Below are 53,979 nucleotides of genomic sequence, written 5' to 3' on the forward strand. Positions count from 1 at the left end.
ATTTGAGATTTGAGATTTGAGAAGATTATTATTTTTATAAGATTTTAAGCAAAAAAAAAGAAGATAAAGCTTAGGCTTGATCTTCTTGCTGACCGTAGAACCAAGTTGCTGCGATAAACATAGAAAAACCAACCACTGACATCACTGCTGTAACCATCATTTCATACTCTAACTTTGATATGAATATTATCTTAAAGTTTTATGACAGTTATATGACAAATATGAAACATTATAAATAATTATTATAGCAATAAATATCAATTACTTAGTAAATAAAAGTACATTCTACGCTATCAAATATTACAAATATTTCATGAAATATGACAAGAAAAACATCAAAAAACCATCAAATATGACAGCTAGAACCACAATTATGACAACACATTAAACTTTCGCCCAAAGCTTGATCAAAACACCCACAAAACTCACTTTTTATCTTATAATTTAGCCCGCTAGCTAACAGCCCGCTCAAGAGATTTTTGTATGACTACTATTATCAAGCAAGATGACTTGATCACATCGGTTAAAGATGCGCTTCAGTTCATTTCATACTACCACCCACAAGACTTCATCCAAGCGATGAGCCGTGCGTATGACCGTGAAGAAAACAAAGCTGCAAAAGATGCGATCGCACAAATCTTAATTAACTCTCGTATGTGTGCAGAAGGACATCGTCCAATTTGCCAAGATACCGGTATCGTAAACGTATTCGTTGAAGTGGGCATGGACGTTAAATTCGATTTAACGATGGGCTTAGACGACGCGATTAATGAAGGTGTACGCCAAGGTTACTTAGAAAACTCAAATATCCTACGCGCATCTGTACTTGCAGACCCTGCTTTTGGTCGTAAGAATACTAAAGACAATACACCTGCTGTGATCTACCACAAACTTGTTCCAGGTAACAAAGTAGATATCACTGTTGCAGCAAAAGGTGGCGGTTCAGAGAACAAATCTAAACTGGCAATGCTTAACCCATCTGACTCAATCGTGGATTGGGTACTTAAAACTGTTCCTACGATGGGTGCAGGCTGGTGTCCACCGGGTATGCTGGGTATTGGTATTGGTGGTACTGCTGAAAAAGCCATGATGCTAGCAAAAGAAGCACTCATGGAAGAATTGGACATGGACGAACTTCTTCGTCGTGGTCCACAAAGCAAACTTGAAGAACTTCGTATCGAAATCTTCGAAAAAGTAAATGCACTTGGTATTGGCGCACAAGGTCTTGGCGGTTTAACCACTGTTCTTGACATCAAGATTAAAGATTACCCTTGTCACGCTGCGGGCAAACCAGTCGGTATGATTCCAAACTGTGCTGCAACTCGCCACGCACACTTCACATTAGATGGTTCAGGCGTTGCAAATATTATTGCACCTAGCTTATCTGACTATCCTGAAGTGACTTGGGATTCTTCAACATCGAAAAGTGTTGACCTAGATAACTTAACGCAAGAAGAAATGAACCAATGGCAGCCGGGCGACACCTTGCTTCTTAACGGTACAATCTATACAGGTCGTGACGCTGCTCACAAACGTATGGTTGATATGTTAAACAACGGTGAAGAGCTTCCTGTAGATCTTAAAGGTAAATTTATTTACTACGTAGGTCCTGTAGATCCTGTTGGTGATGAAGTGGTTGGCCCTGCTGGCCCGACTACAGCGACTCGTATGGATAAATTCACACGTCAAGTACTCGAAGCAACTGGTCTTTATGGCATGATTGGTAAAGCAGACCGTGGTCCTGCTGCCGTTGAAGCAATTAAAGACAACAAAGCAACTTACTTGATGGCTGTGGGTGGTGCTGCTTACTTAGTATCTAAAGCAATCCGTGAAGCTGAAGTTGTTGCCTTTGCTGACCTTGGTATGGAAGCAATCTACAAGTTTGTTGTAAAAGATATGCCTGTATCTGTAGCTGTTGACGTAAATGGTACGTCTATTCATGCAACTGCACCAAAAATTTGGCAAGCGAAAATTGGTAAAATCCCAGTAACAGATGCCATCAAACAAGTTGTGAAAGAAGTTTATACCGAAGAAGAAATTAAAGCCTATAACACCTTTTTATCAACACCAGAAGGCAAATCAATTAACAGAAAAAGTACGGATACAATGCTAAAAATTCAAACAGCAATTGAAAGGATCGCCCAAGAAACGATGCAAAATTCAGACTATGAAAAAGAAATTTTGAAAATAATTGAACCATTAACAAAACACTGAATTTATGTTTAAACAAAAAAAACGCGCCTTAAGGCGCGTTTTTTTAAAACAAAAATAAATTAAGCAGATTTATTTACCAACTTAAGATCAACTTTTGCTTCTTCTTTTTTAACTTCTTGCTTTGGCTGACGCTCAGCTTTAAGCTCTGGTTGAGCATTATCATTAATAACCGCTTCATTCACCACAACCGTGCCAACATCTGTACGGCTTGGTAAGTCATACATTGTTTCAAGCAATGAGTTTTCAAGAATAGAACGCAAACCACGTGCACCCGTATTACGTTCTAATGCTTTTTTCGCAACAGCACGTAATGCAGTTTTTTCAAAAACTAAATCTACATTTTCCATGTCAAATAAGTATTGATATTGACGTGTTAATGCATTTTTAGGTTCAGTCAGAATTTGCATTAATGCATCTTCATCTAGCTCATCAAGTGTTGCAACAACAGGAACACGACCAATGAATTCTGGAATTAAACCAAACTTCACTAAGTCATTTGATTCAACTTGACGGAACAAATCAGAAAGCTTTTTAGTTTCATCTTTTTTACGCACTTCTGCAGTAAAACCAATGCCACCTTTTTCTTGACGTTGTTGCACAATTTTTTCAAGACCCGAGAATGCACCACCACAAATAAATAAGATGTTTGAAGTATCAACTTGAATCAATTCTTGTTGAGGATGCTTGCGACCACCTTGTGGTGGAATTGCAGCAACTGTTCCTTCAATCATTTTAAGTAAAGCTTGTTGTACACCTTCACCTGAAACATCACGTGTAATTGATGGGTTTTCAGATTTACGCGTAATCTTGTCGATTTCATCGATATAGATAATGCCCTTTTGCGCTTTTTCTACATCGTAATCTGCTTTTTGAAGAAGTTTTTGTACAATATTTTCAACATCTTCACCCACATAACCTGCTTCGGTTAATGTAGTTGCATCTGCAATTGCAAAAGGAACATCAAGTAAACGAGCAAGTGTTTGAGCAAGCAATGTTTTACCTGAACCTGTAGGACCTACAAGCATGATGTTACTTTTTGAAATTTCGATACCATCTTCTGCTTTATGACCACTATTTTGCACTTTTAAGCGTTTGTAATGGTTATAAACTGCAACAGATAACGTTTTTTTCGCAACATCTTGACCAATTACATATTGGTCTAATGCCGCACGAATTTCATGTGGCTTTGGTAATGGTTTAGTCGCCCAATCGCTAGATTCTACTTGCTGACTGGTTTGCACTAAATCTAGGCATACGTCCACACACTCATTACAGATATATGCGTCCTCGCCTGCAATCAGTTTCCCGACTTCAGACTGCGTTTTACCGCAAAATGAACAACTCTTATGTTCTTGAGGATGTTCGGACATATTTACTCCAATAACTAATCTTTTTTTTAAATTGATGGGCGTTTAGATAAAACTTCATCGACTAAGCCGTATTCTTTTGCTTGTTGTGCAGTCATGAAATTGTCACGATCTGTATCTTTAGCAAGGCGTTCATAGTCTTGACCACTATGTTCAGCCATTAAACGGTTTAAACGCTCTTTAATGAATAGAATTTCACGTGCATGAATTTCAATATCAGAGGCTTGACCACGGAAGCCACCAAGCGGTTGGTGAATCATCACACGTGCATTTTCAAGGCAATAACGCTTACCTTCAGCACCAGCATTGAGTAAGAATGCACCCATTGACGCAGCTTGACCTAAACAATAAGTCACAACGTCTGGCTTAATAAATTGCATAGTATCGTAAATTGCCATACCAGCAGTTACAGAGCCACCAGGTGAATTGATATATAAGTGGATATCTTTATCTGGATTTTCAGCTTCTAAGAACAACATTTGCGCCACAATTAAGTTCGCCATGTTGTCTTCAACTTCACCTGTTAAAAAAATCACACGTTCACGTAAAAGGCGTGAGAAAATATCAAATGAACGTTCACCACGGGAAGACTGTTCTACCACCATTGGAACTAAAGCATTTTCAATTGTTGGAACATACATACGTTTATTTATTCCTAAATTCTTGTGAGTTAACCCATAGCCACAATATGAGGGATATTTGCCAAAATTGCAAAATATTCGAGATTAAATAGCAGAAATTTTTACATCAAACTCATCAAAGAAAAAGTGATTTCTATATTTTATTTTCATAAAAAAAGGCGCTTTAAGCGCCTTTTTTTATTTCAGCTAGAAATTAGCCTTGTTGACGAGCTTGTTGCTCTTTCAATAAGTCTTCATAGCTTACTTTTGTATCAGTTACTTTAGCAGAAGCTAAAATGTGATCTACAACTTGATCTTCTAATACAACAGCTTCAATTTGTTGACGTTGTTGAGCATCATTTTTGAAGAATTCGATTACTTCGTTTGGATCTTCGTAAGAAGAAGCCATGTCAGCAATGTAAGCTTCAACACGAGCAGCATCTACTTCAATTTTAGATTCAGCTAAAACACGGCTTACTAATACGCCAAGCTTAACTGCTTTTTCAGCTTGCTCTTTGAACAAATCATCTGGAAGCATGCTGCTATCAAATGCTTTAGCGCCTTGAGCACCAAACTGTTGAGTAAATTGTTGAATCATTTGTTGACGTTGACGGTCAATTTCTTGAGTTAACATAGACTCAGGAATTTCAACTTCGTTTGCAGCTACAAGTGCATCAAAAGCTGCGCCTTTAACTTGGTTACGAAGACCATTTTTCACTTCACGTTCCATGTTTTTGCGAACGTCAGCTTTAAGTTTTTCAACGCCTTCTTCTTCAGTCAAACCAAATACTTTTAAGAATTCAGCATCAATTTCTGGAAGTTTTTGTTTTTCAACAAGCTTCACAGTAATTTTGAATTGAGCAGCTTTACCTGCAAGGTTTTCAGCTTGGTAGTCTTCAGGGAAAGTTACATCAATAACTTTCTCTTCGCCTTTCTTCATACCAACGATACCGTCTTCGAAGCCAGGGATCATACGACCTGAACCTAATACAAGTTTAAAGTCTTCAGAAGAACCGCCTTCAAACTTCTCGCCATCTACAGAACCTTCAAAGTCGAAAGTTACTTGCATGTCTTTTTTAGCCATGCCTTTCGTTTCAGCCCAAGAAGCGCGTTGCTTTTGAAGATTTTCGATCATTTGATCTACATCTTTGTCGTTTACTTCAGTTGATTTACGTTCAACTGTTAAACCATCAAACTTAACATCAACTTCAGGATAAACTTCTACAGTTGCTTCATAAACTAAAGCATCATCTTTCATTTCAGTTTTATCGATGTTTGGCATACCAACAGCGTTGATTTTCTCTTGTTGGATTGCTTCGAAAACTGTGTCACGAATAATGTCGTTAACAACTTCTTGATAAATACCAGCACCGTATTCGCGACGAACTACGTTCACAGGTACTTTACCCGCACGGAAGCCGTTAATCTTTACAGTTTTGGCAGTGCGTTTCAAACGAGCTTCAAATTGCTCATTAATACGGCTCGTCGGTACAGATACGTTTAAACGACGGGCAACGCCCGAAACCGCTTCAGAAGTTACTTGCATGGCTTCCTCGATATAATTGGAAATAACAGTTTTTTAAAAGTGCCACATTATATGACAACATTTAAAGATATACAAAAAAAGGATTATATCACTTTTAGCTATAGTCTTTGTACAAAGCACTTGCTCATATTTATTAGGTAACAATCAAGAGGAAATTGTGTAGTTTTAATTGCAAATAATAATACTTATCGTTACCATTGAGATACTTGTTTACTTTGTGTATTTTTTATTCTTTTTTTATTAGGGCATTGTTATGAATTACATTAAAAGTCGTAAGAAACGAACAAGAATCGCTGTTGCCTCTTTAATCAGCTTTTCAACTCCACTTACATTTGCAGACCAAGATCAAAACTCACATCAACTTGAAACAATCTCCTCTACGGCAGAGCACACAAGCTATTATATTAAAGAATCTAATAATTCAAAAATAACAACAAAACTTCTAGATACACCACGCACAATCAACATTATTTCTAAAGAAGAAATTGATGAACGTGGTGCTACGTCTTTGCAAGATGTTCTAAGAACCACCCCTGGCATTACCTTAGGGGCTGGTGAAGGAGGAACACCAATGGGTGATCGTCCTTTTATTCGTGGTTATGAAGCAAGTACAGATATTCTTATTGACGGCATGCGTGATTATGCACGTGGATCTCATGAAACATTTAACCTTGAAGCTGTAGAAGTGAGTAAAGGTCCTGGGTCTGTATATTCAGGACGTGGCTCTACAGGTGGTACGATTAATTTAATTACTAAAAAACCTAAAGATAAAACAGAATCCGAAATTACTTCTGAATATCAAACATCTGGTAAAGGACATACAAAATATCGCTTCACTACAGATAACAATATTGCCATTAACGACAATATTGCTGTGCGCTTAAATGCAATGCTAGATCAAGGCGAAACTGCTCGACGTGATAATGTTGAAGTTGACCGTTGGGGTATTGCGCCATCTATCACTTTTGGTCTGAACACACCAACACGTTTAACTTTAGGTTATAACTACTTAGAGTTTAATGATACCCCAGATATGGGAGTACCATTTAGCAATACAATGAATTTATGGGGAAATACCCCTTTTGAAGGTGGTAAGTTTGATACTAACTATGGTCGCCCGGGTGTTGATTTCAGAAAATATGAATCTGAAAGCTTTAACTTAAATCTTGAACATGATTTCAACGACAATCTTTCTCTAAAAGCTGTAGTAAAAGACTTAACGAGTATGCAAGATTACTTCTTTACTCGTGTAAGTTTTGAATGTACTAACCGTGGTGGTTCTGCCATAAATACAGACAACTCAGCATGTAGTGCAAATGGTACAGATCTTTATTATAACCGTGGAGATCGCGCTCGATATCGTGAAAGTCATTCAAGTGTTGGTCAACTTGACCTAACAGGTAAATTTAATACCGGAAATATTACACACAACTTTGTTGTTGGTGCAGATTACAGTAAAGAGCGCATTAGCAACAAAGATACAACTGTTACAGGTTTACCATCTAATGAAAAAGTTGACTTGTACAATCCAACGTACGGTGATTATAGTAATTTTAAAATCACTTACGGTCCTAAAACTCGTGCAGGTGAAATTGAAGTCTTTGGTCTTTACTTATTCGACAACATAAATCTGACAGAAAAGTTTGATGTTAATCTAGGTTTACGTTTTGATGATTATAAATCTACTGATTTAATCGATACTGTATCTGACAATATGTTCAACTACCAACTTGGTACTGTATATAAAATCGCACCTAATGGTCGTATTTATGCTAACTACGCAACTTCAATGAATCCTAGTGGTGATAACTTAGGACAAGCTGGCGGTGCTGATGGTGTAGCAAGCGGTAATAGACTAAGTGACAATATCGATCCAGAAGAAACTCGTAGTATTGAACTGGGGACTAAATGGGAAGTACTTAATGAGCGCTTAGCTTTAAATGCCGCTATATTTGAAACTAAAAAAACGAATGCACGTACAACTGATATTGATGGAACTGTAAGTGTTAATGGTAAAAATCGTGTTCGTGGTTTTGAACTAAGTGCAATTGGGCAAATTACACCGAAGTGGGATATTTCCGCTGGATACACCTATCTAGATAGCAAAATTCTAGATAATGGCTATGTAAATGGTGCTATCAGTCCAGAGAATGGCAATAAAATGAAATATATTGCTAAAAATAGTGCTAATTTGTGGACGACTTACCAAGTCCTAGATAAATTGCGTCTTGGTGGTGGCATTTCATATGTAGATGATCGTTTCGCGAACGATGCAAATGAATACATATTGCCATCACATGTCCGTTTTGATGCATTCGCAAGTTACCAATTAATGCCAGAAGTAGGTCTTCAATTAAATATTAACAACATTACAAACGAACGTATTTACGATGCTTCACATGTTGGTATTTTCTCAACTGTAGCTCCTGGTCGCTCATTTGCCCTTAAAGGAACATATCGTTTCTAAATAAACGATATTCAATGTAATAAAAAAGGGGGATTTCTATAAATCCCCCTTTTTTTTATGACTCATAAAAAATAAATATCTTTCATGAGTATGACTTACAGAAAGCTTCAATGAATATCACTAAATTTATTTCACGCAGTGAAGCACTTTCAAAAAGTCACCACGTATTAAGCCTAAACTGAATGCATTATTATCCTTAATTAAACTACATTCATATTCCCAATAATTAAAGAAAAAACATACGATTTTATCTATTCCATTATAAAACATGAACTTAAATTATTTTTGTTACATTATTTCATTCAAACTTCCTTATTTTCTACACAAAAGAATCGTTATTACCAATTTCAACCTACAGACTAAATAAATAGGAATCATTACTATTCGCACTCAATATTCTCCTCTATCCGTTGGGTTTGAAATGGCTTTCATTAAAACGCGTAAAAAAATCGTATCTTCTGCGATTGCATCATCTCTAAGCATTATGGCTGGACACGCAATTGCCCAAGATCAAGCAACACAGCTCGATACAATTCACTCAGAAGCAACAGCTCAACAAAAACAAAGCTTAAAAGTAGATAAATCGGCAAATACTAAATTTGTTGCTCCCCTTTTAGATACGCCTAAATCGGTTTCTGTAATTTCAAAACAACTCATTCAAGATACTCAAGTTACAACATTAAGTGATGCACTTCGTACTGTACCTGGTATTACTTTAGGTGCGGGTGAAGGTGGTAACCCAAATGGTGACCGTCCATTTATTCGTGGTTATAACTCTGAAAGCTCGATGTATGTCGATGGTGTACGTAGCGCAACTTCACAAAACCGTGAAATGTTTGCGGTAGAACAAGTGGAAGTAACTAAAGGTTCTGCTTCTGCAATGGGCGGTGCTGGTACTACAGGTGGTAGTATCAACATGGTTTCTAAAGTTGCTAAAAAAGGTGACTCTTTAGAAGGTTCTGTTGCAGCAGGTACTGATGCCTACAAACGTATCACCCTAGATGCCAATAAAGATTTTGGTAACGGTATTGCCGCTCGTGTTGCTGTAATGGGTCACGAAAATGAAAAAGCGGGTCAACACAACGGCGCTGAATATTCACGTGTTGGTATTGCGCCAAGTATTACTTTTGGTCTAGATACAGACACTCGCGCAACTTTAAGCTACTACTACCTAAAATCTGATGATACTCCAGATTCTGGCGTTCCATACCAATATGACACAGTAAATAAAGGCTCAGCAGGTAAACCAGTTGATGTAAAACAAGGTATTTACTATGGTTGGAAAGATCGTGACTTCCAAAAACAAGAAAATCAAAATGGTACAATCAAATTAGAACATGATTTGACTGACAACCTTACGATTAGCAACACGGCTGTATACGGCAAGTCTAAAAACAATTACGTCATTACTCAGCCTGATGACTCTCAAGGTAACGTTGCCAATGGTAAAGTTTGGCGTCGCGCAAATACTCGCATTACCGATACCACCACATTTACCGACCAACTTGCATTAACAGGTAAATTTAATACTGGTGCATTCAAACACTCTTTTAACACAGGTGTTGAATATAGCCGTCAAGATTCGGACCGTGGCAACTACAAACTAACTGACTCAAATACATCAGCGATTGATAAAGGCTCTTGTGCTTTAGCCAATCCAAATGGTTGGTGTACTGATCTAAACAATCCAAACCCAAATGATCCATGGTTAGGTAACATTGCTGCAAATCCAAAATCAACAAATGTAACAACTGAAAATACATCTGTTTATTTCTTAGATAACATTGAAATTAATCCACAATGGTTATTAGATTTAGGCGTTCGTTGGGATCAATTCGATAGCAAATGGACGGCTATTCAAGATCAAACAGATCGTAAAGGCAACGTGACAGATAAAGCTGGTACACAATACAAGAGTAAATCAGACTTTTTCAATTACCAAGCAGGTTTAACCTATAAACCAACTGAAAATGGCTCTATCTATGCAAGTTATGCAACATCAACAAATCCTGTAGGTGTAGATGGAGGTGATGGTTCTGAAGGTATTAATTCAGGCACAAGTTCATATATCAATGACTTGAAACCAGAAGAAGTTCGTACCATGGAGCTTGGTACAAAGTGGGATTTATTTAATAAAAATTTAAATCTAACAGCAGCTATTTTCCGTACTGAAAAAACCAATACACGCTCAACAGATGCAAATGGTTTAACAAGCAACATTGGTAAAACACGTGTTGATGGTATTGAATTAGGTGCAAATGGTAACATCACGGATAAATGGGCTGTATCTGCAGGTTATACATATTTAGATAGCGAACTTCTTGACGGTGGTTTTACAAATATCGAAAAAGATAGTGCTAAACCAGCAATCTATGTACCTAATCCAAGTAACGGTAATCAAGTTCAAAACGTTGCAAAACACTCAGCAACACTTTGGACAACTTATGCTGTAACTCCTGCGTTTACTGTAGGTGCTGGCGCTGTAGCAATGGACAAAGTCTATGGTGATGCAGCAAACACTAAATGGGTTTCAGGCTACGTTCGTTACGATGCAATGGCTCGTTATAACGTAAACAAGAATGTTGATCTACAATTGAACATCAACAACCTTTCTGACAAACGTTATTTCACTAAAGCTTATGCATCTCACTATGCAGTTGAAGGCGAAGGTCGTAGCGCAGTATTGGCTGTAAACTTCAAATACTAAGTTTTAAATATTAAATCCCATATTAATACCATGGGATTTAAACTAAAATAGCCTTTAACCATAGGGGCTATTTTTATATATAACTGCTATAAATAATTTAATTATATTTTCAGAAGGTATTGCCGTGATTCATCATATTCCCAATGTCTTAACCAAAGAACAAGTTCAATATTTTCGTTCAGAAATGGACAAAGTAAATTGGGTAGATGGTAAAGTTTCTACGGGATCACTTTCTGCAAATGTAAAACAAAATCAACAATTACCCGAAGATCATCCTTTAACAAATCATTTAGGCGATATTATTTTAGATGCGCTATCTAAGCATCCATTATTTATTTCTGCCGCTCTGCCTTTAAATATTTTACCGCCCTATTTTAATCGATATGAAAACAATGAAACATTTGGCTTTCATGTCGATAATTCAATTCGTTGGATCAAAGGTACTAAAGATCGTATTCGTACAGATTTATCCTGCACCATCTTTTTAAGCGAACCTGACGAATATGAAGGTGGTGAATTGGTTGTAGAAGATACTTATGGTTATCATGAAGTTAAACTTCCTGCGGGTGATTTAATTTTATATCCATCTACCAGTGTTCACGAGGTTACACCTGTAACTTCAGGCTGTCGTGTGGGTTCATTTTTCTGGATTCAAAGCATGATCCGAGAAGATGCAGATCGACATATGCTTTTCAACTTAGACCAAACTATTCAAAATTTACGGATGCAATTGGGCGATAGCCATGAAGAAGTGGTAAAACTCACCAGTCTTTACCATAATTTAATGCGTAAATGGGCTGAAATTTAATAAGAATTGCCCTCTAACTTCAAAGGATTTTTCATGAATATGAAAACTATTTTAGAACCGCTGAACCAAATTCCAGCACATCTACAAACTATTCATGACTATGAAATTGAAGCAGAAAAACATCTATCAGATATGGTTTGGAGCTACTTACAAGGTGGCTCAATGGATGAAATCAGCGTTCAAGACAATGTAGATCAATTCAACGACATTCAGCTTTTACCTCGAATGCTCAAAGATTTAACGCATGGTCATACTGAATGTGAAATTTTAGGTCAAAAATATCCTCACCCTATTTTTCTTGCGCCTATTGGTCATCAACAACAATTTCATCCTGAAGCAGAAGCTGCATCGGCATTAGCGGCAGAAGTTCTTGGTAGCAATATTGTTTTAAGTACATTTACCAATACCGACATGCGAAGCCTTAAAAAAGAAAATCCATACAAATGGTTTCAATTGTATTGGCAAGGTGAACGTGAAAAATCTTTGGCTTTAGTGAAAATGGCAGAAGAACATCATTACAAAGCTATTGTGATTACGGTTGATTCCCCTCATACAGGCATTCGTGACCGTGAACGTAAAGCATTTTTTCATTTACCTGAAGGAATGCAACATCCGCACACGCCTACACACGTCCCTCTTCCTGAATTAAAAGATGGTGATCATCCTGTTTTTAATGGATTAATGAAAATTGCACCAACGTGGGATGATATTGCGTGGATTGTTCAACAAACAAATTTACCTGTAATTTTAAAAGGAATTACTCACCCACAAGATGCGCTTTTAGCGATTAAACATGGTGTTCAAGGGCTGATTATTTCAAATCATGGCGGACGTGTTTTAGATACATGTATATCTCCAATTTTAGCTTTACAGATGATTAAAAAAGTCGTTCCTACCGATTTTCCATTACTTTATGATGGCGGTATTCGACGTGGATCTGATGTATTTAAAGCCATTGCATTAGGTGCTTCAGCTGTATTTATTGGTCGACCATATATTTATGGTTTAGCGACGGCGGGTGCTTTAGGCGTTGCACATGTACTTAAAATATTAAAAGAAGAGTTTGAAATCACTATGGCTCTTATGGGAACAGCTACAGTAAATGAAATTAATAAAGAATATATTTTTCAATATTAATTGAATTTACGGAATATTTTCTCACTATTTGTTATGAAGCTGCAAATTTAGGAATTTTTTTTCGGAATAAGTATTTTAAAATTTAGTTATAGATTTACAAGACTTACGGTAAAGCTAAGTTTCAATTTTTTAAGAATATTTTACAACTTTTGGCTAAAGACCCCGAAGTATCTCTTGTAAATTGTTAGAATAGACACAATCTATAAAAGTAGTACGTTGCCGTTATCCACGATTAGAAGCAACCAATACTACACAAGGAGTTTTCACATGATGTTGGCAGATCCAAGTAAAAAATACCGTCGCATGTATCAGCGTGTTGACTTACCAGACCGTCAATGGCCAAACAATGAAATCAATAAAGCGCCAATCTGGATGAGCACGGACCTACGTGACGGTAACCAAGCGATCTTCGAGCCAATGAACATTGAACAAAAATTCAAAATGTTCCAAATGCTTGTGAAAATTGGTTTCAAACACATTGAAATTGGCTTCCCTTCTGCATCTCAAATTGACTTCGATTTCACCCGTAAATTGATTGAAGAAGGTCATATTCCAGATGATGTTTATATTGAAGTTTTAGTTCAAGCACGTGATCATTTAATTCAACGTACTTTTGAATCTTTACAAGGTGCGAAACGTGCCATTGTGCATATCTACAACTCGAATTCTCCAACATTCCGTAATAAAGTATTGAATGTTGATGTTGCTGGTGCAAAAAAATTAGCAATGAATGCGGCGCAAAAAGTAAAAGAATATGCGTCAAAGCAACCTGAAACTGAATTTATTTTCCAATATAGCCCTGAATGTTTTACTGCAACAGAATTAGAAGTTGCCAAAGATGTTTGCGATGCTGTGACTGAAATTTGGGAAGCATCTCCAACAAACAAAGTGATTTTGAACTTACCTGCAACTGTTGAGGTTTCAGGCCCACATGTTTATGCAGACCAAGTTGAATGGATGCATCGCAACTTAGAACGTCGTGATGGTGTGATTATTTCGGTTCACTGTCATAACGACCGTGGCTGTGGTATTGCAGCTTCTGAACTTGCCATTATGGCAGGTGCAGACCGAGTCGAAGGCTGTGTCTTTGGTAATGGTGAACGCACAGGTAATGTAGACGTTGCAGCAATTGCTTTGAATATGTATACCCAAGGTGTTGCACCTGAATTAGACTTCTCAAATATCAACGAAATTATTGCAACCGTTGAAGAATGCACTGGCTTACCTGTTCACCCTCGCCACCCATATGCAGGTGACTTGGTATTCACAGCATTCTCTGGTTCACACCAAGATGCGATTAAAAAAGGTTTTGATCACCAAAAGAATGAAGAAATTTGGGATATGCCTTACTTACCAATCGACCCTAAAGATTTAGGACGCGATTATGATGCTGTGATTCGTGTGAATTCACAGTCGGGTAAAGGTGGTATTTCTTACTTGTTAGAATCGAATTACAACGTCGTTTTACCACGTCGTATTCAAATTGAATTCTCGCAAATTGTTCAGCAAAAAACTGATGAAGATGGCACTGAAATTTCTGCTCAAGCAATTTGGTCATTGTTCAAAGATACTTATGTTGCAGCCAAAGATGCTCATTATTCAGTGAAAAATTATAAATTGTCTGATGAAAATGGCAGCCAAGTGATTGAGCTAGATGTTGAAATCAATGGTCAAACTCAGCGTTTACGCGGTGAAGGTAATGGTCCAATTTCAGCTATTTTAGATGCACTTCAATTGCCAATTGATGTTTTAAGCTATGAAGAACGTAGTATTAGTTCTGGCGCACATGCAAAAGCTTTAGCATTAATTGAACTTCAAGTGAAAGGTGTTGGAAAATCTGCATTTGGTGCAGGTGTTCATGACAACATTGTAACTTCATCGATCGAAGCAATTATGGCATGTACGAATCGTTTAATTGATCAAGGTGTTCTTAGCACAGATCAAGTGATTGCTGCTGTAGTTTAAGCTATAAAACTATTTTGAAAAGGATACCCCAAGTGGTATCCTTTTCTTTATTGATCCTAAAGATTTAAGGCGAATTATTCCTGTGTCTTTTCCAGCTGACTCAGTGGGTTTAGTTACCCCGCAAAAGTTCCTTTTCGAAGAGCCATTAGAGCTCGAATGTGATCGAATTCTTCCACGTTTTGAACTTATGGTTGAAACTTACGGTGAACTTAATGCCGATAAGTCGAATGCTATTCTTATTTGTCATGCATTATCGGGGCATCATCACGCTGCGGGTTATCATCATGAAGATGATAAAAAACCAGGTTGGTGGGATGCTTGTATTGGCCCAGGTAAAGCAATTGATACTTCAAAATTCTTTGTCGTTGCACTCAATAATATTGGTGGATGTAGTGGCTCTACAGGCCCGACATCACCAAATCCCGAAAATGAAAACCGTCCATACGGCCCAGACTTTCCCCTTGTAACGGTTCGTGACTGGGTAAAAACGCAAGCCTTACTGTCGGATCGTTTAGGCATTGATGTTTGGTATTCGGTTATTGGTGGTTCTTTGGGTGGCATGCAAGCTTTGCAATGGTCTGTCGATTATCCAGATCGCCTGCAAAAATGCGTGATTATTGCCAGTGCACCAAAACTATCTGCACAAAATATTGCATTTAACGAAGTTGCACGTCAGTCAATTTTGTCAGATCCAGATTTCCACAACGGACGCTATTTAGAAAATGATAGCTATCCTAAACGTGGTTTAATTTTGGCTCGTATGGTCGGACACATCACCTACTTGTCAGAAGAAGCAATGAAACAAAAATTTGGTCGTGACTTAAAGTCTGGCAAATTTATGTATGGTTTTGATGTTGAATTCCAAGTGGAAAGCTACTTACGCTATCAAGGTGAACAATTCAGCCGTAACTTCGATGCCAATACTTATTTAATTATGACCAAAGCCTTGGATTATTTTGATCCTGCTCGTGAATATGAACTTTCACTTAAAAATGCAATGGCAAATACCAAATGTAAGTTTTTAGTCGTTTCTTTTACGACAGATTGGCGTTTTACCCCTGCTCGTTCGCAAGAAATTGTAGATGCATTAATTAGCAACTTTAAACCTGTCAGCTACTTAGATATTGATGCAGAACAAGGTCATGACTCTTTCTTATTCCCTATTCCACTGTATGTGCAATCATTACGTGCATTTTTAGGTGGTGAAGAACACCTCCAAGCGACAAAGGAGGCTGTGTAATGCGTATCGATCATCAACTTGCTGAAAAGTGGATTAAGCCAGATTCCAGCGTTCTCGATTTGGGTTGTGGCGATGGTGAACTGCTTGCTCATATGAGCAAAAAGCACAATATTCGTGCATACGGATTAGAAATTGATCAAGAAAAGATTGCAATTGCAGTCAGTAGAGGGTTAAATATTGTTCAGCAGGACTTAAATTTAGGTTTAAGTCGATTTGCCGACCAGTCTTTTGACTATGTTGTCATGGCACAAGCTTTGCAAGCTGTAGATGCACCAGACGTATTATTACGAGATATGGTGCGCGTGGGGAAACAAGCCATTATTACATTCCCAAACTTTGCACATTGGAAGACCCGTTCTTTCCTTGCGCTTAAAGGGAAGATGCCTGTTTCAGAAGCTTTACCTTATATGTGGTATAACACCCCAAATATTCATTTATGTACTTTCCGAGACTTTGAAGCACTTTGTGCAGAAAATAATATTCGGATTATTAATCGACTTGCCGTAAATGGTAACCAAGAAGACAGTTTACTGAGTAAACATCTTCCTAATTTGTTTGGTGAAGTCGCAATTTATCGAGTGAGCGCTCTATGAAAAAACTATTATTAAGCACGACGCTACTGGTTGGACTTTTTAGCATACAAGCCCATGCAGATTACGTTTCACCGAAACCAACCGTTTCAAGCCAAGCAGCTCAATATTCAATTATGGATATTAACAGCCTCATTAAAGCTGCAAAATCAGGGCAACCTGGGGCACAATTTTACTTAGCGACTAAATACCAACAAGGTAAAGACGTTAAACAAGATAATGCTCAAGCATTTGCGTGGTACAAAGCCGCTGCCGACCAAGGATTATCCCCGGCACAACTGAATGTTGGACGTATGCTTGCAGATGGCATTGGCGTTCGTAAAGATGAATCTTTAGCACGTAAATACTTTGAAAAAGCAGCAAGTCATGGTGATAACCGTGCAAGTTTTAACTTAGCTATGATGGAAGAGCAAAAGAAAAATTACGTGGGTGCATATCAATGGTATGAACTTTCTACACGTGATGGCATGCTCGATAACAAAGTGATTACACTTTCTGAAGGTAAAAAAACTGCGTTAGCTGCAAACTTAACTCAAGATCAAATTCGTGCTGCACGTGACCGTGCGGACAAATGGATTCAAGCACAATAAGCTTCCATTTCATGTGAAAAAGCACCTTCGGGTGCTTTTTATTTACACATTTTAAACTTACAAATTTCATAAAAATGATTATTAATAACGGCTTATACATCAAATAAATCTTACTTATTTTTACTTTGGATAAAAAATGAAAAATTATTCTATAGCTCTCCTAACTTTAAGTCTTTTGGTTTTAGTTGGTTGTGGTTCGACTGCTTCATGGAAAAAAAATGGCATATCTCGTTATGATATGCAAAATACTTTAGCCAAATGCCGATACGATGTTGGACTCGCTAAAGTGAATGCAAAAGAAAAGAAATCGATGGAAAATAATTGCATGATTTCACAAGGCTATCGCTTTAGAAAATAAAAGCACCGTAAGGTGTTTTTTTTAATTTTTATTCATATTTTTAAGCATGGGTATAAACCGTAATCCATGCTCCTCAACCATTTTTGATACTGTATTAAAACCAAATTTTTCATAGATAGGCTGAGCATAAACACTAGAATTAACCGTTATATTTTCTACATTTTGTTTCATTAATTCTGCTTCCATAAAGCCCCACAAGCATCGCCCTAACCCAGTCCCTTTAAAAGCATGGTCTACAAAAAAATGAAGAACATGATTCGGTTCTTTATAAGCAATGACGGCACAAAGACTTCCCGCTTCTTCATATACATAGTAGTGCACATCCTTACGATCTAATAATGATGAAATGATCTCTTCACTAAAGTGACATCTACCAGACTCGCTTATAACAATATCATTCATATAAAATTGAATTAACTTAACAATATTTTTTACATCACCTGTTTGAGCTATTCGAATCATTTCAATCTCAGTTTTATTTAGATTTTTATATAAGCTAGCATTCCACTTGATGAAAATCCGCTAGAATGCAGTATTCATTTTTCAAAGTATGAGCATATTACAATGTCTTCTCAAGATTGGTTATCTCAAGGAACTCTCGTACTTGCGAGTAATAACAAAGGAAAAATCGCTGAGTTTGAAAAACTATTTGCAGAATTAAACCTTCCTGTAGAAGTTGTTGCACAAGGCAAACTCAATATTGAAGATGCTATTGAAGATGGCTTAAGCTTTGTAGAAAATGCCATTATCAAAGCCCGCCATGCATCTAAAATTTCAGGAAAACCTGCCATTGCAGATGATTCAGGTATTTGCGTTCCTATATTAGGTGGTGCACCTGGAATCTACTCTGCACGTTATGCAGGTGAACATGGTGATGATGCTGCGAATAATGAAAAACTTTTAGCAGACTTAAAACCATTGCGTAAAAATGGCGAAACAATTGAAGCCATGTTTGTTTGCGTATTGGCACTCGTTCAACATGCAGAAGATCCATTACCACAAATTTTCCAAGGCATTTGGAAAGGTGAAGTTTTAGAACAAGCGCGTGGTGAAAATGGTTTTGGATATGATCCTTTATTTTGGTTGTCTGAACTGAATATTTCTAGTGCGGAACTTTCTAAAGAAGAAAAAAACAAAATTAGCCATCGTGGTCAGGCAATGAAACTCTTCAAGCAAAGTTTAGCTGTTTAAATATGTTGTTTTGGCATTTAAAAGCCCTATTCATATAGGGCTTTTTTATTATTTTTAGATAAACACTTATAAAAAATGCAAAATCGCACCATAAATCAATACCAATACACAGCTCACAATCGTCCCTGCTGCAATATATCTTGCAGATTCACCTGTGCCTAAATAATGTGTTTCTAAAGCCACAATATTGGCTGCGGGCGGTAAACAAAATATTAAAAACATCACGCCTATATATTTTTCAATATGTGGAATTGGAACAAATAAATAGGTCAATCCACACAAAACTAAACCAACCGTAATTTTCATTGCAAATACGTTTAGGCTACGCAAAATATCAGCCCAATAAACTTGGGTACGGCGCAACCACATGCCTAAAATACACATCCCCGTAAAGCTCATTCCAACTTTTGCAACGCTGTATAACACATCTAAAATTTGATGATTTTGTAGATTCTGCATCCCCAAAATTCGACAAACAAGTGCAATCAACAAAGCAAATACAGGTGGTGAAAATAGAACTTTTCTTATCATTGAGGATAAAGCTTGTTGTTCCTTATTTAATGCAGTTACTGCCCAAATATTTCCAAAGATAGATCCACCCACATATAAAGCGACCATAGGTGCACTAATTTCAGGACCAAAAAGTGCCAATGCAAAAGGAAAACCAAGCCATGCTAAATTGACATAGCTCACACATAGCGCACGAAGTTGATCTTTAAAAATATGTCTAAAGAAATAGAACATTAAGATGGCAACAGTAAAACTGAAAAGCATCAGGCTTAAACTACCCGCCTGATAAAAAACCATATTGTAAATAATGACAAATGGAATAAAGCAACGTGCCAATACGCTAGAAAATAGAGTTTTGAGTTGCGTAGAAAGTGAAACTGAAGCTAGTCCTAGTCCACATATAAAAGCAAAAAGTGGTAGAAGCAAAGCCACGATGCATTCCTGAGTTATTAAGTGTCTACATGCTAGCATCTTTTAGATTTTAGTTTGGAGGAACTCAATGAATCATTTGTATTCGTTACGCTTTTAAAATTGTAACTTCTAGTTCTGTGAGATCGCCTTTAGGCTCATATTGCTGTTTTTCTTGCCACAACCATTTATCATTTTTCAATCTTAAAAAATTAGAACAACGCGTGCCGTAAACAGGACTTTGAATAAAAGTTGATGATAATAATTCTTCCATCTCTTGTTTAATGCCTGTTTGAGGCAATAATGACGTAGAAACTTTACGTTCATCTTCAAGCATATCCCAAACAGCGAACTCTAAAGCTTGTTCTGCGATATGCTGTTGTTGCATCAGTGGTAAAAATTCTTGAGTAAATCTTTTTCTTAAATGTCGTGTTTTTTCCCAATGTTCCGTCATTAATCCATTAGAAACCACATACACACCTTTTGCTAAAATTTGTGGTGCTTCACCACGATTACTCATATAAACCGCTTGATCTGCATGACCAAGAAAAAGATTAAAGCCCGCATAATCACACTGCGTTTTTTCTAAATTTTGTGCAAAACGAATTGGTGTTAAATCGGATTCTAAAAACTGTTGAATTAAGTGACCTCGAGAAGTTGGATATTTTGTTTGATCTGTTCCATCCCTAAAATTGGTAATAACTGCCCACCGTCCCGATGCAGTTATACCCATCCATGTGCCACCCGATTGTAAATCTTGCCCTGCAATAATGGGACTATTTTCCCAAGCAGATAATTTTTTAGATGGACGGTGATAGAACTCATCTCTGTTTGAAATGAGACACAAAGGCGTATCTTCTAGAACATGCCAAGCAAAGGCAACAATGCACATATTTTAAACTCAAATTCTTTACACATTGAATGTACAACATTTTTCATATTATTCAGCTAAAATCTAGGCAAAACATAATGACAAGGAGCAGCAATGCTGACCTATCCAAATATCGACCCAGTTGCATTAGCACTGGGGCCTCTACAAGTTCATTGGTATGGACTGATGTATTTATTGGCATTTTTATTTGCTTGGGGACTTGCTACATACCGCTCTAAACAACGTGGTTGGACACCCGATATGGTCTCAGACCTCATATTTTATGGTGCTTTAGGTGTTGTTGTTGGTGGTCGTTTTGGCTATGTCTTCTTTTATGGCTTCGAGCAATTTTTACAAAATCCACTTTGGTTATTCCAAGTTTGGACAGGTGGTATGAGCTTCCACGGTGGCTTCTTGGGTGTGATGGTTGCAATGTTGTTCTGGTGTAAGAAATACCAAATGACATGGTTCCAGACTTTAGACTTTATTGCGCCATGTGTTCCGACAGGTTTGATGTTTGGTCGTTTGGGTAATTTCATTGGTGGTGAGCTTTATGGTCGCCCTGTAACAGATCCCAATTTTGCTTTGGGTATGATTTTCCCAACAGATCCATTACAACTGGTTCGACACCCCTCACAGCTATATCAAGCGATGTGTGAAGGTTTAATTCTATTTATTGTTTTATGGTGGTTCAGCACCAAGCCACGCCCTCGCTTTGCCGTATCTGCGCTATTTTTAATTGGCTATGGCATTGCACGCTTTGTTGTTGAATTCTTCCGTGAACCAGACAATGGTCAACTTTTTGTAGGTTGGATGAGTAAAGGACAATTCCTCACTGTACCAATGATTTTGATTGGTTTATGGATGCTTTGGTATGCCTATCAGAAAAAAATATACGACTGGGGTCCATTAAAAAATTCATAAAATATGCGAGGCAATTGCCTCGCTTTTTTATCTCTTATTTATGCTAAAGTGCTTCGTATCCGCTTATTTATTCAAATATTCCTATGCTCGAATTTTGGTTTAATCCTCAAATATCAATAATCAAAAAACTATTTCTCTTCATCAGCATTGCAATAGTGACAGGTGTTTTATATTGGATGGCACCACTTTCATTCGATGCTGTTCTGATGTTTTTAGGCACAGGAATTATTTTCCTTATTTGCCGTTATTGTAAAATTCATTTTACAGGGAAAAATCCAACTGGCTTACTTTACCGTCTATTCACTTGGATTCCCATTGCCTTAGTTCTTGCACTTATTTTTATGAACATGAAAAATGGTGAAATTTTATTGGCAGGCGCTCAAGGTATTGGATTTATGGCTTTGGCTATTTGCTTATTTTCACCATTATCACTTTTAAATCAAAGTTCAACTGAAAATAAAGAATCATCATAATGTTAGATTTTTGGTATTCAGAAAAATGCACACGTGAAATCAAACTTATTATTTGCATAACCACATGCGCAATTATTTATTACTTTTCAAACATAGAACAGCTGAATACATGGGCGGTTGGTTTTTCACTTGGGATTGGTGTATTCATTCATGTTCTGCACCATTTAAAATTAAAGCTAAATACTCACAATAAATATTCAAATGGCTTAAACATTATTGTTTTGAGCTTACCTATTATTGCCATTCTATTTTTAATTCAATCCATTCCACCTATCAATAAAATGATTCTGATAGTACAAAGCCTAGGTTTTATAGGCCTAGGCTTCTTTATTGTATCGATCTACGAAAATCGTTCAAAACGCAGCTAAGTTTTTTAACTCAACTTATAATGCATCTTTGGCTAATCGATAATATTCATATGTCACTTTTTTATCTTTATAAACATCGTATGTACGCTGCTTAAAGTCAGACACCCAGTCTGAGCCTGAGTAACCCGCAATATGTCCATAAGAATGCTGAGAAGTTGCCTTAATAATATAGATATCACCTTTTTTAGGCTTTTCAAATTGAGGCATAATTTTAGTAAAACCTAACTTCTGTAAGGTATTTCCCCAGTCCGATGCAGCCACAGGATGTTTTTCAATTTTAGCGCCTGAATCTTGTAAAGCAACACGAATGCTTTTTGCACACTTTTGTGTACTTGTTGTTCTTGTAATACTCGCTAATAGCTGACTAAATTTACTAATATCAATTTGAGTAAAATTTCTTGGTTTTGCTGCCGCTTTCTGTGCCGCATTTGATTTACGCAAATACGCTTCGTAATCTGCATTTCTGTTTGTATAAGCACTATCTGCGCCTAAGTTGTATTGTGCCGCAGGAGCATCCATCCCCTGATGACTAATATAACTTACATCCCCAGCCATAACTTCCTCTAAACTCTTAAATTCAACGCGATATCTTTTAAATTGATGAAATATAATGCTATTTCAAAACCTATGGGCAACGATACTACCGTGATTTTTCCATTTTTTTAAGCAAATAAATGTAACTTCATATCATTTAATAAACATTTGATATAAATAACATAATAATCCATATAAATTTCATGGGATTAAAAAACATCTTTCATTCAAAAATGAATTATTCCTCTAAAAATAAAGATGTAACAGTTTGTTTAAAATATTTAGATTCGATCTATTTCTCCAATGATCGCTATGAGAATAATCTTATTTACAAAACAATTGAGAATGATTATTATTTAATAAATGTTCAATCATTATACTTGGAGTATTCTCATGGTTTGTATTCAAAAGTTTGTAAATCGAAATCAGCGTACACTTAAAAAAACGCTCAGTTATTATTTTCTCCACATTACCGTTGCAATGCTTGTTGGTTACGTTGTCACTGGAAACCTTTGGATGGCACTGACTTTAAGTTTGCTTGAACCCACTGTTCAGGCTGTTGCATTCTTTTTCCATGAAAAAGTTTGGGATAAAAAAACAGAACTTTTAAAAGAAGAAGCGAAAGCCTAAAACTATATTTCTTTGAATACTCCAAGTAAAAAAGATCACATTAATGTGATCTTTTATTTTATCTATATCGCTATAAAAAGTATTCCAATTCGCATTTTGTATAAATTTATTTTATAATTAATGAGTAATTTTATAACCAAAATATCCTTATGAATCTAGCTGCATTTGAAGCCTTTGTTAAGGTCATGGAAACTGGCTCTATCTCCCAAGCTGCCGAACATCTTTTTATTACCCAACCAGCGGTCACTAAACGTATTCACAGTTTAGAAGACTATTTTGGCGTAAAGCTTTTTGAATCGGCTGGTCGTGGTGTTCAAGCCACACACGCAGCTCATTCTCTTTTACCTAAAGTGAAAAGTTGGCTAAATGAGTTAGGTGATATTCATCATACACTTAGCCATGAACAAGATCAGGTACAAGGCAAACTCAAAATTGGTACAAGTCACCACATAGGCTTACATCATTTACCCAACCATTTAAAACAGTATGCGCAAAATTTTCCTCAAGTAAAACTCGATGTCCATTTTGTCGATTCTGAACAAGCGCATGAACAAGTCTTAGCAGGTGATTTAGAATTAGCATTCCTTACGCTCCCACCACAAGGTGATGAACGCCTTTCATATGTCACCATTTGGAATGATCCTCTTGTTTTTGTTGCAACGCCATTTCATCCTTTGGCTGAGCAAGAAAATCTTAAATTAGAAGATCTGATTCAGTATCCAAGTTTATTACCTGCAGCGCAAACCTATACCAGTCAAATCACTTTAGCTGAATTTGAAAAACAAGGTTTAAAACCTAAAATCACCATGAGCAATAACCCACTTGAATCTATTCGAATGCTCGCTTCAATTGGTTTAGGTTGGTCTGTTTTACCTCAAACACTTGTTAATCATGATTTAAAACAATTAGACATTAAACTTGAGATGAATCGACAATTGGGTATGGTTTGGCACCCAGGTCGTACGCAATCGAAAGCTGTTCAAAAGCTCATTGAAATGATGAAATAAAAAAAGCCACCTTTTGGGTGGCTTTTCTAATTTTAGGACTTATTCACACACTTAAATAAATTAAAATCACAAAAACAATCAACAGTCCCCACGCAGCAATTGAATTTGTTCCCCCTTTTTCAACAAGAGCCTCTTCAATATTAGATGGATGATTTTCACTGATAGTTTTTATTCTTTTTTCCACAAAATACTTATAAAGCGCATTTCCACCTAATCCCATGGTTACCGCTAATCCTGTCGATATTGCACGATCTATAGATTCTGAAATTTCAAAAATTGTCGTGACTATTCCTGAGGTAAATACAAAAGCAATATAAAAAGCACCATAAGCATACATCTTGCGGTAAAACAACCAAATAGGACCTAGAAAAAATGCCCCTATATTAAAACCCGCCATTTGTTTCTTTGGCGTAATTTGCTCAAATTTTTCCTTGTAATACTTTTCATATTTTTCGCCAACAAATAATGCCTTTTGATCATCATTAGCTACAGAGAGTTTGCCTGATGTTGGAAATGGCGGTGGCACGTTATTTTCCCCAAATGACATAATTATTCCTTTTTCTAATAAAATAAATGCAATAAAAAAGCCTTTATTCAAATTCCCTATATTGGGTTCATTTAAAAACTAAGCTGATATAAGTAAACTTACTTCGCCTTCACCAATGAATCTTCATGTAAAGATTCATTCAATTGATCGACAATTAAAGCCCACGAACCATCTGACTTAATTTTTTCTGCTAAAAATTGACGCTGTCCTTCACTCCAATAATCGGCTTCAGTAATTTTAGTATTAGCATTCAATTGATGCGTCACAATAAATAAGGCAATCGCCTCTTCACTTGAGTCTAAGCCGAGTTGTTCAAAAAGATTGGTCATTCTTGGTTGTACTGTCATGCTGTTATCCGCCCAATTATTTTCATTCTTAGCTTAAACATACCATTTCCATTTCAAAAATAAATCATCTTTTTGTGCCAAAAGTTGATACAAAAAAAACAGCACCAAAGTGCTGTCCATTAAAACATAAGGTTTAAATTGACCAATCTTGAATGACCCAACCTTGCTCGATTGCCAAAGTTTCTAACCGATCATCTGGATTCACCGCAATAGAATGATCTGCATATTCCAATAAGAATCTATCATTAATAGAGTCTGAATATGCCCAAGATTCATCTACTTCACGTCCGTCTAACCATTGATCTAAACGTGTCAATTTACCTTGTTGATAACACGGCGTATTAATTACTTTTCCCGTGTATTTTCCATCAACAACTTCTGCATTGGTTGCAATAATTTCTGTAATACCAAATTCACGAAAAATAGGTGCCGTAATAAAATCTGAAGTGGCTGTAATACCAACAAGTTGGTGACCTGTATCTTTATGGCGTTGAATGGCTTTAAAACCCTCAGGGCGCATTTGAGGGCGAATCACCTTTTCCATAAACAATTGATGTAAATCAGTTAAATATTGATTATCGTGCTGAGTCAAAAATTCAAATACAAATTCATTATATGCAATTGGGTCTAACTGCCCTGCTTTATAATCTTCATAAAATTTATTGTTCATTTCACGATGACGAATTGGGTCGACTAAGCCTTCATTGACTAGAAACTCTCCCCAAGAATGGTCTGAATCTGTATTAAGTAAGGTGTGATCGAGATCAAATAGCGCCAATTTCATGAAAATACTCGTAAAAACTGAAATTTAAGAAAAAAATTGTAAATCTATCTCCGCTAGTCGATAGAAATTCGTTAAGATCATAGCATTTTTAAACTTTGCTTTTTTCGAGTTGGATGAAAGAAATAACAATCCCCAAGAGCAAAGTCATAAATTACACATTATTTAGGTAGCCAAATGATCGACTCAGAAGGTTTCCGACCCAATGTCGGGATCATTTTGGCAAATGAGTTTGGACAAGTTTTATGGGCAAAACGCATTGGACACAATGCTTGGCAATTTCCACAAGGAGGAATCCAACTTGGAGAATCTCCCGAACAGGCACTTTATCGTGAGCTGAGAGAAGAAGTTGGCTTACTGCCCGAACATGTCGAAATTTTAGCGCAAACAACAGACTGGTTGCGTTATCGTTTGCCAAATCGATTTATTCGTACAGATTCAGACCCTGTATGCATTGGTCAAAAACAGAAGTGGTTTTTACTGAAACTCACGGCCTCGGTTCAGAATATTCAGTTAAATTTGTCAGATCCACCTGAATTTGATCAATGGCAATGGGTAAGTTATTGGTATCCATTAGGACAAGTTGTAAATTTTAAGCGAGATGTTTATCGCCAGGCGATGATTGAGTTGTGTGAACAACTCCCATTCAAAAAACCTTAAAAAATCGCATATTTATGCAGATTTTTTAGCCAAGTATTGTTATAAATAGACTGAAACTATAATTCTATAAGGAGCAGGCTCAATGTCGAATATGCAACTGGATACACTAAGACGTATTGTTCAAGAGATCAATGCGTCAACCAGCTTGCATGAATCTTTAGACATTATGGTCAATCAAGTGGCTGATGCCATGCATGTTGATGTCTGCTCTATTTATTTACTCGATGAACGTAACCAACGTTATTTACTGATGGCTTCTAAGGGTTTAAACCCTGAATCGGTGGGTCATGTATCGCTACATACGGGTGAAGGTCTTATTGGTCTGGTTGGGCAACGTGAAGAAATTGTCAATTTAGACAATGCGCCTAAACATGAACGCTTTCTTTATGTTCCTGAAACAGGCGAAGAAATTTATAACTCATTCCTTGGCGTACCTGTGATGTATCGTCGTAAAGTAATGGGCGTTTTAGTCGTTCAAAATAAAGAACCTCACGATTTTAGTGAAGCGGCTGAATCATTCCTTGTAACTTTATGTGCACAACTTTCAGGGGTAATTGCCCATACGCATGCCGTTGGCACTATCGATGTTTTCCGTAAACCAAGTAATTTACCTGCGTATAAAACATTCCAAGGTGTTTCAGGTTCTGGTGGTATTGCACTTGGTCGAGCTGTGGTTTTATATCCACCTGCAGACTTAGCCGCTGTTCCTGACCGTGAAGCGGATGACATTAGCGAAGAACTCGATTTGCTTGATCAAGCATTAGCTTCTGTTCGCAATGAAATTCAATCTCTTGATGATAAAATGCAAGATGCCTTAATGGCTGAAGAACGTGCTTTGTTTAGCGTGTTCTTACGTATGTTAGATGAAAATGCCCTACCTGCCGAAATTAAAGAATTCATTCGAGATGGTAATTGGGCGCAAGGTGCAGTACGTATTGTTATTGATAAGCATATTGCGCTATTTGCACAAATGGAAGATGACTATTTACGTGAACGTGTTTCAGACCTCAAAGATTTAGGTCGACGGATTCTTGCTTATTTACAAGAAGCAGATTCAAGTCATCGTGAACTCACCGACGAAAGTATTTTAATAGGCGAAGAAATTTCAACAGCCGCATTGGTTGAACTTCCTGTCGATAAAATTGCTGCCATTGTGACCACTGAAGGTGCAATGAATTCACATATGGTGATTGTGGCGCGAGCACTTGGAATTCCAACGGTTGTTGGTGTAACAGAATTACCAATTAATACCCTTGATGATGTCGAGATGATTGTCGATGCACATCAAGGACGTGTATTTACCAATCCGCCTCGACGCTTACGTTCTCGCTATAAAGAAATTCAAAAAGAAGAAGAGCTTATTGCCAAAGATTTAAAACAGTACGAAACCAAAGATGCAATCACCCCTGATGGTGTTGCTGTTCGTTTGTTTGTAAATACAGGTTTAATGATAGATGTTGTCCGTGGCGTACAACGCGGTGCAAAAGGTGTAGGTTTATATCGTTCTGAAATTCCTTTCATGCTACGTGACCGCTTCCCAGGTGAAGAAGAACAACGTGCCATCTATCGTCAACAATTAAGTCATTTCGCCAATAAACCTGTCGTTATGCGTACGTTGGATATTGGTGCAGATAAAGACTTACCTTATTTCTCTATTGAAGAAGAAAACTCAGCTTTAGGATGGCGCGGTATTCGTTTCACGCTCGATCACCCTGAAATTTTCTCTTCGCAAATTCGTGCCATGCTTAAAGCGAGTATTGGGCTAAATAACTTACATATTCTTTTACCAATGATCACAAGTGTGAGTGAAGTTGAAGAAGCATTGTATTTATTAGAGCGTGACTGGATTGCGGTTCAGGAAGAAGAACAAGTCAAAATCAATAAACCCAAAATTGGCATTATGGTTGAAGTACCAAGTGTACTTTTACAAATTGAAGAATTTGCTGAATTGGTCGATTTTTTCTCTGTGGGTTCAAATGATTTAACCCAGTATTTATTAGCTGTTGACCGTAATAATCCTCGCGTTGCCAATGTATATTCGAACTACCACCCTGCTGTTTTACGTGCTTTAACGCGTTTGGTGAAAGAATGTCACACCTATCAAAAGCCAATTAGTTTATGCGGAGAAATGGCAGGTGATCCTTTATCTGCAACACTCTTAATGGCAATGGGCTTTAATACGCTTTCGATGAGTTCGAGTAATATCTTACGAGTTCGTAAAGCCATTTGTCATATTCCAATGACCGATGCACAGGAATTATTAGAACGTGCTTTAAAAATGGATAATCCGCTTATTGTAAAAAGTATGATGGAATATTATTTTAAAACGCATGGTTTGGAAGATATGGTGAAGGCGTCTACACGTATTGTAAGTGCTTAATTTTTTTAAACGATAGAAAAGTTAAAGAAATAAAAAGGGAGATAATCATTTGAATATCTCCCTTTTTTGTGTTTTGAATAACCACGTTTTGCATCTTTCTTTCGATCTACAAAAGTTTGGCTTTTGTTGAAATCATTCATGTGTTTTGCCACAAAGTTATGAATCATAACGTCTGGCATTTGCTTTTTCTTTGCCATGTTCTTTAACCTATTTTTTAATTAAACATCTAGATGATGTTGTGTGTATATTGCACTTATTTTTATAAATTTCAAGCCCGCATATACTAATATTCATAATGCGTGAATATTTTTGCCAATTACATTAAATGAATTATGAATATATCCAATGATGTAACCGTAATATCTAACGACTCTTACGTATCAACCACATCATAAAATAAATAGATATATTCAAAAAACACACATAAACAACGCTTTATTTTTATCGAACTTTCCACTTATCAGTAAGATTTTTTTCAATTGGTCAAAAGCTCATTTTAAGCCTACAGTGTAGTAAGTACATTATTTATGAGTGCTTTTGGCAATGAAAGCTTACTTATAAATTTATACAATTAAGATAAATTTAATATGCGTTATAGCAACTAAATAACCTAAAAATTCAAAGCTGTACTCCTTTACAAAACATATAAAGTTCACCTATTTAAAGCGTGATATTTATATAGAAAGCAACATCACTTTGTAGCAGACACTTTTTAAAATTAACGGAGAAGCGAAATGAGCCAAGATCCAAAAAAATGTCCTGTATCCCACCTTACAACCGCTTTTGGTGCACCAGTAGTAGACAACCAAGACAGTTTAACGGCAGGTGCTCGTGGACCGCTTTTAGCTCAAGACTTGTGGTTAAATGAAAAACTAGCAAATTTCGTACGCGAAGTGATTCCTGAGCGTCGTATGCATGCAAAAGGCTCTGGTGCTTTCGGTACATTTACCGTGACCCAAGATATTACAAAATATACTCGTGCTAAAATTTTCAGTGAAGTAGGTAAAAAAACTGAAATGTTTGCACGTTTCACAACTGTAGCGGGCGAACGTGGTGCTGCCGATGCTGAACGTGATATTCGTGGTTTTGCCTTAAAATTCTACACAGAAGAAGGCAACTGGGACATGGTGGGTAATAACACACCAGTATTCTTCTTACGTGACCCACGTAAATTCCCAGACTTAAACAAAGCGGTTAAACGCGATCCAAAAACAAACTTACGTAGCGCAACATACAACTGGGATTTCTGGACACTTCTTCCTGAAGCATTCCACCAAGTAACGATTGTAATGTCTGATCGTGGTATTCCTGCAAGCTACCGTCATATGCATGGTTTTGGTAGCCACACATACAGCTTTATTAATGATAAAAATGAACGTTTTTGGGTGAAATTCCACTTCAAAACTCAGCAAGGCATTAAGAACTTAACCAATGCAGAAGCGGAAGCAATTATTGGTAAAGATCGTGAAAGTCATCAAAAAGATTTATTCGATGCTATCGAAAAAGGTGACTTCCCGAAATGGAAAATGTACGTTCAGATTATGCCTGAACTTGATGCTGAAAAAGTTCCATATCATCCATTTGACTTAACAAAAGTTTGGCCGCATGGTGATTACCCTCTTATTGAAGTTGGTGAGTTTGAACTCAACAAAAACTCTGAAAACTTCTATTTAGATGTTGAACAATCTGCATTTGCACCAAGTAATCTTGTTCCTGGTATTGGTGTATCTCCTGACCGTATGCTTCAAGCACGTTTATTTAACTATGCCGATGCTCAGCGTTACCGTTTAGGTGTGAACTATCAACAAATTCCTGTAAACGCAGCACGTTGCCCTGTTCACTCGAATCATCGTGATGGTCAAGGTCGTGTAGATGCTAACTATGGTGGTTTACCACACTACGAACCAAACAGCTTTGGTCAGTGGCAGCAACAACCTGAATATAAAGAGCCACCGCTTAAAATTTCAGGCAATGCAGATCACTGGGATTATCGTCAAGATGATAATGACTACTTCAGCCAACCGCGTGCATTGTTCAACTTAATGACAGATGAACAAAAGCAAACATTGTTCAGTAACACAGCAGATGGTATGGGCGATGCTTTAGACTTCATCAAATATCGTCATATTCGTAACTGTTATGCATGTGACCCTGCATATGGCGAAGGTGTTGCAAAAGCATTAGGTATGACTGTCGCAGATGCTCAAGCAGCACGTGATTCTGATCCTGGTCGTAATAATTCAGGTTTCCTTTAATTTCTAATTTATAGAGATTAAAAAATAAAAAACCACCTTTCGAGGTGGTTTTTTATTACTGTTATTTCTTAAACAATAATCTTTTTACCTTCACGAATACAATAAAACGGATTTACTAATTTAGATGAGTTTTTCATTGCCTTGTGCAAGTCTTCCTCAGGCTGATCTCGGCTTTCATCCGTCAATTGAAAAGTACGATAATGTATAGCAAGAGAGCATTTTGCATGTAAGTCCTTATGCGCTTGAAATGCATCTTCAGGGTTCATATGCATGTAACGCAAAATATGACGTGGCTCATAAGCGCCTATAGGTAACAACGCAATTCTTGGGGCACCAAGCTTTTGCTTAATTTCTTTAAAGTGTGTTGCATACCCTGTATCACCTGCAAAATAACAATGATCTTTTCCATTTGAAATAGAGAAACCACCCCATAACGCACTATTTTGATCTCTAAAACCACGTCCAGAACCATGTTGTGCTGGTGTATATACAATATTAAGTTCATTAAATGAAATGGATTCCCACCAATCTAATTCAGTCACATTGAACTCATCAGGCAGGTAATATCCATTTCCTAATCCCGTATAAATCATCATACCAAACTTTTCATGCAACCATTTGAGTGTGGCAATATCCATATGATCGTAGTGATTATGACTGAGTAACACACCATGAATTTCGGGTAAGTCTTCTAAGCGGATACCAGCAGGACAAACACGTCGAGGTCCCACTCCCTGCTTCGGACTTGCATAATCAGACCATACTGGATCTGTTAAAAAATTATATGGACCAATCTTAATGAGCGCTGTTGCATGACCAATAAACCAGACATTCCAATCATCTAAACTTGCATGGGGTCTTGACTCTGGCAAGCTTATAATAGATTTATAAAATGCTTCATATTCATGCTGAATATCCACATTCCAAGTATGAGACTTACGGGTTATTAACCATTTATATAAATCTGTACGTGACGGCTTATCAGATGAATGCCCTACATTAAAAAAGCGTTCACCATTAAAATGCTCTGAATTGAGAAAATCAAATTTCGGCTGTTGCCATAAATGTGACCAGCTTGTTTCAGTGGTTAAATGAGTGCTTTGATTCTTTTCAGTCATGTTTGGGCAACTAGAAGATTTATACAAGGTTAATACACCTCCACTTTCTTTACATACAATGTTAATTCGTCGTTAGAGATGTTTCTTTTACAATCATAATAACCAAAACACCAAGACCAACTCTTGTGAGTTTTTGTTTCTTTTTTAGTGGTTTAGATAAATAAAGCTGATACAAAGCCCAATGTCTTTTACAGAGATAAGACTTATCAATATGCTCTTTTCATCCTTTCAGTTATTACAAATAGTTCCAAAATTTAAAAAAGTAATACCTTTAAAGGTATATGTACTCATGTTCTCACTATTCAGAGTCATAGGTATAGTTAACCTGAAAGAAGTATGATAACTACATATAAAAATACAGCTTAACAAGGTAAATACTTGATTAAAATAAAATAATAGAACATCACCAGAAACATCCTGAAACTAAAAACCCAACAACAAATGGCAAATAAAAGCTATTAAAGTGCTTTTACTAAATCATTCTCAAATACTTATATTTTTAATATTTAAACACTATGACTAAGCCACCATTCTTTAGTCGTTAAGTACCATAATAAACTTCACTATATTTTCAGTTGTAGACTATACTCGAATAGATATATAAGACTTTTTTTAGATTAATCGCTAGGGCTGTGATATGGAATTACGTCATCTTCGATACTTCATTACTGTTGCTGAAGAACTGAACTTTAGTAAGGCAGCACTCAAGCTTTACACTGCACAGCCATCGCTTAGTCAACAAATCAAAGACCTAGAAGAAGATGTTGGCGTAAAACTTTTAAATCGCACAAAACGCAAAGTTGAACTCACAGAAGAAGGTGCTGTTTTCCTTGAACAAGCTCGATTAACACTAGCTCAGGCAGACAAAGCCGTGGCAATGGCACGTCAGGTTTCACAAGCCAAACAACAAATGCTACGAATTGGCTTTGTCCCCGTAGCTGAAATGAAAATTTTCCCATATGTATTACCAGGCCTACGTGTTCAAAGCCCAGATTTGAAAATTGAGCTACTTAGCCAAAACAATAATGAACAAATGAAATTATTGAAAAAAGGGGATCTTGATGTCACCTTTACGCGTCATAATTTCAGCAGTGAAGAAATTGAAAGTGTTTTTGTTTTAAGAGAACCTTTAATGTTCATTCTGCCTAAGGATCATCCTTTAGCAGAATATGACCGAATTCCAATTAAGGCTTTGAATGGTTTAGATTTTATTATTCCATCTGTAGAGCAATCACATACGCTTCATCATGCAATTCTAGATTTTGCAAAAGCCCATAATATTGAATTGAATATTGTACAAACTGCCGACAATATTCTTTTTAATATCAACTCCATTGGCATGGGACTTGGTTGCACAATTCTACCAGGTTACATCACCCCTCTTGCGATGAGTAACTCCGTAATTCGTCCACTTAGTGTTGAACTACCTCAAATTGATTTATATGTGAGTTATCGCAAAAATAATACCTCGATTGCAGTACAAAAATTCATGGAACTACTGAGCAAAGTTTTTTATCTTAACTTTGATTCAAAATCATAATTTTCGGCTTATTTTCCACATAAAAAAGCACGATTACAGTATCAATAATCGTGCTTTTTATATTAGGAATGACTAAGTTTCTAATGTATTTTATTTTATGTTCAATCTTAAAATGATCTCACTGTAAAATGAGCAAATGCCCTTTATCAGGCTTTCATTGATATAAAAAACAAAAACGTAGGTTGCCTAAACATTCAAACGAGTATGCATAAAAACTATATCGCTTGCTGAGTTTTAATCTGATGAACTAAAAATTCATGTAATTCTTTAACATCTTGAGCAATTGTTAAAGGCTCAAATAGAGTCAGCGTTTCTATAGTATGAACACCATAAGTAACACCAACTCGAGGCATTACAATATTTCGTGCCATTTCTAAATCGTAAGATGTATCACCCACCATAATGGCATTTTCAGCAGAGATACCTGTTTCAGTCAGAATTTCCGACAGCATTAATGGATCGGGTTTAGATTTAGTTTCACTCGCAGCACGAGTTGCAATAAACAAATCAACACTTTGCGTTTTTGCCAAAACACGATCTAAGCCACGACGGCTTTTCCCTGTTGCAACTGCTAGTAGAACACCCAATTGTTTAAGTTCTTGTAGCATTTCAGCTACGCCATCAAACCATACATCGCCCTTTGAATTTTCGACATAATGATCGCCATAACATTTTAAAATTTCATCATGTAATTCAGGAACAGCTGGAAATAATACTTGTGCTACCTCAGGTAAGCCTAAACCAATAATACTTTTCGCAGCATCATCTGTTAAAGGTTGATTAAACTGCTGAGCTGCATATTTCAAACTTGCGACAATTTGCCCCACCGAATCAAATAATGTTCCATCCCAATCGAAAATAACGAGTTTTACAGGTGATGTCATACATAATTTCCTAATGTTGATTCGGTTTTAAACTGAAGTGCAAATGAGAGGTCGATTGCTTTAATCTCCCTCAAACCCACCTTCAATAAAGATGGGGCGTTTTTTCTACTTAAACAAAGCTGAATTAAAGATTACTCATCACCTTTAACAGGCGTTACCACTTTATCCGCTTTTTGTGCACGTAATTGAGCCACAATATTTTGCATATCTTCAGGCAATGGTGCTTCTATGGTTTCATAACCTGGAATTTCTAAACGCATGGCATGCAAACATAAACGACGAGGTTTTGGACCTTTATAAGGTGTTTCATGTCCATACTTTTCATCACCAATTAAAGGATGACCAATGCTTAAACCATGCACACGAATTTGATGCGTACGACCCGAAAGTGGTGATGCATAAACTAATGTTGCATGCATAAAGCGTTCAGCGACATTCCACTGTGTTTTAGAATCTTTACCTTCTTTAGACACACATACACGACGCTCGCCATTAGCAAGTTCATAACGATGTAAAGGCGCATCAATCAGCTGTTTATCTAAAGTTACTTTTCCTTTTACTACAGCAGCATAAGTTTTTTTAATCTTATGTTCACGTAGCATGTCTTGAAGCAACTTCAAAGTACTGCGCTTTTTAGAAATCATCACTAAACCAGACGTATCGCGGTCAATACGATGGATCAGCTCTAAATATTTTTTACCTGTTGCTGCACGTAAACTTTCGATTAAACCGTAAGCAATACCACTACCACCATGAACTGCAATACCCGATGGTTTATTTACCACAAGCAAGCCTTCATCTTCATAGACAACACGGCTTAATAAGCTCTGCGCAACTTTATCTGAAACAGGAACTAAGCTTTCATCTTTTTGCTCATAACGTATTGGTGCAACACGAATTTGATCACCAATCGCAAGCTTGGTTTCAGGTTTTACGCGTTTTTTATTTACACGAACTTGGCTTTCACGAATCAAACGATAAATACGGCTTTTCGGCACGCCTTTTAAACGAGAAAATAAAAAATTATCGATGCGTTGACCCGATTGATGTTCATCCACTTCAAACCAAGTGACATTTTGCCATTCTTGTGTAGAATTCATACAGTTACTGAGACCTAAAAAAATACTAAAATTGATTAAAAACTGATCATTCGAGCTATACTTTTCACAAGAAACATAAGCTTAGCCCATAGGCAGATGATGCAAGGTTTGGTATAGTCGGCATACGGAAACCATCGTTTGTGAGTTGGAATCTATTTTTTCAGACTATTCTGAACATAATTATTCACTTAAAAACTCACATGAACACGGAAAGGTCCCAAAAGAATTATGCCGACGCCGAAGGCTTATTATATCGGCAAAAACACAAACTGTTGCGTTTAATTGTACCTCAGGTACATAAATCAGTTTGTCTGAAAAAATATGTCGCCAACTTAAGTTGGTTTTTAAACGTAAACTGATACACATCAGATCAGTCGCTCCCTGATGCTAAATTCAGGCTACAGCGTTGATGTATTGGATCTGCACAGTTTGCACAGATACGATGATAATTCCGTATCAAGACGCCTTCTAAGTGAAGGAATGATCTTCGAGCAATGTGACAGTGAAAGTGATCACATCCAATACACCGCTAGTCCGCCAGTGAATCGCACAGGTGACTTTAATCGTTTAAAGATTGAAGCCGTATTGGCATCATCGATACGTAAATCATAAACCGAAGCCCACCTAAAAAGGCCGGTAAAAAAGAGTTCGAATCCCAATACTTTTTTGTGGTTTGAGCAGTTGATTCGTAGTTTTTGATGTTCGCTACGTGACCTAGCGATGCTTTGCTGTGTATCACTATAAGGTGTTACACCCATGAAACGTATGTTGATTAATGCAACTCATGCTGAAGAAATTCGCGTTGCACTTGTCACTGGACAGCGTCTTTACGATTTCGACCTAGAGAATCGTACCCGTGAACAAAAAAAATCAAATATCTATAAAGGTCACGTCACTCGCGTTGAACCTTCATTAGAAGCAGTATTTGTAGAGTATGGCGCTGGTCGTCAAGGCTTCTTGTCAATGCGAGAAATCGCAAACTCGTATTACAAAGCAGATCCTCGTCAAACTTCGAACATTCGTGAACTTATCACGGAAGGTACTGAGCTTTTAGTTCAAGTCGAAAAAGAAGAACGTGGTAATAAAGGTGCTGCCCTTTCAACATTTATCTCACTTGCAGGTCGTTATTTGGTACTTATGCCAAACAATCCTAAAGGTGGCGGTATTAGTCGTCAAATTTCAGGTTCAGTTCGTGAAGAATTGAAAGAAATGTTAGCGTCATTAAATACACCACGCGGTATGAGCGTTATTGTTCGTACAGCAGGTATTGGTCGCTCGAAAGAAGAATTACAGCTAGATCTTCAACATTTGTTAGATCTTTGGGCTCAAATTCAAAAGACTGCAAGCTCTGGTCCATCTCCAATGTTGGTTCACCAAGAAGCTGGTGTTGTAACTCGTGCGATTCGTGACTATCTACGTGATGATGTTGCTGAAATCTTAATTGATTCTGAGCAAGCATATAATGAAGCGTATAACTTCGTTAAAGCTGTAATGCCACTTCAATTAGACAAGTTAAAAACTTATACCTTAAATGAACCATTATTTGCTCATTTTGGTATTGAAAGCCAAATTCAAACGGCTTACGAACGTGAAGTTAAACTACCTTCTGGTGGTTCTATCGTTATTGACCAAACAGAAGCTTTAGTATCTGTCGATATTAACTCTGCAAAATCGACTCGTGGTCATGACGTAGAAGAAACAGCGTTAAATACTAACTTAGAAGCTGCTGAAGAAATTGCGCGCCAATTACGTTTACGTGATATTGGTGGCTTAGTTGTGATCGATTTCATCGACATGACAAAAGACCGCAACCAACGCATGGTTGAAGCAAAACTTCGTGAAGCAACGCAAAGTGACCGTGCTCGTATTCAATTCGGTCAATTGTCTCGCTTTGGTTTAATGGAAATGAGTCGTCAACGCTTACGTCCATCTTTAGAAGAAGCAACTGGTTATGTATGTCCTCGCTGTCATGGCACTGGCATGGTACGTGACCTTCGTTCACTTTCGCTTTCTATTATGCGTAAAGTGGAAGAAATTGCGCTTCGTGAACGTCAAGGTGAAGTTCAAGTTCAAGTGCCTGTTGAAATTGCAGCATTCATGCTCAATGAAAAACGCCATACGCTTGTTTATTTAGAACAAACTTCAAATGTACGTGTAACGGTATTGCCTCACCCGCATTTAGAAACACCTCATTACGAAATTTCATTTAACCCAGAAGGCTTCGCGCCAACAAGCTATGAACGCACAGAAGCAACGCGTAATAGCGAAAAAGAATTGGGTTATGAATCTTCTGAATGGCATTTAGAAGAAGAGCAACATGCTCAAGCTACAGCCCCTGCACCTGTTCAGCAGCAAGGCAATAAAAACCAACAAAATAATAAACGTCGCCCTCAACACGCGAATCAACAGCAAACTCAACAACCTCAAGTAAAAGCTGCTCCTGCGCAAGCTTCAGCAAGTCCTTGTGCTTGGTTAGAGAATTTGTTTGTACAAAAACAAGCTACAACTATCGATCAATCTCGTACAGCAAATACTGCTGCATCTGCGATTGAGCAAATGGTGAATGGTGGTGCGGTAAGTCGTGGTCAATTTGGTCAAATTGGTGGTCAAGTTACAACGCAACAACACGCCCCTGTAGTTCAAGCAAACAATGCTTATTTAGCGCCTTCAACTGTTGCAAACAAGTCTGAACAACGTGATCTTACAGAGAAACCTCTAGAGCGCGAAGAAAAGACTCAACGTCCAAACAATAAGAAGCCACGCAATAATAAGCACAAAGAGCCACGTGAACAGCAAGTACAACACATACAGCAAGAAATTGCTCATCATGTACATGAAGAAGTTGTACAAGTATCACGTCAAGAACAGCGCCAAGAAGCTCGTGAAAACAAACGCACTTCTCGTCGTCAACACACGCCTAACGATCAACAACAGCATCAAGATGTTCAACAAAACATTGAACAACAAAATTCTGTTCCACGTCGTGATCGCAACAATCAACAACGTCCAAACCGCCCAACTCGCCATCGTGACCAAAGCGTACTGAACGAACAAGCTTCTGTTCCTGAAGTTGTAGTAACGGAAACAGTAATCAATCAAAATCAGCCTAAAGTTGAAATGATTGATATCCCTCAACAAGACGTAATGCCAACAGCATTAGTGGTTAACATTGATCAAGCTCAAAGCGAAATTATTGCTTTAAGCCAAGTTAAAGAAAGCCCTGCAAAAGCTGTTGAAGTTGCAGCTGTAGAAGAAGTGAAGCAAGCTCCTGTCGCTACAACGAAAGAAGTTGCCGAGAAGAAACCGCAAGCACATAAAAAAGCTGAATCTGCGCATAAACAATCGCAACAACCAGCTAAACGTGCAAGCAACGATCCTCGTCAAAATCGTCGTCAGCGCAATGAACAGGCTCAACCTCAAATACCTGTGTTGAGACCATCTCAAGTGCCTACACTTTCACTTTATACTGTGGATTCTTTAATCCGCCATGTATACGGTGATGACTGCTCTGTACTGATTGAACAGTTTGGATTAATTCCTACTTTTAACCGTGCATTGGCAAAATTCACAAGTGAATATGCTGCAAGCATTGCATCTCAAACAACAAATGTTGTTGAGAAAAAACCTGTAACACGTGATGTTGAAGTAACAAAAGCAGTACTAGAAGCAGAACCTGCTCCTGTGCTTGACCTTACTCCACCAAAACCTGTATCAGACAATCGTGTTGCAAATGACCCGCGTGAGCGTCGTCGTTTAGCAAAACAAGCTGCTGAACAGGCCCATGTACAGGCAAAGCAAGCACATCTTGAAGCTGAAAAAGCACAAGAAGTTGAAGTAGAAGCAGTGCAAACAGCTCCTATTGAAGCAGAGACAACAGTTGCTGTTGTAGAGCCTGTTGCCGAGGCTCAAGAGCTTGAGAAGCTTCCTGTTGAAGTAAAAGCAGAAGAAGTTATTCAAGTTCAAGAAACGACAACTGAAGTTGCTCAAGCTGAAGTAGTTTCTGAAGAACAACCTGCTGAAGACCTAAACATTGACGACAGCTCGACAAAAGAGAAACCAGCTCGCCCACGTCGTCCTCGTGGTCGTCCACCGAAAAAAGTAGACACCGCAACTGAGTCATAATTTGCTTTTTTGCAGGTGATTAAAAATTCCAGTCATTTCGATGACTGGTTTTTTTTTGGTACTTTTGTCAATTTAGGTTGATTGCACTAGTCCGAAACGATTAAAAGACAAGTGTAGTAATTCGTTGAAATAAATCGTAAACAAATGGGCACGATACTGATTTACGAAAATAATAGGATTCTTATGAGCCACAATCAAAAAAGCGATCTCATTGGTTTTGCAGAAGTCGCAGCAAAAATCCCTAAATTCATGAGCAAGCTACCTCATTTAGTTACTGGTCTTAAGCAAGCTTATTTACGTACTTCGAACTCTCCTGCTGGCTTAGGTATTGCATTTGAAAATGCCGTTAAGCGCAATCCTCAAGGTTGTGCATTAAAATATGAAGATCAGCAATTTTCATATAAAGAATTAAATGATTGGGCAAACCAAATTGGACATTTCTATCTTTCAATAGGCGCAAACAAAGGCGATGTTGTGGCGCTCATGATGGAAAATCGTCCCGAGTTAATTGCAACTGTTTTGGGTTTAGCAAAAATTGGCGTGACCATTGCCTTAGTCAATACATCTCAAGTAGGCAAAGTCCTTGCCCATAGCATTAACCTTGTCAAACCAATTGCAGTCATTACAGGCGCAGAATGTTGCGCATCTGTAGATGAAATTCGTGATGAGCTAGAAATCACTGAAAACCGCTTTCATTGGTTTGCAGATCAAGAAACATTAAAAGATGCAGGTGAAGCACCAAACGGCTTTATCAACCTTGCAGAAAAAATAGAAAACTTCCCTAAATTTAATACACCAACGACCCAATCTGTTCAGGGTAAAAATGGTCTATTTTATATTTACACATCAGGCACCACAGGCTTACCTAAGGCGGTAATTTTTACCAATAGCCGTTGGACTTTGGCTTATGGCACGTACGGTCATGTCATCGATCTAAAACCTAATGATGTCATGTACTGTACCCTACCGCTGTATCATGCGACAGGTATTGTGGTGTGTTGGTGTGGTGTCATTGCAAGTAGCGCAACACTCGCAATTCGTCGTAAATACTCAACATCTTCATTCTGGAAAGATGTGAAAAAATTCGATGCCTCTGCAATTGGTTATGTCGGTGAACTTTGTCGCTATTTAATGGATGCGCCTGAGTCTGAACTTGAACAAGGTCATCGTGTTACAAAGATGATTGGTAACGGCATGCGCCCAAATATTTGGGATAAGTTTAAAGCGCGTTTTGGCATAGAAGAAGTTTTAGAGCTTTATGCATCAAGCGAAGGTAATGTAGGCTTTAGCAACGTTTTCAATTTTGACAATACCGTTGGATTCTCCCCTACACCGTATGCAGTCATTCAGTACGATAAAGAAAAAAATGAACCAGTTCATGACAAAAATGGTTGGTGCATTCGCGTTAAAAAGGGCGAAGTTGGCTTACTTATTGGGAAAATTACGCGCAGATCACCTTTCGACGGCTATACAGATCCTGAAAAAAATAAAACGGTGATCATGACCAATGTTTTGAAAAAAGGCGATGCCTACTTTAATACAGGCGATTTAGTTCGAGATATTGGTTTTAGACATGCACAATTTATCGATCGCTTAGGTGATACATTCCGCTGGAAAGGCGAAAATGTATCAACCACCCAAGTTGAAAACATCCTAAGTGATTATGAAAAAATTACAGCTGCAGTGGTTTATGGCGTAGAAATTCCAAATACCAATGGTCGTGCAGGCATGGCAGCTATTACCCTGCATGATGATGTGAAATTGGATACACAAGATTTAAGTAATATGTATAGTGAATTTAAAAAGTCATTGCCTGCATATGCGGTACCTTTGTTCTTACGTATTCAAGTTACTGTTGAAACAACAGGTACATTTAAGTATCAAAAAAGCAAACTGAAAGAACAAGGCTTCGACATTACGCAAACGGATGAAAAGATTTTAGTTCTTTTACCAGGAGCTAATGCTTATTGCGAACTCACAACAGAGATTTACAACAACATCCAAAGTTATAAATATCGCTTTTAATAGTAAAAGTTGTTTGTTTTTTGATTATATGAAGCTTTTTTGTTTTATTTATAATCAATCACAGGCAACTTTCTTATTTTTTACTTGCGCTCATTTGATATCTTGCTACAATACGCTCCATCAAATGAAGTGGTGTTTCAAAACTCCTAGAGTTTTCTTGCACTACATATTCAAGTTTTCTTGAATACTGGTTCAGGGTCGTTAGCTCAGTTGGTAGAGCAGTAGACTTTTAATCTATTGGTCCCGCGTTCGAGTCGCGGACGACCCACCATTTCCTTTGACATCCCTGATGGGTCGTTAGCTCAGTTGGTAGAGCAGTAGACTTTTAATCTATTGGTCCCGCGTTCGAGTCGCGGACGACCCACCATCATTCTAAAACGTCTGTTTTAGAAACCATCAAATCTAATTTGATACAAAACCTTTGAATGGGTCGTTAGCTCAGTTGGTAGAGCAGTAGACTTTTAATCTATTGGTCCCGCGTTCGAGTCGCGGACGACCCACCATTCTTTCTTAGAGCTTCTTTCTTCCACCATGCGAAGATAACGAAATTTGCATTATTCCGACCAAGACAAACCACTCCTCTTTTGGTTCTGATTCGCCATTCTCGAAATTTTGCTCATCGATGTTGCATCATATCGTGCTTTATTGCGCCTTTAAAAATCTTAGATTTTTTGCACTCGAGTGAAACGTTGTTTCACTAATCCTTACTCAGGGTTGTTAGCTCAGTTGGTAGAGCAGTAGACTCTTAATCTATTGGTCGTGGGTTCGAACCCCACACAACCCACCAATTATTCTATTTGTTAAAATACTTCGTTTAAGAATCTAAGATATAAAAAAAGCCCCGTTTAAGGACTTTATTCATTATTTGATATTTTCAGGTTTTAGTTTATAAGCTTCGTGTGGAAATGGGTTTCCTTCTTGGAAAAATGTTCGATTCACATCTGTTGCATTTGCAATTCGATCCAAATTCATCGTTAGATTTTTATCTTTATCTATATCGTAAAAAAACTCAACACCACTCACTCTTTTTAAAATAATTTGATGATTTAATTCATCATATTTCCAGTAATCTTGACGATATTGATTTTCCGAAGCAAATGTAATTGTACCTAAATGTATAACTGTTCGATGTGCCGTACCATCAGGTAGTAAATTCAGAATAAAATCTGCCGTACCTTGTTCACAGAAGACAATTGGATCTTTACAACTGACAACAACCCGATAACGCCCTACATAAGGAAGTGCATTATCTGAAATATGATCAGCAAGACCCTCTTCATCTATAGGGGTAGCTACTTGTCCAGCAACATCTGTTAATTTTTTACCTGTTAATGGCTCATAATCATCTTTACTTGCAGTTTGAAATGTTTCCTGTTGCTCTGTTGAAACATTATCATGGTCATCACTACATGCAGTTATTCCAAAAACAAACAGTGAAACCATGCAAGTTTGATATATTTTTCGATTCAACACTTACTCACCACTCACATAAAATTTAGATTAAAAACACCAAATATATTGTTTAAAATTACTTAATAATTAACCATTTATAGTAAAAATAAACAGTTTACATCTGCATTCTATGACTCTATTTATATGTCGCATATACACAGTTACACATTTTAACGATTTAATTTAAGACACCGCTTTAAATAAAAAAAACAAACTCCATATTTTATATTACAGCTAACTGATTTATTTCATTTTAAGGAGAACTAGATGACCAATGTTGGTTTATATCGCTCAAACCGCTCGAACATGATTGCAGGTGTAATGGGTGGTATTGCTGAACGTTTTGGTTGGAATGCAAATTTACTACGCATTATTTTTATTGTGGTCTCTGTTATGAGCGCAGCATTTCCAGGTATTTTAGTGTATTTAATCCTATGGTTCATCATGCCTAAAAAACAAATTGAATTACAATACACTCCAAATAATCAACAGCCTATTCGTACTGTAGGTGATGATCGCGCCTAATTTATTTAACTCTTTTTTTTGCTACGATGTTCCCCAAGATATCGTAGCTTTTTTTTTGCATTTATATAATTTAAAATATAATAATCAATAGGTTATTGAGTTGCTTTAAGAACAACTTATTTTCAAAATTAGCAATGATCAACATTTACACACAGACACAAGTAATCCATAAAATTAACTTTCTTTGACATCTTCATTAAAAACCATGCTACTTGATCTTTAACCTTTGCCACTCCCCTTTAAAATCCTTATAATTGAGGGCAATTTTTCTCTAATTTTAAGTGGATGACCATGAGTCGCGCCATATCGCATATTGATACCTTCCAAGGCTTAATTCTTGCCTTACAAAACTATTGGGCTGAACAAGGCTGTGTAATTTTACAACCTTACGATATGGAAATGGGCGCAGGCACATTCCACACAGCAACCTTCTTACGTGCTTTAGGTCCAGAAACTTGGAATGCTGCTTACGTTCAGCCTTCACGTCGTCCTAAAGATGGTCGTTATGGTGAAAACCCAAACCGTTTGCAACACTACTACCAATTCCAAGTAGTTCTTAAGCCAAACCCAGACAACATTCAACAGCTTTATTTAGATTCTTTAAAAGCCATTGGTATTGATCCTTTGGTTCACGATATTCGTTTTGTAGAAGATAACTGGGAATCTCCAACATTAGGCGCTTGGGGCTTAGGTTGGGAAGTTTGGCTAAATGGTATGGAGGTGACTCAGTTCACTTACTTCCAACAAGTAGGCGGTATTGAATGCTACCCTGTAACGGGCGAAATCACTTACGGTCTTGAGCGTTTAGCAATGTACTTGCAAGGCGTAGACTCAGTTTACGATTTGGTTTGGACTAAAGGTCAGTTTGGTACAGTAACTTACGGCGATGTATTCCATCAAAATGAAGTTGAGCAATCGACTTATAACTTCGAATATGCAAACGTTGAAAAAATGTTTGAATTGTTCGATTTCTATGAAGCCGAAGCGACTCGTTTAATTGAAGCTGAACTTCCACTTCCTGCTTACGAACAAGTGATTAAGGCATCTCATAGCTTTAACTTGTTAGATGCGCGCGGTGCAATTTCGGTAACTGAACGTCAACGTTATATTTTACGTGTACGTACTTTGGCGCGTTCAATTGCACAAAGTTATGTTGCTGCTCGTGCGAAACTTGGTTTCCCAATGGCAGAACCTGAACTTCGTGACGAAGTTTTAGCGCAGTTAAAAGCACAAGTTGAAGCAGAAGCAAAAGTTGAATCTAAGGAGAGCAAATAATGTCTAAACATACAGTATTGTTCGAATTAGGCTGTGAAGAACTGCCACCAAAAAGCTTAAAAAAATTACGTGATGCTTTAAATACTGAAACTGTAAAAGGCTTAAAAGATGCAGGTTTGGCTTTCGATTCTATCGAAGCGTATGCAGCGCCACGTCGTTTAGCATTAAAAATTGTGAATGTTGATGGCGCGCAAGCGGACACGCAAAAACGTTTTGACGGCCCTGCTAAACAAGCAGCGTTTGATGCTGAAGGTAAACCGACTAAAGCTTTAGAAGGCTTTATGCGTGGTCAAGGCATCTCTGTAGATCAAGTATCAACTTTCCAAGCAGGTAAAGTTGAAAAAGTGTGCTACTTAAAAGACGTAAAAGGTCAAAGCCTAGATGTGCTTTTACCGCAAATTTTACAAAATGCGTTGGACAACCTACCAATCGCGAAACGTATGCGTTCTGCGGCAAGCCGTACCGAATTTGTACGTCCTGTGAAATGGGTTGTATTGCTGAAAGACAACGACGTTGTTGATGCAACTATTCAAGATCACAAAGCAGGTAACGTGACATTTGGTCACCGTTTCCATGCGCCTGAAGCTATTACTTTAACGCATGCTGATGAATATTTAGCGAAGTTAAAAGCAGCTTATGTCGTTGCAAACTTTGAAGAACGCCAAGCGATCATCGACCAACAAGTAAAAGCGTTGGCTGATGAAGTAAACGCGATTGCGATTGTGCCTGCGGATTTACGTGATGAAGTGACTGCACTTGTAGAATGGCCTGTTGCGCTTCGTGCAAGCTTCGAAGAACGCTTCCTTGCTGTTCCTCAAGAAGCGTTGATCACAACGATGCAGGACAACCAAAAGTACTTCTGCTTAGTGAATAGCGACAATAAACTTCAACCGTACTTCATTACTGTTTCAAATATTGAGTCTAAAGATCCTGCTCAAATTATTGAAGGTAACGAGAAAGTTGTTCGTCCACGTTTGTCGGATGCTGAATTCTTCTTCTTACAAGACCAAAAACAACCGCTTGCTTCTCGTAAAGAGAAATTGGCAAACATGGTCTTCCAAGCAGAATTGGGTACGCTTTGGAACAAGTCTGAACGTATTGCGAAACTTGCTGTTGCGCTTGCGCCTATTACAGGTGCGAAAGCGGAAGATGCTGAAAAAGCTGCTCTTCTTACTAAGTGCGATTTAACGTCTGAACTTGTGGGTGAATTCCCTGAACTTCAAGGTATTGCGGGTACTTACTACGCACGTCTTGAAGGCGAAAATGATGAAGTAAGCGATGCTTTAGGTGAGCAATATCTTCCTAAATTCGCAGGTGATGTTTTACCTAAAACTAAAACAGGTACTGCTGTTGCATTGGCTGACCGTTTAGACACGCTCACAGGTATTTTTGGTATTGGTCAAGCGCCTACAGGTTCTAAAGACCCGTTTGCACTTCGTCGTTCTGCCATTGGTATTTTGCGTTTAGTGACTGAAAACAATCTTGATGTTTCTATTGAAGATTTAATCAAGCTTGCTTTAGCTGCCTATGGCGATGTATTGAAAGATCACGATAAGACTTTAAACGATGCTGTTGCATTCCTTGAAGGTCGTTACCGTGCAAAATACGAAGACCAAGGCGTTGCGGTTGATGTGATTCAAGCGGTTCAAGCGTTGTCTCCAAAATCTCCTCTTGATTTTGACAAGCGTGTAAATGCGGTTAATCATTTCCGTGCATTGCCTGAAGCTGCTGCTTTGGCTGCTGCAAACAAACGTGTTGCAAACATTCTTGTAAACGAAGCTGAGCCGACGGGTGCTGTTGTTGAAGCAAACTTAGTTGAAGATGCTGAAAAAGCATTGTTTGCTGAACTTGCTAAAATTACGCCTGTGGTTGAGCCGTTATTTGCTGCGAAAAACTATACTGCTGCACTTTCTGCTTTAGCTACTTTACGTACACCTATTGATGCTTTCTTTAAAGATGTAAAGGTCATGGCAGATGATGCAGAGTTAAAAGCAAACCGTTTACGCTTACTTGCTCAATTACGTGATTTGTTCACAAGTGTTGCGGATATTTCGGTGTTACAGCATTAAGTCTTAAATACTTGTAAAATAAAGAAAACCCCGCTATAAATTAGCGGGGTTTTTTATAAGTAAAAGATATGTATACATTTTCATTTTGCCTTACACTATTAATGATATTTCCTTATTTACTCATATATATTTTTTACTATTCCAAAAACAAAGATGTTTTCTTCTTAAGAAGTCGTAGTTATAGAAAAATAGATCTATATATTGGATTCGTTACTATAACCATCTTGCTGTTTATAGTTTGGAATTCCTATACATCAGACAATCTGTTTTTAGGGCTAAAAATTTCACAAGAGACTTTTTTCTTTAATGATAAATTTATTACATTTATAGGAATTAGCTTTGCCATTATTGGATGGTTATATACAGTTAGAATGCAAAGTCTTACTAATATGCGCAATCATTCGATTCAATCCATCATGAATGCCAGATTATCTGATCAATATAACAAAAAGTTTGATCATATTTACGAATTACTAAAAACTGATAAGACTTTAACTTTTGAAAAATATGAAAGTTTTAATAGTTCTGATAAATCCACTGTTCATTATATTCTTAACTATTATGAGTCCATTGCTATTGGTATTAAATACAATGAATTAGATGAAGATATAGTTAAAAGCATGATGAGATCACAAGTAATAAAAACGTATATTACATTTGAAGATGTCATCCTCAATTTACAAAAGGATAACCCATCATTTTTCGAAAATTTTGTAGATCTAAAAAATCGTTGGAATTTAAACAAAAATCCCACCACAAACTTGAATTAAAGATATAGTCTTTCATATACCAATTCCCTATACTCAAGTGAATTACATTCAAAAAGAAATGGAACTTATGAAACTTAATGCCATCGTTTTGACAGCTCTTGCTGGTTTAACACTATCTGCATGTACAACTACACCACCAATTCCACACATCAATGCAGGTGCGCTACAGGAAGTAGACAACCTAAAAGCATACCCTGAAACCACAAGCAACAAAGCCCAACTCAACAAATTCTCAGACAAATGCATCATCGAATTTACAGGTCAGCTTGAATCAGGAAAAGTTGTAGAACAATGGGCATTTAAAGGCTTAACCCTTATTTCAGCAGGCACAGCAACATTTGCAAAAGACGGCACAAGCACCGCTTCAGCATTTGACCTATACGCACCAGAAGTACAAAAAAACTTCCTATCACTACGTAACAACTTCGCAAAAGATGCATTAGCACAATGTGACTAATCCACAATGCGAACAAAAAGCCTTTGCTCTTAAATCATTAAAGCAAAGGCTTTTTTATCTGTAAGTAAAAAGAAATAAATGTTGAACTCATGTTACACACCTGTATGCTTTTAATCACAAAGCGACATCAACACCCCAAAAGCCGATAAGATCAATTTCAATAAAACCCAATATAGAAAAAAGAGGATCCATCTACGTGATCAATCAATCGAAAGCAGCACTATTTGTTTCGGCAATTCTTGCCACAACACCCCTATTTGCCCAAACAGAAACGACGCAAACAGCACAGCCTGTAAAACAATCTCCTGCCTATGGCGACAACCCAAATATCTTTAAAGTGTTAGGTCACAAAGCCAAAGAAAAAATAGATACAACTGCCGTAAAAATTGATAACGGTGTGCAAAAAGGCGTATCTAAAGTAAAACCAAAAGCAGAACAAGCTTGGGAAAATACCAAAGACTTTACCGAAGAAACTGCAGATAAAGCAGCGAACGGCATTAACCGTACGGTTACTAAAGCCAAAGAAGGTGTATTTGGTAACCCCGAAGAAAAAGCACCAATTGTTCAACATTCGCTAAGTCAGTCATCTACAGACAACCAACCAAAAACCTTTTTAGAGAGCGTGCCTGCGCCACAAGCTCAGGTTGCAGAACCTGCTACAACAGCACCACAAACTGAAGTACAAGCACCTACAAACTCAAATACAGGCACAAATACAGCAGATACAGATTCATCTATCCCTAGATAAATCACCAAATCATGCATCTATAAAAAAGCCCATCACTAGATGGGCTTTTTTATCTTTAAGCAGTTTAATTCACTTGTCGAATAGGTTGACCATTTTTAAAGGCATCAACATTTTCCACCATTTGCTGAACAATACGCTGACGTGCATCTACACTGCCCCACGCACTATGTGGTGTAATCAATAAATTTGGAATATCAGGATTTAATAAGACATTGCCATCTTTGGGTGGTTCAACTATCAGTACATCTGTTGCTGCACCTGCAATTTTCCCATTCAATAATGCATCTGCTAAAGCTTGTTCATTGACAATACCACCGCGCGCGCAATTAATTAAAAATGCACCCGACTTCATTGCATCGAAAGCCTGAGCATCAATTAAATCTTGAGTGTCTGCTGTAAGTGGGCAATGTAAAGTTAAAAAATCGACTTGAGATAACAACGCATTAAACGCAATACGGTTGTCATTGCTTGGTCGGTTTGGCAGAGCGCCCACCAATACTTTCATGCCAAATGCTTCGGCTAATTTACCAACAGCCTTACCCAATTCGCCATAACCTAAAATACCCAAAGTTTTACCTTCCAATTCGATAATTGGATAATCGAGCAAGCAAAATTGCGATGCTTTATTCCATTCACCATTTTGCACGGCGTTGTCGTATTGTCTAAATGATGTCGCTAAATTTAGCATGAGCATAAGCGTGTGTTGCGCCACAGCAGACGTGCCATAAGCCTGACAATTACAAACCACTACACCCTGTTGTTTAGCTTGAGCAAGGTCAATATTATTGGTGCCTGTAGCAGAAATCAAAATCAGTTTAAGTTGCTTACATTGTTGAATTGCTTCTGCATTTACCACGACTTTATTGCTAATAATGACATCAACATTTTGAATTCGTTCTAATAATTGTTCTGAAGATGTACTTGGATAAATTTCCCATTCATCAAACGTATGTTCTAAGGCAGTAAAATCTAAGTCATTTTGGTCTAAAGAGGCATAATCTAAAAACACGGCTTTCATGTTGCATTCCTTGCTTCATTCATGGAATTTTAAGGGATAAAAACTCCCTGTTTATTGCAAACAGTTTAAGCTTATTTTAGATATTTAATCGACCTGTTTTCTCATTTATAAATGCTTTATTTTTCTTTTAAAAAGAATGAAATGTGAAATGATAGATCGTTCAAATACCAAAAAGCCTGCTATTTTGCAGGCTTTTTATCACAATGGTTTTTTACAGATAAAATACTTTGTTTCACCACATAAACCGCAAGTGCAAACACAATAAGAATACCGCTACCAAAGCAAATATAAGCGGGATACATAGAGCTTTGAGCAAAAGCAGGGTTAGAAACAGTTAAACAAAATAGCGTGAACAATGAAATATTCAGAACATTCTTTGCCATAACACGACTCTTATCGTCCAATGATATTTTTATCGTTGAATTCATCTTAGATCGAATTAAAAATAAAGCAATAGTACAAAATTAGACCAAAGCCGTATTTAAAATCCGTATCTGTGATGGGTATTACACACTCAAAAAATATATTTGTAACTTAAGCGTCGCTTTCTAATTCCAATACAAATTTTGCAGTTTCAGAAACATCTTCCACAAAATCGTTACCGCCAAATTCATCACTTGCAAGGTTCAAGTTTTTGTAACTTACGACAAAATAATCGTCATATTTTTTGATAATCAGCGGGCTCATGCCTACGCCTAAAGCATCTTGCTCTTTAAACAGTTTCATCACCAAACGATCATTCATTGCCACAATGTAGCGTTCATCATTTAAGTGAATTTGAACCAAGCCCGTGCCTTTGGCATAAATTGGAATAAGTAGCTTATGATTCAGCGCGATGGCTTTTTCCGCATAGCTTTCAATTTTTTGACTAATCACGTTAAAAACTAAGCCATGACCAAATTTATCGAGCAATAAGCTTCGGCTTTCTTGCGGTACATTAATTTGTACGCCTAGCTTATTTAAATCATGTTCATCGACTTGTTTATTGCTGAGTAATGAGCGAATCAGTTGTTGCTTTTGCTTTGCATCAAAGAAATTACTATCGAGCTGTAAATCGTTATTTCTAAGAATTTGCCCTAAAGATGCACGATGTTTTCTAAGCGACTTTTCAATCACTTTACGATAGTAAAACTTGCTGTTCTTTTTCACCTGACGAATCTTTTTATAAAAATAAGTTTCATCAAACTCTTGCGTTAAAAAGTCATTTAAAAGTTCTGAACTTGCCAAAATTGCGACAGCATCGTGTCCTGTAAATGGCAAATGCAAGGTATGAACATGCGGTAAAACTTCTTGAAGTTTCACATAGTGCGCGCGGTCTTCATCATAATAAGGGTCATATACCACAATGTATTCACGATCCGCAGATACATCTTTGGCTTGTACTTTCATGTCTTGGTTTACATCTGCATGAAAGAACATGTTGTAGCGTAAATCAGTGACATCTTCAGGATCAATTGAAAACTGTGGAACCAAGGCAATAACACGTTTTAAGTTCAATAAGTTGGAATACTTAATTGCAGCATAGCCCCCCATTGAACCGCCATAACCTAAACGCGTTTCAAATGGTGCAATAAAGTCTGCAATCGCATCTAACATATTGCGAATGGAGCTTTCAGGGAACCATGACTTTTCTTTTGGCATTACGCCAATGACATTGTATTGAAACTTTTCTAAAGATTTTTCGGCATTAATAGACAAACCCTTGGCACGAGTAATTAAATCGCCAAAGGAAAAAACCAGTTCTTTTGATGAACCTTTTAGAAAAATAGCGCGAATATGTCCGTCTTCAAAAATTATCTGTTTGTCCATTCCCACACCAAGCAATAGGTTCTATTGCATATTAAGTTTTACAATTCAATGCTATTGCGATTGATCAAAAGTGAATATGTTATTTTATAGATGCACGAAAGATAAAGAATCGCAAAATATGACACAATCTTTACATTCTTCCGCACAAAAAGGCTTCAGTTCGGCTGCTGAACTTTATCAGCAGGTTCGTCCAAGTTATCCACAAAGTATAGCACTTTGGCTACAAGATCGACTCCAACTTAGCTCAGAAACCATGCTCTTAGACCTTGGTTCTGGGACTGGCAAATTCTTACCTTATTTACAACAAATAACACAGCATATTACAGCGGTTGAACCCATTGGCGAAATGCTTGCACAATTAAAGCAGGCTTACCCCAATGTGCAAACTTTACAGGCATTTAGCAATAATATGCCTATTCAGCACCAAACTGTAGATGTTGTGACATGCGCACAATCATTTCATTGGTTTGCCAATTTAGAAACCTTAACAGAGATTCATCGCATATTAAAACCCAATGGCTATTTGGTTCTTATTTGGAATCAGCGAGATATTGGCGTAAATTGGGTAAAAGCTTTAGCAGATGTAATTTCCCCTTTTGAGGGAGATACACCCCGCTACCATAGCAATCAATGGCGAAAAGTCTTTCAAGAACAGGATTTATTCAAACTTTATCAAGAAACTACAATTCCACATTTGCATCATGGTACAGTGGAACAAGTGGTATCAAAGCGCTTACTTTCGACGAGTTTTATTGCGGCAATGCCTAAGTCCAAACAACTTGAGCTAAAAGCACAATTTGAAAGAATCGTACAAGAATATACAGGTAAGTCTTTAGATGAGAAAATTGATTTCCCCTATATCACGCATGTTTATGTCTTTGAAAAAATAACGACAGAATAGGATCATCTTCATATGAATACGTCACTAAAACGCATCGCTTTTCCTGCGCTTATTTGCTCTGCACTTTTTTTGAGTGCATGTGGTGATAAGAATGCAGAACATTCAAATGAAGTAACACCTGAAGATAAAGTGATGCAAGAGCTATCATCTGAAGCGATTCGTAATTTTGACAAGACACCAAACGATCAGCACGACATTTTATTGCTTGTAGACTATGACAATCGTTTCACCGAAGTCAGCGATGAAATGGAAGATGAGTTAAACAAACTCTCTCAGGCAGGAAATTTAACTGCTGAGTTTTCATATACGCGTAAAAAAGACAATTTAACCTCTGCATCTGAAATGTTAAAAGCACTCGATTTAAAATCTGAACAAGGTCGTTATATTCAAGGTTTAATTGCGAGTTATTGGGATACGCAAATCCAACTTTTAGAGCAACATAAAAACAAAACATTAGATGATGAAGGCTTATCTGAAGATAAACTAAAAGGCTTAGGTGCTTATTTACATGCACAAGATCAACTTGAAAATTGGCGTTCTCAGTATCCTGAAATAGAAGCTAAACTCGATAACTAAGTTTTAACGTTAAGAATGCAACAAAAAAAGGAATCCCCATCGATTCCTTTTTTTGTATCGTCAAATTTAATACCTTAACCTGAGTTCGATGAAAT

At 37.3% G+C, this 53,979-nt stretch carries 48 protein-coding genes, 4 tRNA genes and 1 pseudogene; 35 read left to right on the forward strand and 18 right to left on the reverse strand.

From position 1 onward, the window contains the following. Positions 1-483 precede the first annotated feature (483 nt). Positions 484-1,998, forward strand: a pseudogene (locus tag A6M14_RS09410) (fumarate hydratase); the annotation flags it as partial. A gap of 275 nt (positions 1,999-2,273) precedes the next feature. Here A6M14_RS09410 and clpX read toward each other — a convergent pair. From clpX to tig, 3 genes are all read right to left on the reverse strand, one after another. Beyond that, positions 2,274-3,584: an ATP-dependent protease ATP-binding subunit ClpX gene (gene clpX / locus A6M14_RS09415; RefSeq protein ID WP_152874690.1), complete on the reverse strand. Its 1,311-nt coding sequence runs from the start codon at positions 3,582-3,584 to the stop codon at positions 2,274-2,276. 26 nt (positions 3,585-3,610) lie between these two features. Next, positions 3,611-4,222: an ATP-dependent Clp endopeptidase proteolytic subunit ClpP gene (gene clpP, locus A6M14_RS09420; RefSeq protein WP_152874691.1), complete on the reverse strand. Its 612-nt coding sequence runs from the start codon at positions 4,220-4,222 to the stop codon at positions 3,611-3,613. Positions 4,223-4,415: 193 nt separating this feature from the next. After that, positions 4,416-5,747, reverse strand: a complete 1,332-nt coding sequence (tig, locus tag A6M14_RS09425) for a trigger factor (RefSeq protein ID WP_152874692.1) — start codon at positions 5,745-5,747, stop codon at positions 4,416-4,418. A gap of 253 nt (positions 5,748-6,000) precedes the next feature. Between tig and A6M14_RS09430 the strand changes: the two genes are divergently transcribed. The 9 genes from A6M14_RS09430 to A6M14_RS09470 all read left to right on the forward strand — a co-directional run bounded on the left by A6M14_RS09430 (position 6,001) and on the right by A6M14_RS09470 (position 17,609). Further along, on the forward strand, positions 6,001-8,214 hold the full coding sequence (locus A6M14_RS09430; protein WP_152874693.1) for a TonB-dependent receptor: 2,214 nt from the start codon (positions 6,001-6,003) through the stop codon (positions 8,212-8,214). A gap of 421 nt (positions 8,215-8,635) precedes the next feature. Further along, the gene (locus A6M14_RS09435; RefSeq protein ID WP_152874694.1) at positions 8,636-10,921 is read left to right on the forward strand and encodes a TonB-dependent receptor; all 2,286 of its coding nucleotides are present in this window, start codon (positions 8,636-8,638) and stop codon (positions 10,919-10,921) included. 124 nt (positions 10,922-11,045) lie between these two features. Further along, complete coding sequence (locus A6M14_RS09440; protein ID WP_188110886.1) at positions 11,046-11,729, forward strand: Fe2+-dependent dioxygenase; 684 nt, start codon at positions 11,046-11,048, stop codon at positions 11,727-11,729. Positions 11,730-11,762: 33 nt separating this feature from the next. Beyond that, a complete protein-coding gene (locus A6M14_RS09445; protein WP_152874695.1) occupies positions 11,763-12,866 on the forward strand; it encodes an alpha-hydroxy acid oxidase in 1,104 nt (367 codons plus the stop codon). Positions 12,867-13,133: 267 nt separating this feature from the next. Then, the gene (leuA, locus tag A6M14_RS09450) at positions 13,134-14,831 is read left to right on the forward strand and encodes a 2-isopropylmalate synthase (protein ID WP_152874696.1); all 1,698 of its coding nucleotides are present in this window, start codon (positions 13,134-13,136) and stop codon (positions 14,829-14,831) included. Positions 14,832-14,913: 82 nt separating this feature from the next. Then, positions 14,914-16,071 carry a homoserine O-succinyltransferase MetX gene (gene metX / locus A6M14_RS09455; RefSeq protein WP_163122444.1) on the forward strand — a complete coding sequence of 386 codons (1,158 nt, stop codon included), beginning with the start codon at positions 14,914-14,916 and terminating at the stop codon, positions 16,069-16,071. Then, positions 16,071-16,664, forward strand: a complete 594-nt coding sequence (gene metW, locus A6M14_RS09460) for a methionine biosynthesis protein MetW (protein WP_152874697.1) — start codon at positions 16,071-16,073, stop codon at positions 16,662-16,664. The genes metX and metW overlap by 1 nt, the downstream gene beginning before the upstream one ends. Beyond that, on the forward strand, positions 16,661-17,251 hold the full coding sequence (locus tag A6M14_RS09465) for a tetratricopeptide repeat protein (RefSeq protein WP_152874698.1): 591 nt from the start codon (positions 16,661-16,663) through the stop codon (positions 17,249-17,251). The genes metW and A6M14_RS09465 overlap by 4 nt, the downstream gene beginning before the upstream one ends. A gap of 136 nt (positions 17,252-17,387) precedes the next feature. Continuing rightward, entirely contained in the window at positions 17,388-17,609 is a 222-nt protein-coding gene (locus tag A6M14_RS09470; protein WP_152874699.1) for a hypothetical protein, read from the forward strand. 21 nt (positions 17,610-17,630) lie between these two features. On the opposite strand, the gene A6M14_RS09475 is transcribed toward A6M14_RS09470, so the two are convergent. Continuing rightward, on the reverse strand, positions 17,631-18,071 hold the full coding sequence (locus A6M14_RS09475) for a GNAT family N-acetyltransferase (protein WP_152874700.1): 441 nt from the start codon (positions 18,069-18,071) through the stop codon (positions 17,631-17,633). A 102-nt stretch (positions 18,072-18,173) separates the two neighbouring features. Between A6M14_RS09475 and rdgB the strand changes: the two genes are divergently transcribed. Next, the gene (gene rdgB, locus A6M14_RS09480; protein WP_152874701.1) at positions 18,174-18,800 is read left to right on the forward strand and encodes an RdgB/HAM1 family non-canonical purine NTP pyrophosphatase; all 627 of its coding nucleotides are present in this window, start codon (positions 18,174-18,176) and stop codon (positions 18,798-18,800) included. Positions 18,801-18,866: 66 nt separating this feature from the next. Here rdgB and A6M14_RS09485 read toward each other — a convergent pair whose 3' ends face one another. Next, complete coding sequence (locus A6M14_RS09485) at positions 18,867-19,742, reverse strand: AEC family transporter (RefSeq protein ID WP_188110887.1); 876 nt, start codon at positions 19,740-19,742, stop codon at positions 18,867-18,869. 85 nt (positions 19,743-19,827) lie between these two features. Next, positions 19,828-20,610, reverse strand: a complete 783-nt coding sequence (locus A6M14_RS09490) for an NRDE family protein (RefSeq protein ID WP_152874703.1) — start codon at positions 20,608-20,610, stop codon at positions 19,828-19,830. A 93-nt stretch (positions 20,611-20,703) separates the two neighbouring features. Here A6M14_RS09490 and lgt point away from each other — a divergent pair, with 93 nt between their 5' ends. The 3 genes from lgt to A6M14_RS09505 all read left to right on the forward strand — a co-directional run bounded on the left by lgt (position 20,704) and on the right by A6M14_RS09505 (position 22,354). Next, the gene (lgt, locus tag A6M14_RS09495) at positions 20,704-21,513 is read left to right on the forward strand and encodes a prolipoprotein diacylglyceryl transferase (RefSeq protein ID WP_152874704.1); all 810 of its coding nucleotides are present in this window, start codon (positions 20,704-20,706) and stop codon (positions 21,511-21,513) included. An 83-nt stretch (positions 21,514-21,596) separates the two neighbouring features. Next, on the forward strand, positions 21,597-21,986 hold the full coding sequence (locus A6M14_RS09500) for a hypothetical protein (protein WP_152874705.1): 390 nt from the start codon (positions 21,597-21,599) through the stop codon (positions 21,984-21,986). Beyond that, on the forward strand, positions 21,986-22,354 hold the full coding sequence (locus tag A6M14_RS09505) for a hypothetical protein (protein WP_152874706.1): 369 nt from the start codon (positions 21,986-21,988) through the stop codon (positions 22,352-22,354). The genes A6M14_RS09500 and A6M14_RS09505 overlap by 1 nt, the downstream gene beginning before the upstream one ends. A 15-nt stretch (positions 22,355-22,369) precedes the next feature. Here A6M14_RS09505 and A6M14_RS09510 read toward each other — a convergent pair whose 3' ends face one another. Then, on the reverse strand, positions 22,370-22,909 hold the full coding sequence (locus A6M14_RS09510) for a hypothetical protein (RefSeq protein WP_228720298.1): 540 nt from the start codon (positions 22,907-22,909) through the stop codon (positions 22,370-22,372). Positions 22,910-23,275: 366 nt separating this feature from the next. On the opposite strand from A6M14_RS09510, the gene A6M14_RS09515 reads away from it, so the two are divergent. After that, the gene (locus A6M14_RS09515; RefSeq protein WP_171522161.1) at positions 23,276-23,518 is read left to right on the forward strand and encodes a DUF2061 domain-containing protein; all 243 of its coding nucleotides are present in this window, start codon (positions 23,276-23,278) and stop codon (positions 23,516-23,518) included. Between the two features lie 149 nt (positions 23,519-23,667). Next, positions 23,668-24,525, forward strand: a complete 858-nt coding sequence (locus A6M14_RS09520; protein WP_152874708.1) for a LysR family transcriptional regulator — start codon at positions 23,668-23,670, stop codon at positions 24,523-24,525. A 43-nt stretch (positions 24,526-24,568) separates the two neighbouring features. Here the strand turns inward: A6M14_RS09520 and A6M14_RS09525 are convergent, their stop codons facing one another. From A6M14_RS09525 to A6M14_RS09535, 3 genes are all read right to left on the reverse strand, one after another. Next, positions 24,569-25,123, reverse strand: a complete 555-nt coding sequence (locus tag A6M14_RS09525; protein ID WP_152874709.1) for a DUF2628 domain-containing protein — start codon at positions 25,121-25,123, stop codon at positions 24,569-24,571. A gap of 47 nt (positions 25,124-25,170) precedes the next feature. Further along, positions 25,171-25,419: a DUF2789 family protein gene (locus A6M14_RS09530; protein WP_187349134.1), complete on the reverse strand. Its 249-nt coding sequence runs from the start codon at positions 25,417-25,419 to the stop codon at positions 25,171-25,173. Positions 25,420-25,552: 133 nt separating this feature from the next. After that, a complete protein-coding gene (locus tag A6M14_RS09535; protein WP_152874710.1) occupies positions 25,553-26,203 on the reverse strand; it encodes an HAD family hydrolase in 651 nt (216 codons plus the stop codon). Between the two features lie 174 nt (positions 26,204-26,377). Between A6M14_RS09535 and A6M14_RS09540 the strand changes: the two genes are divergently transcribed. Further along, entirely contained in the window at positions 26,378-26,860 is a 483-nt protein-coding gene (locus A6M14_RS09540; protein ID WP_152874711.1) for an RNA pyrophosphohydrolase, read from the forward strand. Between the two features lie 82 nt (positions 26,861-26,942). Then, entirely contained in the window at positions 26,943-29,240 is a 2,298-nt protein-coding gene (gene ptsP / locus A6M14_RS09545; RefSeq protein ID WP_152874712.1) for a phosphoenolpyruvate--protein phosphotransferase, read from the forward strand. A 5-nt stretch (positions 29,241-29,245) separates the two neighbouring features. Here the strand turns inward: ptsP and A6M14_RS09550 are convergent, their stop codons facing one another. Next, on the reverse strand, positions 29,246-29,437 hold the full coding sequence (locus tag A6M14_RS09550) for a DUF7230 family protein (protein WP_152874713.1): 192 nt from the start codon (positions 29,435-29,437) through the stop codon (positions 29,246-29,248). 537 nt (positions 29,438-29,974) lie between these two features. Here A6M14_RS09550 and A6M14_RS09555 point away from each other — a divergent pair. After that, positions 29,975-31,495 carry a catalase gene (locus tag A6M14_RS09555; protein WP_152874714.1) on the forward strand — a complete coding sequence of 507 codons (1,521 nt, stop codon included), beginning with the start codon at positions 29,975-29,977 and terminating at the stop codon, positions 31,493-31,495. A 68-nt stretch (positions 31,496-31,563) separates the two neighbouring features. Here A6M14_RS09555 and A6M14_RS09560 read toward each other — a convergent pair whose 3' ends face one another. Beyond that, positions 31,564-32,613, reverse strand: a complete 1,050-nt coding sequence (locus A6M14_RS09560) for an MBL fold metallo-hydrolase (protein WP_152874715.1) — start codon at positions 32,611-32,613, stop codon at positions 31,564-31,566. Positions 32,614-33,250: 637 nt separating this feature from the next. On the opposite strand from A6M14_RS09560, the gene hcaR reads away from it, so the two are divergent. After that, the gene (gene hcaR / locus A6M14_RS09565) at positions 33,251-34,153 is read left to right on the forward strand and encodes a DNA-binding transcriptional regulator HcaR (RefSeq protein ID WP_152874716.1); all 903 of its coding nucleotides are present in this window, start codon (positions 33,251-33,253) and stop codon (positions 34,151-34,153) included. 215 nt (positions 34,154-34,368) lie between these two features. Here hcaR and A6M14_RS09570 read toward each other — a convergent pair whose 3' ends face one another. Beyond that, the gene (locus A6M14_RS09570) at positions 34,369-35,037 is read right to left on the reverse strand and encodes an HAD-IIIA family hydrolase (RefSeq protein ID WP_152874717.1); all 669 of its coding nucleotides are present in this window, start codon (positions 35,035-35,037) and stop codon (positions 34,369-34,371) included. 131 nt (positions 35,038-35,168) lie between these two features. Then, positions 35,169-36,137 (reverse strand): RluA family pseudouridine synthase, encoded by a 969-nt coding sequence (locus A6M14_RS09575; RefSeq protein WP_152874718.1) that lies wholly within the window; start codon positions 36,135-36,137, stop codon positions 35,169-35,171. A gap of 480 nt (positions 36,138-36,617) precedes the next feature. Between A6M14_RS09575 and A6M14_RS14325 the strand changes: the two genes are divergently transcribed. From A6M14_RS14325 to A6M14_RS09610, 7 genes are all read left to right on the forward strand, one after another. Next, positions 36,618-36,749, forward strand: a complete 132-nt coding sequence (locus tag A6M14_RS14325; protein ID WP_267313485.1) for a hypothetical protein — start codon at positions 36,618-36,620, stop codon at positions 36,747-36,749. Positions 36,750-36,893: 144 nt separating this feature from the next. Then, positions 36,894-40,259, forward strand: coding sequence for an Rne/Rng family ribonuclease (locus tag A6M14_RS09585; RefSeq protein ID WP_152874720.1), 3,366 nt, complete (start codon positions 36,894-36,896; stop codon positions 40,257-40,259). 183 nt (positions 40,260-40,442) lie between these two features. Beyond that, positions 40,443-42,284, forward strand: coding sequence for a long-chain-acyl-CoA synthetase (locus tag A6M14_RS09590; RefSeq protein WP_152874721.1), 1,842 nt, complete (start codon positions 40,443-40,445; stop codon positions 42,282-42,284). Between the two features lie 195 nt (positions 42,285-42,479). Further along, positions 42,480-42,555 (forward strand) — tRNA-Lys (locus A6M14_RS09595). 20 nt (positions 42,556-42,575) lie between these two features. Then, positions 42,576-42,651 (forward strand) — tRNA-Lys (locus A6M14_RS09600). A gap of 60 nt (positions 42,652-42,711) precedes the next feature. After that, positions 42,712-42,787 (forward strand) — tRNA-Lys (locus A6M14_RS09605). 208 nt (positions 42,788-42,995) lie between these two features. After that, a tRNA-Lys gene (locus A6M14_RS09610) sits at positions 42,996-43,071 on the forward strand. Between the two features lie 74 nt (positions 43,072-43,145). On the opposite strand, the gene A6M14_RS09615 is transcribed toward A6M14_RS09610, so the two are convergent. Continuing rightward, positions 43,146-43,727 carry a hypothetical protein gene (locus A6M14_RS09615; protein WP_152874722.1) on the reverse strand — a complete coding sequence of 194 codons (582 nt, stop codon included), beginning with the start codon at positions 43,725-43,727 and terminating at the stop codon, positions 43,146-43,148. Between the two features lie 276 nt (positions 43,728-44,003). Between A6M14_RS09615 and A6M14_RS09620 the strand changes: the two genes are divergently transcribed. The 6 genes from A6M14_RS09620 to A6M14_RS09645 all read left to right on the forward strand — a co-directional run bounded on the left by A6M14_RS09620 (position 44,004) and on the right by A6M14_RS09645 (position 49,580). Further along, positions 44,004-44,261, forward strand: a complete 258-nt coding sequence (locus A6M14_RS09620) for a PspC domain-containing protein (RefSeq protein ID WP_152874723.1) — start codon at positions 44,004-44,006, stop codon at positions 44,259-44,261. Between the two features lie 291 nt (positions 44,262-44,552). Next, positions 44,553-45,536 (forward strand): glycine--tRNA ligase subunit alpha, encoded by a 984-nt coding sequence (gene glyQ, locus A6M14_RS09625; protein ID WP_152874724.1) that lies wholly within the window; start codon positions 44,553-44,555, stop codon positions 45,534-45,536. Further along, the gene (gene glyS / locus A6M14_RS09630; RefSeq protein WP_152874725.1) at positions 45,536-47,605 is read left to right on the forward strand and encodes a glycine--tRNA ligase subunit beta; all 2,070 of its coding nucleotides are present in this window, start codon (positions 45,536-45,538) and stop codon (positions 47,603-47,605) included. The genes glyQ and glyS overlap by 1 nt, the downstream gene beginning before the upstream one ends. 68 nt (positions 47,606-47,673) lie before the next feature. After that, positions 47,674-48,375 (forward strand): DUF4760 domain-containing protein, encoded by a 702-nt coding sequence (locus A6M14_RS09635; protein ID WP_152874726.1) that lies wholly within the window; start codon positions 47,674-47,676, stop codon positions 48,373-48,375. A 67-nt stretch (positions 48,376-48,442) separates the two neighbouring features. Further along, complete coding sequence (locus A6M14_RS09640) at positions 48,443-48,832, forward strand: hypothetical protein (protein WP_152874727.1); 390 nt, start codon at positions 48,443-48,445, stop codon at positions 48,830-48,832. 196 nt (positions 48,833-49,028) lie between these two features. Continuing rightward, on the forward strand, positions 49,029-49,580 hold the full coding sequence (locus A6M14_RS09645; RefSeq protein WP_152874728.1) for a hypothetical protein: 552 nt from the start codon (positions 49,029-49,031) through the stop codon (positions 49,578-49,580). 64 nt (positions 49,581-49,644) lie between these two features. On the opposite strand, the gene A6M14_RS09650 is transcribed toward A6M14_RS09645, so the two are convergent. The 3 genes from A6M14_RS09650 to A6M14_RS09660 form a co-directional block, all read right to left on the reverse strand. Beyond that, positions 49,645-50,598 (reverse strand): 2-hydroxyacid dehydrogenase, encoded by a 954-nt coding sequence (locus tag A6M14_RS09650; RefSeq protein WP_152874729.1) that lies wholly within the window; start codon positions 50,596-50,598, stop codon positions 49,645-49,647. 179 nt (positions 50,599-50,777) lie between these two features. Continuing rightward, on the reverse strand, positions 50,778-50,981 hold the full coding sequence (locus A6M14_RS09655) for a hypothetical protein (RefSeq protein WP_152874730.1): 204 nt from the start codon (positions 50,979-50,981) through the stop codon (positions 50,778-50,780). 151 nt (positions 50,982-51,132) lie between these two features. After that, positions 51,133-52,407, reverse strand: coding sequence for a hypothetical protein (locus A6M14_RS09660; RefSeq protein WP_152874731.1), 1,275 nt, complete (start codon positions 52,405-52,407; stop codon positions 51,133-51,135). A 118-nt stretch (positions 52,408-52,525) separates the two neighbouring features. Here A6M14_RS09660 and A6M14_RS09665 point away from each other — a divergent pair, with 118 nt between their 5' ends. Then, positions 52,526-53,308: a class I SAM-dependent methyltransferase gene (locus A6M14_RS09665; RefSeq protein ID WP_171500273.1), complete on the forward strand. Its 783-nt coding sequence runs from the start codon at positions 52,526-52,528 to the stop codon at positions 53,306-53,308. Between the two features lie 12 nt (positions 53,309-53,320). Then, positions 53,321-53,884: a hypothetical protein gene (locus A6M14_RS09670; RefSeq protein WP_152874732.1), complete on the forward strand. Its 564-nt coding sequence runs from the start codon at positions 53,321-53,323 to the stop codon at positions 53,882-53,884. Positions 53,885-53,979 lie beyond the last annotated feature (95 nt).

The organism is Acinetobacter portensis (assembly GCF_009372215.1).
Lineage (GTDB): Bacteria > Pseudomonadota > Gammaproteobacteria > Pseudomonadales > Moraxellaceae > Acinetobacter > Acinetobacter portensis.

Bases quoted from the DNA above. Each gene is read 5' to 3' on its own strand.
- clpX (WP_152874690.1), bottom strand. From the start codon at position 3,584: ATGTCCGAACATCCTCAAGAACATAAGAGTTGTTCATTTTGCGGTAAA.
- clpP (WP_152874691.1), bottom strand. From the start codon at position 4,222: ATGTATGTTCCAACAATTGAAAATGCTTTAGTTCCAATGGTGGTAGAA.
- tig (WP_152874692.1), bottom strand. From the start codon at position 5,747: ATGCAAGTAACTTCTGAAGCGGTTTCGGGCGTTGCCCGTCGTTTAAAC.
- A6M14_RS09430 (WP_152874693.1), top strand. From the start codon at position 6,001: ATGAATTACATTAAAAGTCGTAAGAAACGAACAAGAATCGCTGTTGCC.
- A6M14_RS09435 (WP_152874694.1), top strand. From the start codon at position 8,636: ATGGCTTTCATTAAAACGCGTAAAAAAATCGTATCTTCTGCGATTGCA.
- A6M14_RS09445 (WP_152874695.1), top strand. From the start codon at position 11,763: ATGAATATGAAAACTATTTTAGAACCGCTGAACCAAATTCCAGCACAT.
- leuA (WP_152874696.1), top strand. From the start codon at position 13,134: ATGATGTTGGCAGATCCAAGTAAAAAATACCGTCGCATGTATCAGCGT.
- metW (WP_152874697.1), top strand. From the start codon at position 16,071: ATGCGTATCGATCATCAACTTGCTGAAAAGTGGATTAAGCCAGATTCC.
- A6M14_RS09465 (WP_152874698.1), top strand. From the start codon at position 16,661: ATGAAAAAACTATTATTAAGCACGACGCTACTGGTTGGACTTTTTAGC.
- A6M14_RS09470 (WP_152874699.1), top strand. From the start codon at position 17,388: ATGAAAAATTATTCTATAGCTCTCCTAACTTTAAGTCTTTTGGTTTTA.
- A6M14_RS09475 (WP_152874700.1), bottom strand. From the start codon at position 18,071: ATGATTCGAATAGCTCAAACAGGTGATGTAAAAAATATTGTTAAGTTA.
- rdgB (WP_152874701.1), top strand. From the start codon at position 18,174: ATGTCTTCTCAAGATTGGTTATCTCAAGGAACTCTCGTACTTGCGAGT.
- A6M14_RS09490 (WP_152874703.1), bottom strand. From the start codon at position 20,610: ATGTGCATTGTTGCCTTTGCTTGGCATGTTCTAGAAGATACGCCTTTG.
- lgt (WP_152874704.1), top strand. From the start codon at position 20,704: ATGCTGACCTATCCAAATATCGACCCAGTTGCATTAGCACTGGGGCCT.
- A6M14_RS09500 (WP_152874705.1), top strand. From the start codon at position 21,597: ATGCTCGAATTTTGGTTTAATCCTCAAATATCAATAATCAAAAAACTA.
- A6M14_RS09505 (WP_152874706.1), top strand. From the start codon at position 21,986: ATGTTAGATTTTTGGTATTCAGAAAAATGCACACGTGAAATCAAACTT.
- A6M14_RS09510 (WP_228720298.1), bottom strand. From the start codon at position 22,909: ATGGCTGGGGATGTAAGTTATATTAGTCATCAGGGGATGGATGCTCCT.
- A6M14_RS09520 (WP_152874708.1), top strand. From the start codon at position 23,668: ATGAATCTAGCTGCATTTGAAGCCTTTGTTAAGGTCATGGAAACTGGC.
- A6M14_RS09530 (WP_187349134.1), bottom strand. From the start codon at position 25,419: ATGACAGTACAACCAAGAATGACCAATCTTTTTGAACAACTCGGCTTA.
- A6M14_RS09535 (WP_152874710.1), bottom strand. From the start codon at position 26,203: ATGAAATTGGCGCTATTTGATCTCGATCACACCTTACTTAATACAGAT.
- A6M14_RS09540 (WP_152874711.1), top strand. From the start codon at position 26,378: ATGATCGACTCAGAAGGTTTCCGACCCAATGTCGGGATCATTTTGGCA.
- ptsP (WP_152874712.1), top strand. From the start codon at position 26,943: ATGTCGAATATGCAACTGGATACACTAAGACGTATTGTTCAAGAGATC.
- A6M14_RS09550 (WP_152874713.1), bottom strand. From the start codon at position 29,437: ATGGCAAAGAAAAAGCAAATGCCAGACGTTATGATTCATAACTTTGTG.
- A6M14_RS09555 (WP_152874714.1), top strand. From the start codon at position 29,975: ATGAGCCAAGATCCAAAAAAATGTCCTGTATCCCACCTTACAACCGCT.
- A6M14_RS09560 (WP_152874715.1), bottom strand. From the start codon at position 32,613: ATGACTGAAAAGAATCAAAGCACTCATTTAACCACTGAAACAAGCTGG.
- hcaR (WP_152874716.1), top strand. From the start codon at position 33,251: ATGGAATTACGTCATCTTCGATACTTCATTACTGTTGCTGAAGAACTG.
- A6M14_RS09570 (WP_152874717.1), bottom strand. From the start codon at position 35,037: ATGACATCACCTGTAAAACTCGTTATTTTCGATTGGGATGGAACATTA.
- A6M14_RS09575 (WP_152874718.1), bottom strand. From the start codon at position 36,137: ATGAATTCTACACAAGAATGGCAAAATGTCACTTGGTTTGAAGTGGAT.
- A6M14_RS14325 (WP_267313485.1), top strand. From the start codon at position 36,618: ATGATCTTCGAGCAATGTGACAGTGAAAGTGATCACATCCAATACACC.
- A6M14_RS09585 (WP_152874720.1), top strand. From the start codon at position 36,894: ATGAAACGTATGTTGATTAATGCAACTCATGCTGAAGAAATTCGCGTT.
- A6M14_RS09590 (WP_152874721.1), top strand. From the start codon at position 40,443: ATGAGCCACAATCAAAAAAGCGATCTCATTGGTTTTGCAGAAGTCGCA.
- A6M14_RS09615 (WP_152874722.1), bottom strand. From the start codon at position 43,727: ATGGTTTCACTGTTTGTTTTTGGAATAACTGCATGTAGTGATGACCAT.
- A6M14_RS09620 (WP_152874723.1), top strand. From the start codon at position 44,004: ATGACCAATGTTGGTTTATATCGCTCAAACCGCTCGAACATGATTGCA.
- glyQ (WP_152874724.1), top strand. From the start codon at position 44,553: ATGAGTCGCGCCATATCGCATATTGATACCTTCCAAGGCTTAATTCTT.
- glyS (WP_152874725.1), top strand. From the start codon at position 45,536: ATGTCTAAACATACAGTATTGTTCGAATTAGGCTGTGAAGAACTGCCA.
- A6M14_RS09635 (WP_152874726.1), top strand. From the start codon at position 47,674: ATGTATACATTTTCATTTTGCCTTACACTATTAATGATATTTCCTTAT.
- A6M14_RS09640 (WP_152874727.1), top strand. From the start codon at position 48,443: ATGAAACTTAATGCCATCGTTTTGACAGCTCTTGCTGGTTTAACACTA.
- A6M14_RS09650 (WP_152874729.1), bottom strand. From the start codon at position 50,598: ATGAAAGCCGTGTTTTTAGATTATGCCTCTTTAGACCAAAATGACTTA.
- A6M14_RS09655 (WP_152874730.1), bottom strand. From the start codon at position 50,981: ATGGCAAAGAATGTTCTGAATATTTCATTGTTCACGCTATTTTGTTTA.
- A6M14_RS09660 (WP_152874731.1), bottom strand. From the start codon at position 52,407: ATGGACAAACAGATAATTTTTGAAGACGGACATATTCGCGCTATTTTT.
- A6M14_RS09665 (WP_171500273.1), top strand. From the start codon at position 52,526: ATGACACAATCTTTACATTCTTCCGCACAAAAAGGCTTCAGTTCGGCT.
- A6M14_RS09670 (WP_152874732.1), top strand. From the start codon at position 53,321: ATGAATACGTCACTAAAACGCATCGCTTTTCCTGCGCTTATTTGCTCT.